The sequence below is a fragment of the Bacillus sp. FG16 genome (assembly GCF_057809515.1).
This window is the reverse complement of record NZ_JBMDKC010000004.1, coordinates 1-57,671: the sequence shown is the minus strand read 5'-3', so window position 1 is coordinate 57,671 and position 57,671 is coordinate 1. Positions and strand designations below refer to the sequence as shown.

General features: G+C 35.9%; 58 protein-coding genes, 1 tRNA gene, 2 pseudogenes and 2 riboswitches (1 of these 63 running past the window's edge). Of the genes and pseudogenes, 49 read left to right on the top strand and 12 right to left on the bottom strand.

The window, feature by feature from the left end; genetic code table 11:
* Both rpsU and ACODS7_RS02990 read left to right on the top strand, forming a co-directional pair.
* Positions 1–7, top strand: partial view of a 30S ribosomal protein S21 gene (gene rpsU, locus ACODS7_RS02995; protein WP_000048061.1) — the 3' end only. Its footprint begins 167 nt before the window's first position; the window shows 7 of its 174 coding nt (coding positions 168–174); the start codon falls outside the window, past its left edge; the stop codon is at positions 5–7.
* 15 nt (positions 8–22) lie between these two features.
* The gene (locus ACODS7_RS02990) at positions 23–466 is read left to right on the top strand and encodes a GatB/YqeY domain-containing protein (protein WP_000054582.1); all 444 of its coding nucleotides are present in this window, start codon (positions 23–25) and stop codon (positions 464–466) included.
* Positions 467–599: 133 nt separating this feature from the next.
* Here the strand turns inward: ACODS7_RS02990 and ACODS7_RS02985 are convergent, their stop codons facing one another.
* Positions 600–1,226, bottom strand: coding sequence for a DUF4253 domain-containing protein (locus tag ACODS7_RS02985; protein WP_029443318.1), 627 nt, complete (start codon positions 1,224–1,226; stop codon positions 600–602).
* Between the two features lie 426 nt (positions 1,227–1,652).
* On the opposite strand from ACODS7_RS02985, the gene yqfC reads away from it, so the two are divergent.
* The 19 genes from yqfC (at position 1,653) to ACODS7_RS02890 (ending at position 18,080) form a co-directional block, all read left to right on the top strand.
* Positions 1,653–1,946, top strand: a complete 294-nt coding sequence (yqfC, locus tag ACODS7_RS02980) for a sporulation protein YqfC (RefSeq protein WP_000732269.1) — start codon at positions 1,653–1,655, stop codon at positions 1,944–1,946.
* 161 nt (positions 1,947–2,107) lie between these two features.
* Positions 2,108–3,307 carry a sporulation protein YqfD gene (yqfD, locus tag ACODS7_RS02975; protein ID WP_050844529.1) on the top strand — a complete coding sequence of 400 codons (1,200 nt, stop codon included), beginning with the start codon at positions 2,108–2,110 and terminating at the stop codon, positions 3,305–3,307.
* Positions 3,308–3,310: 3 nt separating this feature from the next.
* A complete protein-coding gene (locus tag ACODS7_RS02970) occupies positions 3,311–4,270 on the top strand; it encodes a PhoH family protein (protein ID WP_000840520.1) in 960 nt (319 codons plus the stop codon).
* Positions 4,271–4,462: 192 nt separating this feature from the next.
* The gene (locus tag ACODS7_RS02965) at positions 4,463–6,607 is read left to right on the top strand and encodes an HD family phosphohydrolase (RefSeq protein WP_029443317.1); all 2,145 of its coding nucleotides are present in this window, start codon (positions 4,463–4,465) and stop codon (positions 6,605–6,607) included.
* A complete protein-coding gene (gene ybeY / locus ACODS7_RS02960) occupies positions 6,604–7,074 on the top strand; it encodes an rRNA maturation RNase YbeY (protein ID WP_016080260.1) in 471 nt (156 codons plus the stop codon). Before ACODS7_RS02965 ends, ybeY begins: the two co-directional genes overlap by 4 nt.
* The gene (locus ACODS7_RS02955; RefSeq protein WP_000715464.1) at positions 7,071–7,424 is read left to right on the top strand and encodes a diacylglycerol kinase family protein; all 354 of its coding nucleotides are present in this window, start codon (positions 7,071–7,073) and stop codon (positions 7,422–7,424) included. The genes ybeY and ACODS7_RS02955 overlap by 4 nt, the downstream gene beginning before the upstream one ends.
* Positions 7,425–7,523: 99 nt before the next feature.
* Positions 7,524–7,922 carry a cytidine deaminase gene (locus ACODS7_RS02950; protein ID WP_001086285.1) on the top strand — a complete coding sequence of 133 codons (399 nt, stop codon included), beginning with the start codon at positions 7,524–7,526 and terminating at the stop codon, positions 7,920–7,922.
* Entirely contained in the window at positions 7,915–8,820 is a 906-nt protein-coding gene (era, locus tag ACODS7_RS02945; RefSeq protein WP_001080230.1) for a GTPase Era, read from the top strand. The genes ACODS7_RS02950 and era overlap by 8 nt, the downstream gene beginning before the upstream one ends.
* Positions 8,821–8,996: 176 nt before the next feature.
* On the top strand, positions 8,997–9,140 hold the full coding sequence (locus tag ACODS7_RS02940) for a YqzL family protein (RefSeq protein WP_000883924.1): 144 nt from the start codon (positions 8,997–8,999) through the stop codon (positions 9,138–9,140).
* A 33-nt stretch (positions 9,141–9,173) separates the two neighbouring features.
* The gene (recO, locus tag ACODS7_RS02935; protein WP_243168195.1) at positions 9,174–9,920 is read left to right on the top strand and encodes a DNA repair protein RecO; all 747 of its coding nucleotides are present in this window, start codon (positions 9,174–9,176) and stop codon (positions 9,918–9,920) included.
* Between the two features lie 107 nt (positions 9,921–10,027).
* Positions 10,028–10,660, top strand: coding sequence for a transcriptional regulator CcpN (gene ccpN, locus ACODS7_RS02930; RefSeq protein WP_000583756.1), 633 nt, complete (start codon positions 10,028–10,030; stop codon positions 10,658–10,660).
* Between the two features lie 29 nt (positions 10,661–10,689).
* A complete protein-coding gene (locus tag ACODS7_RS02925; RefSeq protein WP_000368944.1) occupies positions 10,690–11,502 on the top strand; it encodes a pyruvate, water dikinase regulatory protein in 813 nt (270 codons plus the stop codon).
* 367 nt (positions 11,503–11,869) lie between these two features.
* A complete protein-coding gene (locus ACODS7_RS02920) occupies positions 11,870–12,001 on the top strand; it encodes a hypothetical protein (protein ID WP_002024806.1) in 132 nt (43 codons plus the stop codon).
* A gap of 136 nt (positions 12,002–12,137) precedes the next feature.
* A complete protein-coding gene (locus tag ACODS7_RS02915) occupies positions 12,138–12,281 on the top strand; it encodes a hypothetical protein (protein ID WP_000479733.1) in 144 nt (47 codons plus the stop codon).
* An 81-nt stretch (positions 12,282–12,362) separates the two neighbouring features.
* On the top strand, positions 12,363–14,159 hold the full coding sequence (gene dnaG, locus ACODS7_RS02910) for a DNA primase (protein WP_043936251.1): 1,797 nt from the start codon (positions 12,363–12,365) through the stop codon (positions 14,157–14,159).
* A 59-nt stretch (positions 14,160–14,218) separates the two neighbouring features.
* The gene (gene rpoD / locus ACODS7_RS02905; protein WP_000764066.1) at positions 14,219–15,346 is read left to right on the top strand and encodes an RNA polymerase sigma factor RpoD; all 1,128 of its coding nucleotides are present in this window, start codon (positions 14,219–14,221) and stop codon (positions 15,344–15,346) included.
* Positions 15,347–15,732: 386 nt separating this feature from the next.
* Positions 15,733–16,089 (top strand): cytochrome c550, encoded by a 357-nt coding sequence (cccA, locus tag ACODS7_RS02900; protein ID WP_000828142.1) that lies wholly within the window; start codon positions 15,733–15,735, stop codon positions 16,087–16,089.
* A 165-nt stretch (positions 16,090–16,254) separates the two neighbouring features.
* Positions 16,255–16,962 (top strand): tRNA (adenine(22)-N(1))-methyltransferase, encoded by a 708-nt coding sequence (locus ACODS7_RS02895; protein WP_043936252.1) that lies wholly within the window; start codon positions 16,255–16,257, stop codon positions 16,960–16,962.
* Complete coding sequence (locus ACODS7_RS02890) at positions 16,959–18,080, top strand: Nif3-like dinuclear metal center hexameric protein (RefSeq protein WP_048563817.1); 1,122 nt, start codon at positions 16,959–16,961, stop codon at positions 18,078–18,080. Before ACODS7_RS02895 ends, ACODS7_RS02890 begins: the two co-directional genes overlap by 4 nt.
* 40 nt (positions 18,081–18,120) lie before the next feature.
* Here the strand turns inward: ACODS7_RS02890 and ACODS7_RS02885 are convergent, their stop codons facing one another.
* Together ACODS7_RS02885 and ACODS7_RS02880 are read right to left on the bottom strand one after the other, a co-directional pair.
* Positions 18,121–19,071, bottom strand: coding sequence for a 4-hydroxy-3-methylbut-2-enyl diphosphate reductase (locus ACODS7_RS02885; RefSeq protein ID WP_000706657.1), 951 nt, complete (start codon positions 19,069–19,071; stop codon positions 18,121–18,123).
* Between the two features lie 89 nt (positions 19,072–19,160).
* Complete coding sequence (locus ACODS7_RS02880; RefSeq protein WP_243168196.1) at positions 19,161–19,907, bottom strand: YqfQ family protein; 747 nt, start codon at positions 19,905–19,907, stop codon at positions 19,161–19,163.
* 180 nt (positions 19,908–20,087) lie between these two features.
* On the opposite strand from ACODS7_RS02880, the gene ACODS7_RS02875 reads away from it, so the two are divergent.
* Both ACODS7_RS02875 and ACODS7_RS02870 read left to right on the top strand, forming a co-directional pair.
* Positions 20,088–21,398 carry a DEAD/DEAH box helicase gene (locus ACODS7_RS02875; protein ID WP_000194023.1) on the top strand — a complete coding sequence of 437 codons (1,311 nt, stop codon included), beginning with the start codon at positions 20,088–20,090 and terminating at the stop codon, positions 21,396–21,398.
* A gap of 168 nt (positions 21,399–21,566) precedes the next feature.
* On the top strand, positions 21,567–22,463 hold the full coding sequence (locus tag ACODS7_RS02870) for a deoxyribonuclease IV (protein WP_029443314.1): 897 nt from the start codon (positions 21,567–21,569) through the stop codon (positions 22,461–22,463).
* Positions 22,464–22,481: 18 nt separating this feature from the next.
* Here the strand turns inward: ACODS7_RS02870 and ACODS7_RS02865 are convergent, their stop codons facing one another.
* Positions 22,482–22,736, bottom strand: a complete 255-nt coding sequence (locus tag ACODS7_RS02865; RefSeq protein ID WP_001048958.1) for a DUF2624 domain-containing protein — start codon at positions 22,734–22,736, stop codon at positions 22,482–22,484.
* 150 nt (positions 22,737–22,886) lie between these two features.
* Between ACODS7_RS02865 and ACODS7_RS02860 the strand changes: the two genes are divergently transcribed.
* From ACODS7_RS02860 to ACODS7_RS02845, 4 genes are all read left to right on the top strand, one after another.
* Positions 22,887–23,765, top strand: a complete 879-nt coding sequence (locus tag ACODS7_RS02860) for a YitT family protein (protein WP_000435960.1) — start codon at positions 22,887–22,889, stop codon at positions 23,763–23,765.
* Positions 23,766–23,944: 179 nt separating this feature from the next.
* Positions 23,945–24,715: a metal ABC transporter ATP-binding protein gene (locus ACODS7_RS02855; RefSeq protein WP_243168197.1), complete on the top strand. Its 771-nt coding sequence runs from the start codon at positions 23,945–23,947 to the stop codon at positions 24,713–24,715.
* Positions 24,715–25,548, top strand: coding sequence for a metal ABC transporter permease (locus ACODS7_RS02850; RefSeq protein ID WP_000613817.1), 834 nt, complete (start codon positions 24,715–24,717; stop codon positions 25,546–25,548). Before ACODS7_RS02855 ends, ACODS7_RS02850 begins: the two co-directional genes overlap by 1 nt.
* Before the next feature lie 13 nt (positions 25,549–25,561).
* Entirely contained in the window at positions 25,562–25,975 is a 414-nt protein-coding gene (locus ACODS7_RS02845) for a Fur family transcriptional regulator (protein WP_001054516.1), read from the top strand.
* 79 nt (positions 25,976–26,054) lie between these two features.
* Here the strand turns inward: ACODS7_RS02845 and ispG are convergent, their stop codons facing one another.
* The 3 genes from ispG to yqgB all read right to left on the bottom strand — a co-directional run bounded on the left by ispG (position 26,055) and on the right by yqgB (position 28,519).
* Positions 26,055–27,158 carry a flavodoxin-dependent (E)-4-hydroxy-3-methylbut-2-enyl-diphosphate synthase gene (gene ispG / locus ACODS7_RS02840; protein WP_161114734.1) on the bottom strand — a complete coding sequence of 368 codons (1,104 nt, stop codon included), beginning with the start codon at positions 27,156–27,158 and terminating at the stop codon, positions 26,055–26,057.
* 164 nt (positions 27,159–27,322) lie between these two features.
* Positions 27,323–27,688, bottom strand: a complete 366-nt coding sequence (gene yqfZ / locus ACODS7_RS02835; RefSeq protein WP_016080270.1) for a protein YqfZ — start codon at positions 27,686–27,688, stop codon at positions 27,323–27,325.
* Between the two features lie 72 nt (positions 27,689–27,760).
* Complete coding sequence (yqgB, locus tag ACODS7_RS02830) at positions 27,761–28,519, bottom strand: protein YqgB (RefSeq protein ID WP_029443312.1); 759 nt, start codon at positions 28,517–28,519, stop codon at positions 27,761–27,763.
* Positions 28,520–28,761: 242 nt separating this feature from the next.
* Here yqgB and ACODS7_RS02825 point away from each other — a divergent pair.
* From ACODS7_RS02825 to glcK, 14 genes and pseudogenes are all read left to right on the top strand, one after another.
* Positions 28,762–28,835, top strand: a tRNA-Ile gene (locus ACODS7_RS02825).
* A 220-nt stretch (positions 28,836–29,055) separates the two neighbouring features.
* Entirely contained in the window at positions 29,056–29,667 is a 612-nt protein-coding gene (gene sodA / locus ACODS7_RS02820) for a superoxide dismutase (RefSeq protein WP_243168198.1), read from the top strand.
* A gap of 117 nt (positions 29,668–29,784) precedes the next feature.
* On the top strand, positions 29,785–31,062 hold the full coding sequence (locus ACODS7_RS02815; protein ID WP_023523062.1) for an MFS transporter: 1,278 nt from the start codon (positions 29,785–29,787) through the stop codon (positions 31,060–31,062).
* Positions 31,063–31,171: 109 nt separating this feature from the next.
* Positions 31,172–33,298 carry a peptidoglycan D,D-transpeptidase FtsI family protein gene (locus ACODS7_RS02810; protein ID WP_016080272.1) on the top strand — a complete coding sequence of 709 codons (2,127 nt, stop codon included), beginning with the start codon at positions 31,172–31,174 and terminating at the stop codon, positions 33,296–33,298.
* 460 nt (positions 33,299–33,758) lie between these two features.
* Complete coding sequence (locus ACODS7_RS02805) at positions 33,759–34,667, top strand: PstS family phosphate ABC transporter substrate-binding protein (RefSeq protein WP_263480289.1); 909 nt, start codon at positions 33,759–33,761, stop codon at positions 34,665–34,667.
* A gap of 27 nt (positions 34,668–34,694) precedes the next feature.
* Positions 34,695–35,645 carry a phosphate ABC transporter permease subunit PstC gene (pstC, locus tag ACODS7_RS02800; protein WP_029443310.1) on the top strand — a complete coding sequence of 317 codons (951 nt, stop codon included), beginning with the start codon at positions 34,695–34,697 and terminating at the stop codon, positions 35,643–35,645.
* Between the two features lies 1 nt (position 35,646).
* On the top strand, positions 35,647–36,513 hold the full coding sequence (gene pstA / locus ACODS7_RS02795) for a phosphate ABC transporter permease PstA (RefSeq protein WP_029443309.1): 867 nt from the start codon (positions 35,647–35,649) through the stop codon (positions 36,511–36,513).
* Positions 36,514–36,541: 28 nt separating this feature from the next.
* Positions 36,542–37,357 (top strand): phosphate ABC transporter ATP-binding protein, encoded by an 816-nt coding sequence (gene pstB / locus ACODS7_RS02790; RefSeq protein ID WP_000226681.1) that lies wholly within the window; start codon positions 36,542–36,544, stop codon positions 37,355–37,357.
* Positions 37,358–37,646: 289 nt separating this feature from the next.
* Entirely contained in the window at positions 37,647–38,303 is a 657-nt protein-coding gene (gene phoU / locus ACODS7_RS02785) for a phosphate signaling complex protein PhoU (RefSeq protein WP_000251246.1), read from the top strand.
* Between the two features lie 340 nt (positions 38,304–38,643).
* Positions 38,644–40,998 carry a sugar phosphate nucleotidyltransferase gene (locus ACODS7_RS02780; protein ID WP_029443308.1) on the top strand — a complete coding sequence of 785 codons (2,355 nt, stop codon included), beginning with the start codon at positions 38,644–38,646 and terminating at the stop codon, positions 40,996–40,998.
* A gap of 69 nt (positions 40,999–41,067) precedes the next feature.
* Positions 41,068–41,217: a 50S ribosomal protein L33 gene (gene rpmG, locus ACODS7_RS02775; RefSeq protein ID WP_001265616.1), complete on the top strand. Its 150-nt coding sequence runs from the start codon at positions 41,068–41,070 to the stop codon at positions 41,215–41,217.
* 104 nt (positions 41,218–41,321) lie between these two features.
* Positions 41,322–41,900, top strand: coding sequence for a 5-formyltetrahydrofolate cyclo-ligase (locus ACODS7_RS02770; protein WP_016080277.1), 579 nt, complete (start codon positions 41,322–41,324; stop codon positions 41,898–41,900).
* 102 nt (positions 41,901–42,002) lie between these two features.
* Positions 42,003–42,203 (top strand): annotated as a pseudogene (locus ACODS7_RS02765) (YqgQ family protein).
* A gap of 19 nt (positions 42,204–42,222) precedes the next feature.
* On the top strand, positions 42,223–43,206 hold the full coding sequence (glcK, locus tag ACODS7_RS02760; protein WP_000391701.1) for a glucokinase: 984 nt from the start codon (positions 42,223–42,225) through the stop codon (positions 43,204–43,206).
* A gap of 80 nt (positions 43,207–43,286) precedes the next feature.
* On the opposite strand, the gene ACODS7_RS02755 is transcribed toward glcK, so the two are convergent.
* Positions 43,287–43,460, bottom strand: a complete 174-nt coding sequence (locus ACODS7_RS02755) for a DUF2759 domain-containing protein (protein ID WP_029443307.1) — start codon at positions 43,458–43,460, stop codon at positions 43,287–43,289.
* Positions 43,461–43,630: 170 nt separating this feature from the next.
* Here ACODS7_RS02755 and ACODS7_RS02750 point away from each other — a divergent pair, with 170 nt between their 5' ends.
* Both ACODS7_RS02750 and ACODS7_RS02745 read left to right on the top strand, forming a co-directional pair.
* Positions 43,631–44,260: an MBL fold metallo-hydrolase gene (locus ACODS7_RS02750; RefSeq protein ID WP_029443306.1), complete on the top strand. Its 630-nt coding sequence runs from the start codon at positions 43,631–43,633 to the stop codon at positions 44,258–44,260.
* A gap of 9 nt (positions 44,261–44,269) precedes the next feature.
* Positions 44,270–45,382: a class I SAM-dependent methyltransferase gene (locus tag ACODS7_RS02745; RefSeq protein WP_243168199.1), complete on the top strand. Its 1,113-nt coding sequence runs from the start codon at positions 44,270–44,272 to the stop codon at positions 45,380–45,382.
* A gap of 142 nt (positions 45,383–45,524) precedes the next feature.
* On the opposite strand, the gene ACODS7_RS02740 is transcribed toward ACODS7_RS02745, so the two are convergent.
* The 4 genes and pseudogenes from ACODS7_RS02740 to metI form a co-directional block, all read right to left on the bottom strand.
* On the bottom strand, positions 45,525–45,815 hold the full coding sequence (locus ACODS7_RS02740; protein ID WP_000894377.1) for an ArsR/SmtB family transcription factor: 291 nt from the start codon (positions 45,813–45,815) through the stop codon (positions 45,525–45,527).
* A 433-nt stretch (positions 45,816–46,248) separates the two neighbouring features.
* Positions 46,249–46,761, bottom strand: coding sequence for a cysteine hydrolase family protein (locus tag ACODS7_RS02735; protein ID WP_029443304.1), 513 nt, complete (start codon positions 46,759–46,761; stop codon positions 46,249–46,251).
* Positions 46,762–46,928: 167 nt separating this feature from the next.
* Positions 46,929–48,092: pseudogene (metC, locus tag ACODS7_RS02730) on the bottom strand (cystathionine beta-lyase).
* Complete coding sequence (metI, locus tag ACODS7_RS02725) at positions 48,089–49,201, bottom strand: cystathionine gamma-synthase/O-acetylhomoserine thiolyase (RefSeq protein WP_000103889.1); 1,113 nt, start codon at positions 49,199–49,201, stop codon at positions 48,089–48,091. The pseudogene metC and the gene metI overlap by 4 nt, the downstream one beginning before the upstream one ends.
* Positions 49,202–49,295: 94 nt before the next feature.
* A riboswitch (SAM riboswitch) is annotated at positions 49,296–49,406 on the bottom strand.
* 203 nt (positions 49,407–49,609) lie between these two features.
* A riboswitch (SAM riboswitch) is annotated at positions 49,610–49,719 on the top strand.
* Positions 49,720–49,789: 70 nt separating this feature from the next.
* Here metI and ACODS7_RS02720 point away from each other — a divergent pair.
* The 6 genes from ACODS7_RS02720 to ACODS7_RS02695 all read left to right on the top strand — a co-directional run bounded on the left by ACODS7_RS02720 (position 49,790) and on the right by ACODS7_RS02695 (position 57,590).
* Positions 49,790–51,622, top strand: a complete 1,833-nt coding sequence (locus ACODS7_RS02720; RefSeq protein ID WP_029443302.1) for a bifunctional homocysteine S-methyltransferase/methylenetetrahydrofolate reductase — start codon at positions 49,790–49,792, stop codon at positions 51,620–51,622.
* Positions 51,622–55,020 carry a methionine synthase gene (gene metH, locus ACODS7_RS02715; RefSeq protein WP_048563826.1) on the top strand — a complete coding sequence of 1,133 codons (3,399 nt, stop codon included), beginning with the start codon at positions 51,622–51,624 and terminating at the stop codon, positions 55,018–55,020. Before ACODS7_RS02720 ends, metH begins: the two co-directional genes overlap by 1 nt.
* 18 nt (positions 55,021–55,038) lie before the next feature.
* Entirely contained in the window at positions 55,039–56,097 is a 1,059-nt protein-coding gene (gene murG, locus ACODS7_RS02710; RefSeq protein WP_029443300.1) for an undecaprenyldiphospho-muramoylpentapeptide beta-N-acetylglucosaminyltransferase, read from the top strand.
* Between the two features lie 194 nt (positions 56,098–56,291).
* Entirely contained in the window at positions 56,292–56,552 is a 261-nt protein-coding gene (locus ACODS7_RS02705) for a DUF3966 domain-containing protein (protein WP_000817964.1), read from the top strand.
* Positions 56,553–56,647: 95 nt separating this feature from the next.
* Positions 56,648–57,022: a nucleoside 2-deoxyribosyltransferase gene (locus ACODS7_RS02700; protein ID WP_001012331.1), complete on the top strand. Its 375-nt coding sequence runs from the start codon at positions 56,648–56,650 to the stop codon at positions 57,020–57,022.
* A 79-nt stretch (positions 57,023–57,101) separates the two neighbouring features.
* Complete coding sequence (locus ACODS7_RS02695) at positions 57,102–57,590, top strand: hypothetical protein (RefSeq protein ID WP_029443299.1); 489 nt, start codon at positions 57,102–57,104, stop codon at positions 57,588–57,590.
* Positions 57,591–57,671 lie beyond the last annotated feature (81 nt).

The following is a 57,671-nucleotide window of genomic DNA, read 5'->3' as shown; positions in this document are numbered from 1 at the left end:
ATTCTAAGAGAGGGTGTAAGTTATGAGTCTTCTCGGTCGTTTAAACGATGATATGAAACAAGCGATGAAGAATAAACAAAAAGAAAAATTAACCGTTATTCGTATGGTTAAGGCTGCTTTACAAAATGAAGGTATTAAACTGCAACATACTCTTACTGAAGAAGAGGAAGTAACAGTTTTAGCTCGTGAAGTAAAACAGTATAAGGACTCCCTCCTTGAATTTAAAAAAGCTGGTCGTGAAGACCTTGTTAATAAACTGCAAAGTGAAATTCAGATTTTAAGCGCATATTTGCCAGAGCAATTAACTGAAGAAGAACTAGTTGATGTAATCAAGCAAGTTATTTCTGAAGTTGGTGCGACTTCTAAAGCAGATATGGGTAAGGTGATGACTGCTGTTATGCCGAAAGTAAAAGGTAAAACAGACGGATCACTTGTGAATAAGTTGGTTATCCAGCTATTAGCATAAAAAAACGTCTCATTTCGTATGAGACGTTTTTTATTGTTCTTATTAAGGAAAAACGCTATATTGCTTAAAAAGCGTTTCTGTAAGTGATAGAAACGCCTCTGGTATGTAAAAAAGGTAACGGCCTTAGTTGTGATTAATCCCACCATAAAAAAAGCTTTTTCGTTTTCTTAATTTCTTCGACTAACTCCTCAATGCTTTCTATTCCTTGTTCCACTATATCTGGACAAAATTCATACATTTCTTGCGCGAAAGATTGCATTTCTTCGTCTGTAGGTAACACGCTAAAAATGGCATCAACCCAGTCATGATCTGCACCGATTATGATAAAAGGATAGCGATCATTCCATTTTCTTAGTTTGAAAATAACATCTATATTGCTAACTTCGTAATTAACGCCATTTGTTTGTTGGATTGTAAGGATATCAAATTGGCCATTTCCTTGTGTAATTGCAATTCTACACTTACTCTTACTTCCTTGACTAAAACTTCTTTCGCAAATAAAAGCTAAGTATCCAAGCTTCTGAACCTCAGATTGAAGTTTTATAACTTGCTGTTCAGCATAATTCTCAAAGGTAACGAAAGAGACTCCGGCTATTTTAGATTTTGAATCAGTTGCATAAAAGGGCTGGATGCTGCTGTTAGTAACTTGTTTTATAACATTTAAAATTTCTTGACTAAATCCAATTTCCTTTCGTATTTCCTCGCTTATTAATTCATTTTTTTGTTTTTTAATGACTCCTAATATTTTTTTGAAATTCATATAACAACCACCTATAAGATATTCTTACTTACACCGCAAAATTCAGAGTGGAGCAATTTCCTTTTTCGAATTTTATCTTATTTGTCTAATGAATGACAACTACTTATTCTATGGTCAGTATGTCACACCCAGAACAAATTGTAACAGGGTTTTTCAAGTTTCTAACTGCTCGCTAGGCTCAATTTCTTAATGTAACTTGTACTGATATCCCCTAGGGGCGCATATTCTTGTATTAATACTTCTATTATTATGGGTAACATCCTCTGATCCATCATTGTCCCGATAAATATGATTTCATATAGCGACTGTTTTAATTAACATGAGATGAACACTTACAGAATATAGTTATGTTAGTGAAGTCGTTATAACACGATAGGCACTTGTGAAGAAATACATATATATGGGATGAGGAGGGGGTCTTTCGAGATGAAGAAATTAGAACAAATGAAAAATTGGTTAACAAAACAAGTAGACCTACCAGTGGATGTATTAATGGATCTGCCTCGGATTACTCTTGTTGGGCAAATACATATTTATATAGAAAATCATCGGGGGCTATTAGTGTTTTCAGATAAAGAAGTGCGATTGCTTTTAAAACACGGTCAATTACTAATTAAAGGACAATCCTTTGTTATTAAAACGATTCTTCCAGAGGAGCTTTTGCTCGAAGGGATAATTGAGCAAGTAACATTTTTAGAAAATGAGAAAAAAGGTGATTGAAGTGAAACTTCCATTTGTGAAGTTTTTCTTCTTTATCCTGTAAAAGTTCCGTTGATAGAGATCGATTACAGTTTTACTCTGTTTCATTTTAGTACGAGCTATTTTAATGCTTCAAATGAAAAGTGGTATATCTACTTTTAGAAAGGTAGTGAAGGTGGTAAATGAAAAATAAATGGTTTATAAAGTGGCTTGGATATGTAAAAGTGCGAATTGAAGGTAGAGGAGCGGAACGGTTTGTTAATGAATGTGTACGGAGGAATTTATTAGTTTGGGATGTTAGGAAGATAGCTGATGAAACGTTAGTTTTTTGTATGTTGTTACGCGATGTGAAAAAAATAAAACCAATTTATAGAAAAAATGAATGTAAATTATATTTTATTGGACGTTATGGTTTTCCTTTTTGGAATAAGCGTTTAATTAAAAACAGTGGATTTTTAATTGGGTTTTTAATTTTCTTTTTTGGCGTGATTACAATGTCAAATATGGTTTGGAAAATTGAAATTTCAGGAGCAAAACCTGAAACAGAATATATATTGATGAAAGAATTGGATAAAATGGGTATTCAAAAAGGGAAACTACAGTTTCAAATGCCGAATGTAGAAGATGTACAACGCCATTTGACAGATAATATTAATGCCATTACTTGGGCGGGACTAGAAGTAAGAGGAACAACGTATCATTTTAAAATCGTTGAAAAAAACGAACCGAAAAAAGAAAAGGAACAAAGGCCGCAAAATTTAGTAGCAAAAAAAGAAGCGATTATTACAAAAACGTTTGTAGAAGTTGGAAAGCCGGTTGTACTGAAAAATGATCATGTAGAAAAAGGGCAGATTCTCGTATCGGGAATATATGGTAATGAGGAAAGTCCGACGATTGTTTCAGCGAAAGGTATTGTGTATGGCGAAACGTGGTATACGTCTAAGGTAGATGTCCCACTAAAGACGCAATTCCAAGTGTATACTGGTAATGTATATAATGAACATTTTCTTAAATTTTGGGATATGAAAATAAAAATATGGGGATTTCAACATGATAAGTATAAACGCTCTCGTACTGAAAGTGTAAAGCATGATGTGAAATTATTTGGTTTTACACTGCCGATTGCATATGAAAAAGATGTTGTAAGAGAAGAGGAAGAAGCGAATCGAGAATATACAGAAAAGCAAGCGCTGAAAGTAGCGAAAGAGATGGCTGAAAAAGAACTAAAGAAAAAATTGGATGAACATGCTATGATTGTAAGTGATAAGATTTTGAGTAAAAAGGTTGAGGCGGATCAACTAAAAGTCACATTGCATTATACTGTGGTTGAAAATATTGCAGAGCCACAACCAATATCCGAATCCGATATTCAAGGAGACTGAGTAATGGCAGAACAATTAGTAGAAATGAACCAACAATTGGAAAATACTAACGAAGCAATCGCTCTTTTTGGAGTCAATGATGCGCATTTAAAAGTAATTGAACGAGAACTGAATGTATCGATCGTAACTAGAGGAGAAACTGTTCATGTATCTGGGGCAGTTGAAACGGTGACACTCGTAGAAAAAATCTTACAGCAATTACTTGTTGTAATTCGTAAAAGTATATCAATTTCAGAGAGAGATGTTGCGTATGCAATTCAGCTCGCACAACAAGGGAAAATTGCTCAATTTGAAGAGTTATATGAAGAAGAAATTTTCAAGACTGCAAAAGGTAAATCCATTCGTGTAAAAACAATGGGGCAAAGACGATATATTCATGCGATGAAGAAGAATGATATTGTCTTTGGGATAGGGCCTGCAGGAACTGGAAAAACATACTTAGCTGTAGTAATGGCTGTGAGGGCTTTAAAACAAGGATATGTAAAGAAAATTATTTTAACAAGACCTGCTGTAGAAGCTGGAGAAAATTTAGGTTTTTTACCAGGGGATTTGAAAGAGAAGGTGGATCCATACTTACGTCCATTATATGATGCCTTACATGATATTCTTGGACAAGAATATACGCAGCGTATGATGGAGCGAGGAGTAATTGAAATCGCGCCGCTTGCTTATATGAGGGGACGTACGCTTGATGATTCATTTGTTATTTTAGATGAGGCTCAAAATACAACGGGTGCTCAAATAAAAATGTTTTTAACAAGATTAGGTTTTAGTTCTAAAATGGTTATTACAGGAGATCCTTCACAAGTAGACTTGCCGAAAGGGGTAAAATCAGGGCTATCTATAGCTGCTAATATTTTATCTGGTGTATCAGGTCTGTCATTTATTACATTAGAACAAACGGACGTTGTGAGACATCCATTGGTGCAACGTATTATTGAGGCATATGATAAAATGGAATGATCCTATTTGTCAGGATCATTTCTTTTTGTATGATAAGGTTGGCGAACGTCGTATTTTTTACTATCATGAAAGATAAGGAAAATAAACTATAGGTACTGGTATAAAATGTTGCCTCAAAGTATCGTTGGGTAGAAGAAATGAAAGCTATAAATAGTTTCACTTTATTTCTGGAGAGGAGAAGGTATTGAAATCATGTCAAGATCTCAAGAAATTTCTAAGTGGTTTCGTAATTTACAACATTCGAAAAAACTAAGTTGGATTTCTTACGTTGTATTAGGAGCAGTGCTGTTTTTTGCGCTTATGAATAATGTAAAACCAGAGCAATTAGATGTTAACATGTATTCTATTGCGAAAAAGACAATCCATTCTCCTATAAAAATTGAAGATAAAGTTACAACGGATAAAAAGAAAAAAGAAGCCGCTACAAAAGTTGAAGATCAATATACATATAAAAGTGAGTATAAACAAAATAAAGTTGATATTGTGAATGACGTCTTTGCTAAAGTAGATGAAGTGGTGCAAGAGATTAAAGCTGTTGGACCGGATGATCAAAAAAAGATGACTGATGCTGAGAAAGTGGACAAGTTAAAAAAGAAACTACCCACTGACTTAACGAAAGAATTATCTGATTCAAACTTACTAAATTTGATTAATGCAGATTCGAGCCAATTAGTATTAGCGAAAGATGCTGCGGTCACAGCGATTAATAGTATCATGACTGAGCATATTAAAATGGACGAATTGAAAGATGCGAAAGAACGATATGTAAGTGAGATGAATAGTGTTAATGTTGATAATGGTTTAAAAGAGTCAATTAAGGCGCTAGGAAGATATGCGATTTCAGCGAACTATTTTTATGACCCGACCTTAACGAAAGAGAAGAGAAAAGCAGAGGAAGATTTAGTTCCACCTGTTTATATTCTTCAAGGGCAAGTTCTTGTTAGAGAAGGTGAAACAATTTCAAGTGATGTGTATAATCAGTTGAAATTAGTTGGTTTGTTAGAAAAAGGGAACGGCTTTCAACCTTATGTTGGATTAGCGGTACTCATTGGTGTGTTACTATACTTTATGCATAAACAATTTGAATTATTTTTAAAGAGAAAAAGAGAAGATAGACCGTATGTTTTAGCGTATATTACAATTTTGTCTATTACAATCGTCTTAATGAAAATCATTAGTTTATTTCAAAAACTTGAATATGCAGGGATTGCATATGTTGTCCCAGTTGCGATGGGAACAATACTTGTAAAACTAATGATTGGTGATCGATTTGTCTTTTTAACGAGTATGATTTTTTCTGTATGCGGAAGTATTATGTTTAATGAAGGAGTAACGAGTACATTAAATTATAGTGTAGGGATTTACGTATTGTTAAGTTCATTATCGGTTAGTATTTTCTTGCGAGAAAAAAATCGTCGTACAATGATTTTACAAGCTGGTATACTCGTTTCTGTATTAAATGTAGTCGTATTAGCGGCGCTCTTATTATTACGTAATGGGAATTTTTCGCCTCTTGAAATTGGTACGCAATTATTAATGGCTTCACTTTCAGGGATTATATCATCCGTTTTGGCTATGGGGATTTTACCATATTTAGAAAGTGGACTTGGAATCGTATCAAGTATGAAGCTTATGGAACTATCAAGTCCAAATCATCCGCTTTTACGCAGAATTTTGTTAGAAGCGCCAGGGACATATCATCATAGTGTAATGGTAGCGAATCTTTCTGAGGCTGCTTGTGAAGCAGTCGGGGCAAATGGTGTATTAGCGCGTGTAGGGGCATATTATCATGATGTAGGAAAAACAGTACAACCGCAATTCTTTATTGAAAACCAAATGGGAATTGAAAACCCGCATGATAAATTAGATCCTGTAACGAGTAAAGATATTATAATTGCTCACGTAACGGATGGAGTAAGAATGCTCGAAGAATATCATATTCCACAAGAAATTATTGATATCGCTGGGCAACATCACGGTACAACGTTACTGAAATATTTTTATTATAAAGCTATTAAAGAAGATAAAGAAAAATATACAGAAGAGATGTTCCGTTATCCAGGTTCAAAAGCAACTTCGAAAGAATCGGCAATTGTTGGTATTGCTGATAGTGTAGAAGCTGCGGTACGTTCTATGAATCACCCAACGCCAGAACAAATTAATAATTTGGTGCAAAGTATTATTAAAGATCGACTGCAAGACGGTCAATTTAGTGAATGTGATTTGACGTTTAAGGAACTACAAATCGTTGGAAAAACGTTGTGTGAAACGTTAAATGGTATTTTTCATTCGCGTATTACATATCCGGAACCTCCGGAAGAAAAGGAGAAAGAATGAGTTTGTTAATTGATTTTATTGATGAAACAGAAGAAGTAAAAGAAGAGTATATGAGTTTAATTCGTGAAGTGTTAGAAAAAGCAGCTCAAATGGAAAATATCGAGGATGGTGCGGAGGTATCGGTGACATTTGTAGATAATGAGCGCATTAGAGAAATTAATCGTGATTACCGAGATAAAGATCAACCTACAGATGTAATATCCTTTGCCATGGAAGAGATGGGAGAAGGAGAAATGGAGATTGTTGGTGCAGAGATGCCGCGCATGTTAGGTGATCTTATTATCTCTATTCCGAGGGCGAAAGAGCAAGCTGAAGAGTACGGACATTCTTTCGATCGTGAACTTGGATTTTTGGCGTTGCATGGCTTTTTACATTTACTTGGTTATGATCACATGACTGAAGATGATGAAAAAGAAATGTTCGGAAGACAAAAAGAAATTTTAGAAGCTTTTGGATTAGGACGATGAAAAAAGGAAAACTTATAGATAGTTTTGGATATGCTATAGCTGGTATATTCTTTTGTTTTCGTCATGAACGAAATATGAAAATCCATTATTTAGCCGCAGTCATTGTTATATGCTGCGGCTTTTATTTCCATATTACGAAAATAGAGTGGATGATATTACTTATTGTAATAGGGAGTGTAATGAGTTTAGAGATGGTAAATACGGCTGTGGAAAAAACGGTAGATTTAGCGACTGCCGATATTCATCCGTTTGCAAAAATTGCAAAGGATGTTGCGGCAGGAGCGGTTTTATTGTTTGCAATTATAGCTGTTATAATTGGTGCTATTATCTTTTTACCGTATATGGTATAGTTGCATTCCGAAGCTTTTATTAAGCTTTGGAAGTGCTGTAAGGGCCTTTAATGAGAGAGTGTATCTCTTCATAGCTGTGAACAGGAAGGATGCGGGAATATGAATAGTAAACAATTAATTCTAGAAGCAATCGAAGCGCGTAAACAAGCGTACGTACCATATTCTAAATTTCAAGTGGGTGCAGCATTATTAACGCGCGGTGGAAAAGTATATCGTGGATGTAATGTTGAGAATGCATCATATGGCTTATGTAATTGTGCTGAAAGAACAGCTTTATTTAAGGCGGTTTCTGAAGGAGATAAAGAATTTGTAGCCATTGCGGTTGTAGCAGATACAAAGCGCCCAGTACCTCCTTGTGGAGCATGTCGACAAGTTATGGTAGAATTATGTAAACAGGATACGAAAGTATACTTATCAAACTTACATGGTGACGTTCAAGAGACGACAGTCGGAGAATTGTTACCAGGAGCATTTTTAGCGGAGGATTTACATGAATAGAAAAGGTTATAAATCAGGTTTTGTCTCTATTATTGGCAGACCGAATGTTGGAAAATCTACATTTTTAAACCGTATTATCGGCCAGAAAATTGCTATTATGAGTGATAAGCCACAAACGACTCGTAATAAAATTCAAGGTGTATATACAGAAAATGATGCACAAGTTATTTTCATTGATACACCAGGAATACATAAACCTAAACATAAATTAGGCGACTTCATGGTAAAGATGGCGCAAACGACATTAAAAGAAGTGGATATTGTTCTGTTTATGGTTAATGCAGTTGAAGGATTTGGTCGTGGTGAGGAATTCATCATTGAGAAATTAAAAGAAACGAAACAACCAGTATTTTTAGTCATTAATAAAATTGACCAACTTCATCCAGAGCAATTACTAGAGTTAATTGATCAATATCGTAAACTACATGAGTTTGCAGAGATCGTACCAATTTCTGCGTTAGACGGTAATAATGTGGACGCTTTAATTGGAACAATTAAAAAGTATTTACCAGAAGGACCACAATACTATCCAGAGAATCAAGTAACGGATCATCCGGAGAGATTTATTATTGCAGAGCTTATTCGTGAGAAAGTACTACATTTAACACGTGAAGAAGTGCCGCATTCTGTGGCTGTTGTTATCGATGCGATTCAAAAGCGTGAGGGCGGGGCAGTTTATATAAATGCAACGATTGTTGTTGAACGTGCATCACAAAAAGGAATCATCATCGGAAAACAAGGAAAAATGTTAAAAGAAGTTGGTAAGCGAGCTCGTTTTGATATTGAAGCGCTACTTGGTTCTAAAGTATTTTTAGAAGTATGGGTAAAAGTGCAAAAAGATTGGCGTAATAAAATGTCTCAGCTTCGTGACCTAGGTTTCCGCGAGGATGAGTACTAAAATAGAGTAAAGTTGTAATCAGTGGATGGTTGGTTCATCCACTGATTATTGGTTTTTATGAACTTTGATAAATTAGGAAAAATTTTTCTCACATGAAAATGGACAAAATGGGTCAATTTAATAACAACAAAGGAAATTGGTTTATAGGCTACGCTTATTGAGAAAGGTGGATTCTTATGCTAGATTTTACCTGGAAGTTTTTCTCCAAAACAGGAAGCATTGAAACGTACTTGCTTTTGAAAGAAATGGAAAAAGACGTAAACGATGAGATGGATCAACATGAAGAGGAGCTAGCGCATCTAGACTCTCCAATTTCTTGACCCGTTTTGTTCAAACCTTGGATGGTGACGAACATGTTTCAAAAAGTTGAGGGCATCGTTATCCGTACGACAGATTACGGAGAAACGAACAAGATTGTTACAATATTCTCAAGAGAACTTGGTAAGATAAGTGCAATGGCAAGAGGGGTAAAAAAGCCGAAAAGCCGGTTAGCATCTGTGTCGCAACTAATGACACATGGCCATTTTCTTATTCAAATGGGATCTGGGCTTGGAACATTGCAACAAGGCGAGATTATTTCAACTATGAAAGAAATTCGCGAGGATATATTTTTAACTGCTTATGCATCATTTATTGTTGAGTTAACTGATAAAGCAACAGAAGATAAAAAACATAATCCGTATTTATTTGAAATGTTATATCAAACGTTGCATTATATGTGTGAGGGTGTTGATTCAGAAGTATTATCATTAATTTATCAAACGAAAATGCTTCCGGTATTAGGGATGCGCCCGTACTTTGATACATGTGCGATTTGTCATCAAGAAACAGACTTTGTCGCCTTCTCCGTCAGGGAAGGCGGTTTTCTGTGCTCACGTCATGCAGAGCAAGACCCATATCGTATACCGGTAGGAGAAGCTGTTCATAAATTATTACGTCTTTTCTTCCATTTCGATTTACATAGGCTCGGAAATGTATCGGTAAAGGATAGCACAAAAAAACAAATGCGTTTAGTATTGAATACATATTATGATGAATATTGCGGAATTTATTTGAAATCAAGACGTTTTTTAGAACAACTTGATAAGTTTCAAATATAATTTTGGGCCGTATACGGTCCTTTTTACATACTTTCTTTTTCGAATAGCATATTTAGTATATAATATTTAAGAGATAGTATAACTTTTTTCGTTGTGCATTAAAGGTGGTGATTATCATAGAGCTGAATAAACGGCAAGAACATATCATTCAGATTGTAAAAGATCACGGTCCTATTACAGGGGAATCAATTGCAGCGCAATTGGGTCTAACACGTGCGACGCTAAGACCAGACTTAGCAATTTTAACGATGGCTGGTTATTTAGAAGCACGTCCACGCGTAGGTTATTTTTATACGGGTAAAACTGGGGGGCAGCTATTATCTGAAGCTGTTAAGAAAATTAAAGTACAAGATTATCAATCTAGACCGGTTGTAATTGATAAAAATGTTTCCGTATACGATGCAATTTGTACGATGTTTTTAGAGGACGTTGGTACATTGTTCGTTGTAGATCAGATGACTCTATTAGTTGGTGTTGTGTCTCGTAAAGATTTATTAAGAGCGAGCTTAGGAAAGCAGGATTTAACCTCTCTTCCGGTTAATATTATCATGACAAGGATGCCAAACATTGCGATGTGTCGTAGAGAGGATTCTTTATATGATATTGCGATGGAATTAATAGAAAGACAGATTGATGCAATGCCAGTTGTAAAAGATACGAAACAAGGTTTAGAAGTGATTGGGCGAATTACAAAAACAAATATTACACGCGCGTTTGTAAATTTAGTAAATAACGAATAAGTGTAATTTGTTTAAAGTGAGGTAATGTAATGGATAATAAAATCGTATATGTCGTATCTGACTCTGTAGGGGAAACGGCTGATTTGGTTGTTCGAGCAGCAATGGGGCAATTCCCGTTTGCTCCTGATATTAGACGTGTACCGTATGTAGAAGATACAGGGACATTAAAAGAAGTGATTTCGATTGCTAAGAGTAATCAAGCACTTATATGTTTTACGTTAGTTAAGCCTGATATGCGCCAGTATTTAGTAACAGAGGCTGCAAAAGAAGGAGTAGAGGCATACGATATTATCGGCCCTCTTATTGATCAAATTGAAGAAATTACGGGGCAAGTGCCGAGATATGAGCCAGGTGTTGTCCGTAGGTTAGATGAAGAATACTTTAAAAAGATTGAAGCGATTGAGTTTGCTGTGAAGTATGATGACGGCAGAGATGCACGAGGTATTTTAAAAGCAGATATCGTGTTGATTGGTGTTTCGCGTACATCAAAAACACCACTTTCCCAATATTTAGCTCATAACAAACGCTTGAAAGTTGCGAATGTACCACTCGTACCAGAAGTTGACCCACCTGAAGAACTATATCAAGTGGCAAAAGAAAAATGTTTCGGTTTGAAAATTACGCCAGATAAGTTAAATCATATTCGAAAAGAACGATTAAAATCACTTGGATTAAGTGATGGAGCAACATATGCAAATATTAATCGTATTCAAGAAGAAATTGATCACTTTGAGGAAGTAATTAGTAAAATAAATTGCCAAGTAATCGATGTATCGAATAAAGCGATTGAAGAAACAGCAAATATTATTGTGAATGCAGTGCAAAACCAAAAAATGTTTTAGCACATTTACCAAAGGTGAATGTGCTTTTTTCGCTCGTGTGAAATATGATACCTATGGATTTTGTAATAGATTGTAGTGTAATGGTTATACTTATACTCCTTTGTCTTTTAGTATATTCAAGATGTGAGTTTGTCATCCTGAAATGTAAGATGAAAAAATAAAGGGATATGTAGCGTAGTTGAAGAAAATATATTATAATAAAAAATTGTGATAAAAACCTATATTTTACGTTTAGACTTTAATTTTTCAGAATAAACTAGGGATAGGATTTACGAAAAAGACATGTAATTACGTTAAATCGACAAAATCTATACAAGAAAACGCACATTATGGAAGGATTCACAGAAGGGATGTAGAATACAGAAATATGCAAAACATCAACAACATATTAGTTGGTGTAGATGTATATCCCGTGAAGGCTGAAATTGTGCAAGTTGGAGCGGAATTTCATGTCGGAATTTTGTTTGTCGCATCATATGCTCATCCTTTAAGGAAATAGCAAGGCAATTGGATCATTGTAGATACTGAACAAAATGGAGTTGATTGTTATATGGATCAACATGAAAAAGTTACAGATCTCAAGATCAAACAGTATATGTGGCTTGCTACTCTTCTTGTAAAAAGGTGTATATGTATTGTTTCTAAGAGATACATTTGTAACAGATGAGCAAATGTATACAATTTTATATAGCAAGTATGTATATGCGATTTATGCAGATAAAGGACCTATAGGAAAGGTTCAAAATCGTTTATACAATGTAATCGGCAACACTTTCTAACAAGTTTAGAAAAATATTGTCGAATTATAAAGGAATTTTTAAATTTATATCGAATACAAAATACGACACGGAGATGGAGTTATGGGGAACAGAATTCCCGAAGAAGTTGTTGAACAGATTCGGACATCATCCGATATTGTAGAAGTCATTGGTGAATACGTTCAACTTAGAAAACAGGGGCGTAACTATTTCGGCCTTTGTCCATTTCATGGTGAGAATTCTCCTTCATTCTCTGTTTCATCTGATAAGCAAATTTTTCATTGCTTCGGATGTGGAGAAGGTGGAAATGTATTTTCCTTTCTAATGAAAATGGAAGGACTGGCTTTTACCGAGGCTGTTCAAAAGCTAGGCGAAAGAAATGGAATTGCGGTTGCAGAGTATACATCAGGGCAAGGACAACAAGAAGAGATATCTGATGACACTGTCATCATGCAACAAGCTCATGAATTATTGAAAAAGTATTATCATCATTTATTAGTAAATACGGAAGAAGGAAATGAAGCACTTTCATATTTATTAAACCGTGGTATTACGAAAGAGATGATTGAGAAGTTTGAAATTGGTTATGCATCACCTGCTTGGGATGCAGCGACGAAAATTTTACAAAAAAGAGGTTTATCGCTGTCTAGTATGGAACAAGCTGGCCTTCTAATAAGAAGTGAGAAGGATGGTAGTCATTACGATCGCTTCCGTGGAAGAGTTATGTTCCCGATCTATACGTTACAAGGTAAGGTGATAGCGTTTAGTGGAAGGGCGTTAGGAGATGACACTCCGAAATATTTAAATAGCCCCGAAACGCCGATTTTTCACAAAAGTAAATTGTTGTATAACTTCCACCAAGCAAGACCGTTTATTAGAAAACGTGGGCAAGTGGTTCTTTTTGAAGGATATGCCGATGTACTAGCTGCGGTAAAAAGTGGTGTGGAAGAAGCTGTTGCGACAATGGGAACAGCTTTAACTGAAGAACAAGCAAAACTTCTGCGACGTAACGTTGAAACTGTTGTTCTTTGCTATGATGGTGATAAAGCAGGGCGAGAAGCGACGATGAAAGCAGGGCAATTATTGCTAAAAGTTGGTTGCCAAGTGAAAGTCACATCCTTGCCAGATAAGCTTGATCCTGATGAATATGTGCAACAATATGGGACTACCGCTTTTGAAAATCTTGTGAAATCAAGTATGAGTTTTGTTGGTTTTAAAATAAATTATTTGCGTTTAGGGAAAAATTTGCAAGATGAGTCTGGCAAAGAAGAATATGTGAAAAGTGTTTTAAAAGAGTTATCGTTGTTACAAGATGCGATGCAGGCAGAGTCATATTTGAAGTCATTGTCGCAAGAGTTTTCGTATTCAATGGAAACGCTTTTGAATCAATTGCACCAATATCGCAAAGAACAAAAGGTACAGCAAAAACAAATAAAGCAGGTTGCTAAACCGTCTCAAGTCGTTCAAACAAAACCGAAGTTAACAGGTTTTGAAAGAGCGGAAAGAGAAATTATTTACCATATGTTGCAAAGTGCAGAAGTAGCTGTTCGTATGGAATCCCATATAGAAGATTTTCATACAGAAGAACATAAAGGGATTTTATATGAACTATACGCATATTATGAAAAGGGAAATGAACCTTCAGTCGGAACATTTCTAAGTTGGCTCTCTGATGAAAAGTTGAAAAATATTATCACTGATATTTCGACGGATGAATTTATTAATCCAGAATACACAGAAGAAGTGTTGCAAGGCCATCTGGAGACGCTTAGACGGCATCAGGAAAAACTTGAAAAGATGGAGATCATCTTTAAAGTGAAACAAATGGAAAAAACAGATCCTGTAGAGGCTGCTAAATATTATGTAGCATATTTACAAAATCAAAAAGCGAGAAAATAGCTTTTTTGATAAAGTTTTAGTATAATGAATGTTTGTATCTCGCGTAAGGAGGGGAACAGATGGCTGACAAACCAGCTCGTTCTAAACAAATTGAAACTGAAATGACCCTTGAGCAAGTGAAAGAACAACTCACTGAGCTCGGAAAAAAACGTGGCGTTCTTACATATGAAGAGATTGCAGAACGCATGAATGGATTTGAAATTGAATCCGATCAAATGGATGAATACTATGAATATTTAGGTGAACAAGGCATTGACTTAGTTGGTGATAATGACAACGAAGAAGGCCCTAATAATCGCCAAATTACAAAAACAGAAGAAGAGTTTGACCTCAATGATTTAAGTGTACCACCTGGGGTTAAAATCAACGATCCTGTTCGTATGTATTTAAAAGAAATTGGTCGTGTAGACTTACTATCTGCAGAAGAAGAAATTCGACTTGCAACGCGTATTGAAGAAGGCGATGAAGAAGCGAAACGTCGTCTTGCAGAAGCAAACTTACGTCTTGTAGTAAGTATTGCAAAGCGCTACGTAGGCCGTGGTATGCTTTTCTTAGACTTAATTCAAGAAGGTAATATGGGTCTAATTAAAGCTGTTGAAAAGTTCGATTATCGTAAAGGTTTCAAATTTAGTACGTATGCAACTTGGTGGATTCGCCAAGCTATTACACGTGCGATTGCAGACCAAGCGCGAACAATTCGTATTCCAGTTCATATGGTTGAAACGATTAATAAGTTAATTCGTGTACAACGTCAATTATTACAAGATTTAGGTCGCGAACCGTCTCCTGAAGAGATTGGTGAAGAAATGGATCTTGCTCCAGAAAAAGTACGTGAAATCTTAAAAATTGCACAGGAGCCAGTTTCTCTTGAAACACCAATTGGTGAAGAAGATGACTCCCATTTAGGTGACTTTATTGAAGACCAAGAAGCAACATCGCCTGCGGACCATGCAGCCTATGAATTGCTAAAAGAACAATTAGAAGATGTGTTAGATACACTAACAGATCGTGAAGAAAATGTTCTGCGTCTTCGTTTCGGTTTAGATGATGGACGAACTCGTACGCTTGAAGAAGTTGGGAAAGTATTCGGCGTAACGAGAGAGCGTATCCGTCAAATTGAAGCAAAAGCACTTCGCAAATTAAGACATCCAAGTCGTAGTAAGCGTCTTAAGGATTTCTTAGAATAGGTTATTTTTTAAGTTTACTTCACCTTTGTGAAGTAAACTTTTTTATTTTGTTAATTTTTGTTAAAATTTAGCTATCGGCAACGATTACAATTTCTTGTAATTTATTTTACAGAATTGTCTTTTGATTTGCAAATGCTCATTTTTCGATTTTTCGATTAATTTTGTTTATTCTATACAAAAATATATGTAGAAAAGCGAAAAATATGATGAGAAACGTTAGTAATTATCGAAATAATAAGCTATATGACAATAAAAAACAATAAACTGAATTTATGGAATATTTCTAACAAGTAGTAGTTTACTCTTTTCTGATAGAGCGTTTTCAAGTACAATGGAAATGACTGAATCATCTAACTATTTAGGGGTATAGAGGGGGGAGAAGAGATATGAAACGTAATCCGCTGATTCCGTTCGCTCTTATTGCAGCATTGGGTATTATCGTTATGTTTGTATTTTCATTTCAGGGGCTAAATAAATCTAAAGAGTTAGCTGATGCAAAAAATGGCGGGAAGCCAGCACAAACAGCATCAAAACCAGAGGATATTGTGAAGCAAAGCTGTACGAGCTGCCACGGTGATCAGTTACAAGGGGCAGTAGGACCTAACTTACAAAAAATTGGTGGGAAACTTTCAAAGGATGAAATTAAAGAAATTCTTTCGAAAGGAAAGGGCAATATGCCTGCCAATATAGTTCCAGCTGATCAAGCCACTAAAGTAGCTGATTGGTTATCGAAGAAAAAATAAAGTTCCGTATGACAAGTCTTTTGCTTATGCAAAGGGCTTGTTTTTCTATATTTTCTAAAATACGATAAATGATAGAGAAGTGAATTGTTGTTATAGGCTTGCAACAACTACTATAAATTCATTATCATGGAGACAGACTGACAAGAGAAGGAGTAATGGAAATACATGAATGAAGTAAAGCTTTCAAAACGATTAGAAGAAGTTGTACGTGAAATACCGGTAGGATCTACAGTTGCTGATATTGGATCGGATCATGCGTATTTACCGTGTTATACAATTATAAATAATATTGCTACAAAAGCAGTTGCAGGAGAAGTTGTAGATGGACCATTTCGTTCTGCGCAAGCAACTGTGGCTGAAAGTGGTTTGCAAGATAAAGTAGACGTTCGTAAAGGGAATGGATTAGCTGTTATCGCGCCAGGAGAAGTAGATGTTATTACGGTTGCTGGAATGGGTGGAGCGTTAATTCGTGACATTTTAGAAAGTGGTAAAGAAAAATTAGAAGGTGTAACACGTTTAATTTTACAGCCGAATATTGCAGCGCATCATATTCGTGAATGGTTTGTTGAAAATGGTTGGGAGCTTATCCATGAAAAAATCGTAAAAGAAGATGGGAAAATTTACGAGATTTTAGTAGGAGAGCGAGGAAATGTCGAAGCACCTTACTCGGAAAATAAGCAAGCGGGATTGTTTATGGGGCCATTTCTAATAAAAGCGAAAAATGAAGCTTTTGGTGAGAAATGGGAAGGGGAATTGAAAAACTTCCAAAATATTTTAAAACAGTTAGAACGTGCGGCTAATTCTGAAGAAACAAAAGCGAAGCGTGCGGAAGTAGAAGCGAAAATGAAAATGATAGAGGAGGTTTTATCATGAGTAAAATTCCAAATGGCCATGAAATTATTTCTTTATTTGAAAGTATGTATCCGAAGCATCTGGCGATGGAAGGAGATAAAATTGGTCTGCAGATTGGAGCGCTTAATAAATCTGTACAACACGTATTGATTGCATTAGACGTAACGGAGGAAGTTGTGGAGGAAGCGATTCAATTAGGAGCGAATGTCATTATCGCGCATCATCCTTTAATTTTTAATCCGTTAAAAGCGATTCATACAGATAAAGCGTACGGAAGAATTATTGAAACGTGTATTAAAAATGATATTGCCATTTATGCAGCGCATACAAATGTGGATGTTGCCAAGGGCGGGGTAAATGATTTACTTGCTGAGGCGTTAGGGTTGCAAAATACAGAAGTTTTGGCACCGACATATGCAGAAGAAATGAAAAAAGTTGTTGTGTTTGTGCCAGTAACTCATGCAGAGGAAGTACGAAAAGCATTAGGAGACGCAGGTGCTGGTCACATCGGCAATTATAGCCACTGTACGTTTAGTAGCGAGGGTACAGGTACGTTTGTACCTCAAGAGGGGACAAATCCTTATGTAGGGGAAACTGGACAGTTAGAGCGCGTAGAAGAAGTGCGAATCGAAACGATTATTCCAGTTTCACTACAACGAAAAGTGATTAAAGCAATGGTAACGGCGCATCCATATGAAGAAGTAGCATATGATGTGTACCCACTTGATAACAAAGGCGAAACATTAGGGCTTGGAAAAATAGGATATTTACAAGAAGAAATGACACTTGGACAGTTTGCAGAACATGTAAAGCAATCATTAGATGTAAAGGGTGCACGAGTTGTTGGGAAATTAGATGATAAAGTGCGCAAAGTAGCTGTACTTGGTGGTGATGGTAACAAATACATCAATCAAGCTAAATTTAAAGGAGCAGATGTATATGTAACAGGTGACATGTATTATCATGTTGCTCATGATGCGATGATGCTCGGTTTAAATATAGTTGACCCAGGACATAACGTTGAAAAAGTAATGAAGCAAGGTGTACAAAAGCAATTACAAGAAAAAGTGGATGCAAAGAAACTCAATGTACACATTCATGCTTCGCAATTACATACAGATCCATTTACATTCGTATAAGAAAAATAAAAACCGTTGCTCATATAGGCAACGGTTTTTATTATTGTTCTTTTTTCACTTTTACACGAGGTAATATTTTTTGTAACGGTACTTTTCGAACTCTCTCCCATGTAGCGGGATTCATTGGGTCATATTGATCTAAGAAAGCGATAACTTCTTTTGTAATTGGAGTTGGAGTAGAAGCACCTGCTGTAACAGCTACGTTTTCTACACCTTGTAGCCACTCTAATTTAATCTCACTTACGTCTGCAACGCGGTATGCTTTCGTACCAGCGATTTCTTGTGACACTTGTGCTAAACGGTTTGAGTTGTTACTTTTCGGATCACCGACAACAATTGTTAAGTCTGCAACATCAGCTTGTTTAGCGACAGCTTCTTGGCGAACTTGAGTTGCTAAACAAATTTCTTTATGGAATTCTGCTGTTGGGAATTTTTTTTGAATGTCCTCCATTAAATGTTGAACATCCCATTGACTCATCGTTGTTTGATTCGTTACTAAAATTTTATCTGTTGGGATTTCTAATGTTTTTAAATCATCGGCTTTTTCGATAAGGTGAACGATGTCAGGTGCAATACCAACTGCGCCTTCTGGCTCTGGATGATTTTTTTTACCGATATAAATGACATGATACCCTTCCGCTTTCTTAGCTTCGATAAGGTCATGTGTCTTGGTAACATCTGGACAAGTGGCATCGATTGTTGTTAAACCTTTTTCTTTTGCGCGTTGTTTAACTTCTGGAGAAACACCGTGTGCAGTGAAAATAACAGTACCAGAATCAATTTTATCTAAAATTTCTAAGCGACTTGGACCGTCTAATGTGATGATTCCATCTTCTTCAAAAGCGTCTGTAACATGTTTATTGTGAACAATCATACCTAAAATATAAATGGGTCTCGGCAATGATTTATCTAATGCGGCGTTACGTGCAATTACCATTGCATCGACAACACCGTAGCAATAACCACGAGGGGAAATTTTAACAATTTTCATATGAGTAATCCTCTCCTTCTAAACAAGGGATACTTTTGTGCATAGTCTTTTACATTATAAAGGAGGAGTGGATAGAAAACAAAGGATTGTTACACATATAGTTTTGGTTTTGTTGCTGTTTTTTGAACAGGCTCCTCTCGTAATTCTTTTTCTATGACTGGCTCAATCACTATTTTTTTTCTTTTTCTTTTTTTTTGTGGAGGAGGCGGAGTTGCTACCTCAACCTTTTCTGTTATGTCTTCAGCCTGATTTTTAGTTGAATCTTCTTCCGTACTTTTTCCAGAGGTGAGGATTTTAACAATGCTTGGTAGGTTACGCATAATAGGGCCGTACTGTTCGACGACAGGGCTTACAGATTGAACGACTTGGGATACTTTTTCTATATTGTTTATCATATTAGTTGGATTCGAAATTAAATTCGCAAAAAAACTGCCGATGCCGCTACTGGATGCTGCTGTAGTTGCTACACCGCCGCGCGTTTCGTTTGATTCGTACATTTGAGGGGGAATCATTTGCTCTGGATGCTGCTGCATGTATGGTTGATATTGCTGTGAGTACTGCTGTGGGTATTGCTGTTGATATTGGGGTTGATATTGTTGCCGATATTGAGGTGGTGGTTGCTGGTGCTGGTGCATCATTGGTGGCGGTCCTTCCATTTGTCGATAAGGCGGAACCATTTGCATGTAAGGTTCGGTTGGATCGTGTTTTTTAAAGAGTTTAGCAAGGAACCCTTTCTTTTTTTGTGCCATCGGTGGTAGTTGTGGAATTGGATATGGTGTATAAGGTTGCTGCCCTTGATTTGGATACATTTGTCTTGTGGGGGATTTTGGAAACATGTGAGAAATCCTCCTTTCTTCAGTTAGGTATATACACATACAATATGCAATAAGGGGGAAGAAGGTTAGTTTTTGAAGGGGAAACCTAAACTAAAGATGGATTTTACTTGTAGATTTCGATATAATGTAGACTTGACTGATTTGTGCGCGCAGTAGAAATTTAGAAAGAAGGTGTAATTTATGACACAACAAACTTTTACACAGTATGATTTTAAACCATTTTTAATAGATGCAGTTCGTGAACTACGCTTTACAGAGCCGACAGGAATTCAGCAGAAAATTTTCCCGGTCGTGAAAAAAGGTGTAAGTGTAATTGGACAATCCCAAACAGGTTCTGGGAAAACACATGCATACTTACTTCCTACATTGAACAGAATTAATGCAAGCCGTGAAGAAGTACAACTTGTTATTACAGCACCTACTCGTGAGTTAGCACAACAAATTTACGAAGAGATTGTGAAATTAACAAAATTCTGTGCGGAAGATCAAATGATTACAGCGCGTTGTTTAATTGGTGGAACTGATAAACAACGTTCAATTGAAAAGTTGAAAAAACAACCTCATATCGTAGTTGGGACACCAGGACGTATTAAAGACTTAGTAGAAGAACAAGCATTATTTGTTCATAAAGCAAATACGATTATTGTCGATGAAGCTGACTTAATGCTTGATATGGGATTCATTCACGATGTAGATAAAATTGCAGCACGCATGCCTAAAAACTTGCAAATGCTAGTTTTCTCTGCAACAATTCCTCAAAAACTAAAACCGTTTCTGAAGAAATATATGGAGAATCCAGAGCATATTCATATCAATCCAAAACAAGTTGCAGCTGGAAACATTGAACACTATTTAGTGCCTTCTAAACATCGTAATAAAATTGATTTAGTGAATAAAATGCTACTTCAATTTAAACCGTATTTAGCAGTTGTTTTCACGAATACGAAAAAGATGGCAGATCAAGTTGCTGATGGATTAATGGAACGCGGCTTAAAAGTTGGACGAATTCACGGGGATTTATCACCACGTGATCGTAAAAAAATGATGAAACAAATTCGTGACCTTGAATTCCAATATATTGTTGCGACTGATTTAGCAGCACGTGGTATTGATATTGAAGGAATTAGCCATGTTATTAACTATGAGCTACCATCAGATTTAGATTTCTTCGTTCACCGCGTTGGAAGAACAGCACGTGCGGGGCATTCTGGTATTGCAGTGACGATTTATGATCCAGCAAACGAAGAAGCGTTAGATAGCTTAGAAAAACAACGTCATATCGAGTTTAAACATGTAGATTTACGCGGAGATGAGTGGGCGGATTTAGGTGAGCGTCGTCGTCGTAAGAGCCGTAAAAAACCAAATGACGAACTTGATGTTATGGCAACGAAAGTTATTAAAAAACCGAAAAAAGTAAAACCAAACTATAAACGTAAACTTGCAACAGAACGTGACAAAGTGAAGAGAAAATATAGCAATAAAAAAAGATAAGGGGTTTCCCTTATCTTTTTTTAATCCCGCTAATTTAAATGAAGAGTATAGTCTGTTTAAATACTCATATAAATTTGTGTAGTGCGTCTTTTGTGAACAAACAATTCACTACATATTTCTACAAATTATGCTATCATTATATCTATTGTATATTGAAGAGGTGATTGTATGTTAAAGATTGGATCTCATGTTTCCATGAGTGGTAAGAACATGTTATTAGCAGCAAGTGAAGAGGCTGTTTCATACGGTGCAACAACGTTTATGATTTATACAGGTGCACCGCAAAATACACGAAGAAAACCAATTGAAGAATTGAACATAGAAGCAGGAAGAAAACATATGGAGCTGAATGGTATTGAGGAAATTATCGTCCATGCGCCGTATATTATTAATGTTGGGAATACGACGAAGCCAGAAACATTCCAATTAGGTGTAGACTTCCTTCGTATGGAAATTGAAAGGACATCGGCATTAGGTGTAGCGAACCAAATTGTTCTTCACCCAGGAGCGCACGTTGGTGCTGGAGCAGATGCTGGTATTCAACAAATTATTAAAGGGCTTAATGAAGTATTAACGCCAGAACAGACGGTTAACATTGCGTTAGAGACGATGGCAGGAAAAGGAACAGAATGTGGTCGTAGCTTTGAAGAAATTGCAAAGATCATTGATGGCGTAAAATATAATGAAAAGCTATCTGTATGTTTTGATACGTGTCATACGCACGATGCAGGATATGATATTGTAAATGACTTTGACGGTGTATTAAACGAATTTGATAAGATCGTTGGTGTGGATCGTTTGCAAGTACTTCATATTAATGATAGTAAAAATGTACGCGGAGCAGGAAAAGACCGTCATGAAAACATCGGATTTGGTCACATTGGGTATAAAGCGTTGCATCACATTGTACATCATCCACAGTTAATGCATGTACCAAAAATTCTTGAAACACCGTATGTAGGGGAAGATAAAAAAGATAAGAAGCCACCATACAAATTGGAAATCGAAATGCTGAAAAACGGTACTTTTGATGAAGGGCTTCTTGAAAAAATTAAAGCGCAATAAGGAGGGGATTTCCCCTCCTTATTTTAGTAATTGCTGAAATAATGTATTTACTTGTTGGGCAGTGGCAGGGGAAGTTACTTTTGCAATCTGTTTTAAGAGCTCTAGTCGCTCGTTGTTATCGTAAATATTAATATTTTTACCTTTCATAAGTAAAACGATTTGGTCAGCTTGTGCAGTCGTAATAGAAACTTCATATTCTTTGCTATATTTTAATAACTCTTTTGTAGAAATATGATTTAATTTTTTATTAACAATTTGTTTAATGAGGTTCATCTTATTATCCTCCTTCAAGCGTTCTTCTATCGAAATATATGAGCATATAGCTTGTACATATTCGTATGGAGTTTCTTTTTTCATGAGGAAAAGAAGCGTATGTTATAATATAAGGACAAAACTACAGAAAAAAGAGTAAAGGGAGGACCTATGGAGCAAAAGCAACATCGAAAAGAAAGTGTTATTCATCTCATTTATCGTTTAGTTATGATTATTTTTGGGGCAGCGTGCGCGGCGGTAGCGATTGAACTATTTTTAATGCCAAATAAAATTATTGATGGTGGAATTATTGGTATTTCTCTTATATTAGATTATCTTACTCCTAATATTTGGTGGTTAAGTTTTTCTACTTTAGTCGTTGTTCTCAATATCCCATTTATGTATTCGGGTTATAAGCAAATTGGAAAAACATTTATGTTATCTTCGGCATTTGGTATTGTAGCGTTAGCATTCATTGAGTCAACGTTACATGCGGTGCCACCGTTTACAACAGAGCCTATTTTAGCGACTGTGTTTGGTGGTCTTATTTTAGGTCTTGGTGTTGGACTTGTAATTCGTCATGGTGGATCGTTAGATGGAACTGAAATTATGGGGATTTTATTAACTAAGAAATTACCGTTCTCTGTTGGTGAATTCGTAATGTTTGTGAACTTATTTATTTTTGCATGGGCAGCATTTGTGTTTGGTGTGGAACAAGCGATGTATTCTGTTATGACGTACTATATTGCATTTAAAACAATCGATACAGTAATTCAAGGGCTAGATGAAACGAAAGCAGTTTTAATTGTATCTGATCAATATGAGGAAGTATCAAATGCGATTTTACATCGACTCGGCCGTGGAACTACAAAGCTTGTAGCAAAAGGTGGTTACACGGATAAAGAAAAAGAAGTTATTTATGCAGTTGTAACGCGTCTAGAAGTAACGAAGTTAAAGTCAATTGTGCATGAAATTGATGAAAATGCGTTTGTTACGATTATGAGCACGCAAGAGACAAATGGTGGTAAGTTTAAATCGGCTATTCACTAAACGTATATAGGAATATTTTTCGAAAGCAGAGAATTTTTCTCTGCTTTTTGTTATAATAGTAAGGTTTCTTGAAAAAATAGATATATTTTAGGCAGATTGGTTTACAACTATAATAAGCTGTACTATAATTCAAATAGATATAAATCGGAATCATTCTGAATTAAAATAGGTGAGATGCTATGAATAATATATTAGAGATTGAAGGTTTAACATTCCGATACGAAGATCGGAATGTGTTAGAAAATATTAATTTGCAAGTTCCGAAGGGAGCTTTTTTAGGTTTAGTGGGACCGAATGGTTCAGGTAAATCAACTTTACTTAAGTGTTTATTAGGCGTTTTAAAGCCAAAAGAAGGAAGCATTCGTGTGTTTGGCGTTGATAGTAAGAAGTTTAAGGAATGGAATAAAGTTGGTTATGTGTCCCAAAAAGCAAATAGTTTCAATTCTGGTTTTCCAGCAACTGTTTCTGAAGTTGTGTCAATGGGACTTGTTTCGAAAAAAGGGCTTTTTCGCTTTTTCACAAAAGAGGATAAGAAAAAGGTAGAAAAAGCAATTGCTGATGTAGGGATGAGTGAGTTTCAAGGTCGTAATATTGGAGAGCTTTCTGGTGGACAGCAACAGCGTGTATTTATTGCTCGTGCGCTCGTTAGTGATCCTGAATTGCTTATTTTAGACGAGCCTACTGTTGGAATCGATGTAAAAAATGTGGAAAGTTTTTACGAAATATTAGAGGATTTAAACAAAAGGCTCGGGATCACATTAATTCTTGTTACTCATGATATGGGAGCTGTTACCGAAAAAGTAACACATGTTGCATGTCTAAACCAACATCTACATTTCCATGGAAATGTAGAGAAGTTCCGAGAGTTAGAAGATGCAGAAATGTCCGTCTTATATAGGCATCATGTTCATCGTTTAGAACACGAACATGAGCATCACGGGAGGATATAATGATACAAGATTTTTTACAATATGACTTTTTACGTAATTCTTTATACGCAGGTATTTTAATTGGACTTGTTGCACCGCTAATAGGTGTGTTTGTTGTTATTCGTCGTTTATCTCTTATTGCGGATGCATTAAGTCACGTGACGTTATCAGGTATTGCAGCAAGTTTATTACTTGAAAAAACCATTTTTACAGGTGGATTTTTAAACCCCTTATATATGGGGATGGTTTTTTCAATTGGTGGAGCGCTATTAATCGAAAAGTTAAGAACTGTATATAAGCACTATCAAGAATTAGCAATTCCGATTATCCTTTCGGCAGGGATGGGAGTTGGAGTTATTTTCATTTCACTTGCAAATGGATTTAACACAGACTTATTTAGTTATTTATTTGGTAGTGTCAGTGCTGTAACAAGTACGGATTTAATTATTATTGGGATTGTAGCAATTGTTGTTGTTGCGACAATTATTTTATTATATAAAGAGCTGTTTCTACTATCATTTGATGAGGAATACGCAGTATCAACTGGTTTAAGAGCGAAATGGATTCACTTTATTTTCATTATATTAGTTGCTCTTGTCATTGCAGTATCAATGCGTGTAGTAGGGGTTCTTCTCGTATCATCATTAATGACGTTACCAGTTGCAGCAAGTATTCGTATTGCTAAAGGATTTAAACAAACAATTTTCTTTTCCATTTTATTTGGTGAAATTGCAGTAATTGGTGGAATGTTTGCTTCGTATCAACTTGATCTAGCACCAGGTGGTACAATTGTTATGATAGCAGTTCTTATTTTAATCGGTGCGATTTTATGGAAGAAGAAAAAAACTGCATAAAGTAGGGATAGGTATGAATCTAACAGAAGCTTTACGCCTAATGAAAGAAAAAGGATACAAACATACTGGAAAAAGAGAAGAGATGCTCAGATTATTTGCAGCACATAATCGTTATTTAACTGCGAAAGACGTTTTAGAGCATATGAAAGACGATTATCCAGGGCTTAGTTTTGATACGATTTATCGTAACTTAACAGTTTTTGCTGAGATTGGTGTTTTAGAACAAACGGAATTAAATGGTGAAAAACATTTTCGTTTTACTTGTTCTATTATGGAACATCATCATCATTTTATTTGTTTGGATTGTGGGGGGACGAAAGAGATTACTTCCTGCCCAATGGATTTTATGAATAAAGATTTTACTGGTTATGAAGTAACGGGTCATAAGTTTGAAATATATGGTCGTTGTCCAAAATGTGCAAAGTAAAAGCTCGTCGGTTATATAACTGACGAGCTTTTTTACGTAGAAAAGAAGGTTGCTCACAAATATTGTGGCAACCTTCTTTTTATTGTTCTTGTGTCTCTTTTTCTTTTTCTCGTTCAGCAGCCATTTCAGCAGCAATTACGTCGATTTCTTTTTTCAGTTCTTCTACCATTGTTTCTTCTGGTACTTTACGAACGACTTGCCCTTTACGGAATAATAATCCCTCTCCACGTGCACCGGCAATACCGATATCAGCTTCACGAGCTTCACCAGGACCATTTACAGCGCAACCAAGTACTGCAACTTTAATTGGTACTTGAAGTGTAGAGATGTATTCTTCTACTTCGTTAGCGATGCTAATTAAATCGATTTCAATACGACCACAAGTTGGACAAGAGATAAGTGTTGCTGCGTTAGACGCAAGACCGAATGATTTTAATAGTTCACGAGCAACTTTTACTTCTTCAACTGGATCAGCACTTAATGAAATACGCAGTGTATTTCCGATGCCTTTACTTAAGATTGCTCCAAGACCAGCGGCACTTTTTACAGTTCCAGCAAACAATGTTCCGGATTCTGTAATACCTAAATGTAATGGGTAATCAAAAGCGCGAGCAGCTTTCTCGTATGCTTCGATTGCTAAGTTAACATCAGAGGCTTTCATAGATACGATAATATCGTGGAAATCTAAGTCCTCTAAAATTTTAATATGATGTAGCGCACTCTCAACCATACCATCAGCAGTTGGGTATCCATACTTTTCTAAAATGTGACGCTCTAATGAACCAGCGTTTACACCGATACGGATTGGAATACCGCGCTCTTTTGCTGCATTTACAACAGCTTCTACTTTATGGCGACGACCAATATTACCTGGATTGATACGTACTTTATCAATGCCACCTTCGATTGCTTTTAAAGCAAGGCGATAATCAAAATGAATATCAGCAACAAGTGGAATGTTGATTTGTTTTTTTATATCAGCAATAGCATTAGCTGCGCGTTCATCTGGAACGGCAACACGGACGACTTGACAGCCAGCTTCTTCTAAACGCTTGATTTCGGCAACTGTTGCTTCAACATCATGTGTTTTTGTTGTTGTCATACTTTGTATAATTAATTCATTATTACCGCCAATTGTTAAATTACCGACTTTAACTGGACGTGTTTTTGTACGATGAGTCATTTCATTCACGAATAGATCGCTCTCCTTATAAAAGAAGTTTCTTATTTAGTCCCTCATATCAATGATAGTATACGTGATATAGGGCTATAGAAACCGAAGTACTCGGTTTCACTTTTACTATTGTATCAGCGCCTTTATGTAATTGACAAGGATTAAGTGATAGCTTATTGATATAACGGGAATTTATAAGACTTTCCAATTTGTATTTTTGTAGCAGATGTACTTTTGTTTAATTGTTTAAAGTCGTCAATGACTTTTTCTATGGAAGGAATTTTTTTCTTGTTAATTTGTTCTGTAATAGAAAGAACTGTCTCACCAGTTTTTACTTCAATTGTTTTATAAGATACATCCGTTTCTTTTTCTGTTTTGTTCTCTTTATTTTGTTGGTTGTCTGTATTTTCTTTTTTAATCGTTTGGGCAGCAGTTGTTTTTTTATATGAACTTAACATCGGTAAAGTACCGATTTTTATATCGTAATAAAATATATAACCGAGAACAAGCACGAATAGGAATATACCTAACCTCTTCATATTCTTCACTCCTTTGCTAGGAATATATGCTTGTCCAAAAAAAAAATGCCTATTTAGGCATTTTTTTCGTTCTTATTTTTCTTTCGGTCTTGGAACTTCTTTAATTGTTAAGTACAGAACGATTAAAGCAACAGCGATATAAATGAACGTTGCCCCAGGTACGACGATTTTGAATAAGTCCATAATCATGAAGAAAATGGTTGGGATTGTGTAACTGTACGCAGTCAGTGTCCAAACTTGTTTATAGGATAATTTACGTTGACCGCTCATGGCAGAACCGATGAAGGCCAGTAAAGTTACTCCTACAAAAGTGATAAATAGTTGGAATAGGTACACTAAAAATCCGATGACAAATAGTAAAATTGGGTAAATATTATCGAATAAAGAAATGAATTCTTGTAGATCTTTTTTCTCAAGAGATGCACCTAACAAATCGTTATAAGAATACGTTTGTGTTTGACCATTTCCCATAGAGACTACTTTATCTTTTAAAACAAATAAACCTGTTTTATTTTGATATTTTTCTAGGTCTGTTGAATTTGGATCAAATACGAAAAGTGCATTTCCTTCTTCTTTTTCAATAGGTTGATCAATATCGGCTTTTAGTTCGCCATTTTCAATTTTAAAATCAGGTAAATCTTTATCGATGACTTGATTTACCATGTTTACACTATCTTGGATAAAGCTACCGTACAAGAAAGTTCTTGGAATAGTAGTAATTAAGCAAAGTAGCATAATATACAAAATGGTTTTACCGATTTTTTGAAAACGGAATAGCGCCATATCTTTAGGCGAGTATATGCTTTTTACGAATTGGGTAAATATGGACATAGATTCACTTCCTTTATGTATGTATAGAATCATTGTAACGTAGGAATCTAGAGAATCTCAAGATATATTATATTTACATATAGTGGAGATAACTAAATTTCTTCTTATTAACTTTCTTCTTTTAAATGAGAAAAATACAATTGACACTTTTCTTTTCTATATGGTAAATTTATCTTACATTTCTTAAACGATATATCCGATAGGAATTCCTTTATTTGATATGTTGTTACATACATAATTGTGGACCCTTAGCTCAGCTGGTTAGAGCAGACGGCTCATAACCGTCCGGTCGTAGGTTCGAGTCCTACAGGGTCCATATCCATTTCGCATGTTTATATGTTAGCAGGAAGCTTCCTTGTAGAAGGAAGCTTTTTTTACGGAATATATGAGCATTTTAATTGAAAAGAAGTGGGAATTTTGCTACTTTAATGATAGCAAGACAATGTGATTTATTTGTTTGCACCCTATGGCAATTAGGGTAGAATGAAGTTGTATGTCACTTAAGTGGCAATACATAAACTGGGAGGAATATAACAATGGCAAAACACGAATTACCAAATTTACCTTATGCGTATGATGCTTTAGAGCCTCACTTTGACAAAGAAACAATGAACATCCATCATACAAAACATCACAACACTTACATTACAAACTTAAACGCTGCTTTAGAAGGTCATGCAGAATTAGCTGACAAAAGCGTAGAAGAATTAGTTGCAAACTTAAACGAAGTACCAGAAGCAATCCGTACAGCAGTACGTAACAATGGTGGCGGACATGCTAACCATACATTCTTCTGGACAATCCTATCTCCAAACGGCGGAGAACAACCTGTAGGTGAACTTGCAACTGCAATTGAAGCAAAATTCGGTAGCTTCGATGCATTCAAAGAAGAATTCGCAAAAGCTGGTGCAACTCGCTTCGGTTCTGGTTGGGCTTGGTTAGTAGTAAACAATGGTGAGCTAGAAGTAACAAGCACTCCAAACCAAGATTCTCCTTTAACTGAAGGTAAAACGCCAGTTATCGGTTTAGATGTTTGGGAGCATGCTTACTACTTAAACTACCAAAACCGTCGTCCAGACTACATCGGTGCATTCTGGAACGTTGTAGATTGGAACGCTGCTGAAAAACGTTACCAAGAAGCAAAATAATTGTAATAAATATAGAAAAAAGCTAGGGGAGAACCCCTAGCTTTTTTCTATGCTTTCCTTTTACATAATTGGGCTTGTCTTTGGAAGACTAGAACATGAAGTAAAGGAGAGTTGTGTATGAAGTGGAAACATATAATTGGTGACGTTGAAGTGAATCGGGATTTAGTGTTATTGCTCCTTATAGGAGGTTTATACACGCTCGCAATTTCTTTATCGAATACGTTTGTAAATATTTATTTATGGAAACAAACACAAAATTATGTGAATCTTGGCTTGTATAATTTGGCCAGCGTTATATTACAGCCTCTCACATTTCTTGTAGGGGGAAAATTAGCGAAACGTATCGATCGCTCGATTTTATTACGAATAGGAGTAGGAACGCTCGCAATTTTTTTTATTGTTGTCTTAGTAGCGGGGAAAAGTGCTTCTCAGTATATTTTATTAATGGGGGCTCTTTTAGGAGTAGGATACGGTTTTTACTGGTTGGCTTTTAACTTATTGACATTTGAAATTACAGAACCAGAAACAAGAGATTTCTTTAATGGGTTTCTTGGACTTCTTACATCCTTCTCTGGGATGATCGGACCAATAGCAGCAGGATACACAATTTCACGTATGGAGAAATGGAGTGGTTATACTGTTATATTCTTTCTTTCATTAGTTCTATTTGCAATTGCTGTCGTCTTAAGCTTCTTTTTATCTAAAAGAGAATGTGAAGGGCGTTATGAAATCGTGCAAGTATTGAAAGAACGACGGATTGATAAAAACTGGGGAAAGATTACACGAGCTCATTTTTTCCAAGGATTGAGAGAAGGAACGTTTATTTTTGTCATTTCAGTATATGTTTATTTAGCAACTAATAGTGAGTTCGCATTAGGGAAATATAGTTTAGTGAACTCTGCTGTATCCTTTGTATGTTATTACTTAGTTGCTCGTATGTTAAAGAAGGAGTGGCGAAAAAAAGCAATTTTACTTGGAGGCATTATTTTATATGCTGTCGTCTTTTTAGTTATTTTCAATGTTACATACACGAAATTACTTATTTATGCGGCATGTATTGCGATTGCATATCCTATTTTACTTGTTCCGTATGGATCAATGACATATGACGTAATTGGTAGAGCGAAAAATGCGAGAGAATGGCGTGTGGAATATGTCGTTGTTCGGGAGCTGTGGTTAAACGCCGGAAGAATCTGTTCCATTTTAAGTTTTTTATGTGCTGTACTATTCTTTCCACCTGAAAAAAGTTTACCTTACTTATTATGTATTTTAGGTGCTGGACATTTTCTTATTTATTTTGCAGTTAAAAATGTCAAATATGATGAGGGAAATGCGAGTAAAACAAGTGTTGTAACGCAAGGAAACGCGCAAAACCAAACTGAACCAGAAGGTTAACTTCTCGTTTGTTTTATGCTAGAATAGAAAAAGATGTAAGACAGCAGTGAGGACACCTGTATGAAGGTGTCCCTTTCACATTACATAGCTGTTGGTAGAGGGGGTTTGTATGAGCAAGAAGCAGAAGCAAAATAAGAAAAAGACCCACGTTCCTTTTCGGTTAAACGTGCTGTTTTTCTGCGTGTTTTTAATGTTCTCCGCGGTTATTGTAAGGCTCGGATATGTACAAATTGTTCGCGGTGAAGAATATAAGAATGAAGTGGAGAAGAAAGAAAACTCAACGATAAGTAATCCTGTACCGCGTGGGAAAATATTTGACCGTTATGGGCGACCTGTAGTAGATAATGCAGCCATTCGTACTATTACATTTACAAAAATGAAAGGATCAACTGCAGAGGATCGCTTAGAAACAGCGAAAAAGCTAGCAGATTTGATTGAAGTACCGACAGATAAATTAACAGATCGCGATAAAAAAGATTATTGGCTTGCTATGCATAAAGAGGAAGCTAAAGAAAAAATTACGAATAAAGATCGTCAAGAGTTTAAAGATAAAAAAATTGATGATAAAGAATTAGACGAGCGTCAGCGCAGTCGTGTAACAGAAGAAGAGATTAATCAATTATCCGCAAAAGATCTAGAAATACTAGCGATTAAGAGTAAGATGGATGGCGGATATGCAATGACACCTCAAGTTATTAAAAAGGATGCTACAGAAAAGGAATATTCGATTATTAGTGAAAACCTAGCAGCATTACCAGGTGTAGATACAAATGTTGATTGGGATCGAAAATATACGTACGATGATTTATTCCGAAGTGTACTTGGTGGGGTGTCGACATCTGATGAAGGCTTACCGAGAGAAAGACTAGATTACTATCTTGTCCGTGATTATAATCGGAATGATCGAGTAGGCAAAAGTTATCTTGAACAACAGTATGAAGATAGCCTGCACGGTACGAAAGCAGAAGTTAGAAATGTTACAGATAAAAACGGTAATATTTTAGAAACGATTAATGTATCAAAAGGGCAAAGTGGTAATGACCTGAACTTAACAATTGATATGGAATTACAAAAGCGTGTGGAAGATATTCTTGCGAAGAATTTAATGAGATTTAAAGGAAGCGAACCTCTTTTAGATCGCGCATTCGTTGTAATGATGAATCCGAAAAATGGTGAAGTTTTATCCATGGCTGGGAAACAATTAGTTAATGAAGATGGTCAAACGAAAGTAAATGACTTTGCATTAGGTACTATGACAAGTTCTTATCCGATGGGGTCAACTGTAAAAGGTGCAACAGTACTTACTGGATATCAAACTGGTGCGATTCAACCAGGGGCAGTACAATTGGATGAACCAATTAAATTAAAAGGTACACCTACGAAGTCGTCTTGGAAAACGATGGGATATATTAATGACCTTACAGCTTTAAAAATGTCTTCTAACGTTTATATGTTTAAAACAGCGATGAATATCGCTGGTGTTCAATATGTGAGAGGTGGTACGTTAGATATACCTCAAAAAGCATTTGATACGATGCGTTATTATTTCGGACAGTTTGGACTTGGTGTAAAAACAGGAATTGATTTACCGAATGAATCTGCTGGTCAGATGGGTAGAAGTAGTCAACCAGGTTTCTTACTAGATTTATCAATTGGACAGTATGATACGTATACACCGCTTCAATTAGCGCAATATATTTCGACGATTGCCAATGGCGGATATCGTATGCAACCACAAGTTGTAAAAGAAATTCGTCAACCGGCAGTGAAACCAGATGAGGTTGGGAAAGTTGTTCAATCTATGGAACCGAAAGTATTAAATCGTGTTGATATGCCAGAATCGCAAATTAAACGTGTTCAAGAAGGATTTAGACAAGTGTATAATGATTCAGGTGGTACAGCTACCAAATACTTTACAGGTGCAAAATATAAAGCGGCAGGGAAGACAGGTACCGCGCAAACTGTGTATGGCGGAGATAAAGAGATTGGTAGAAAAGCAAACGGTGAACGTGTGGAAACATATAACTTAACATTAGTAGGTTATGCGCCACTTGAAGATCCAGAAGTAGCATTCTCTGTTGTCGTTCCATGGGTACATGATGATAAGACTGGTATTAATGGATATATTGGTCGTGAAATTATGGACGCCTACTTTGATTTAAAAAACCAAGAAGTAAATGGTGAAGCTCCAAAAGATGATAAAAACAATAAAAATAAAGATCAAGATGATGAATAAAAAAATTTTTAAAAAGCACACTATCTGAAAAGATAGTGTGCTTTTTTTATGGTTTATGCATATCGTGTAATAAATGTGGACAAGTATACAATATTGGGAAACACGCGGCCTTATAAATAATACTTGTATATGATGAGATAGGGGATAACTGTTTTATAGGGGAATTATCAGAGAAAATGAATAACTACTACCGATTAAAATTGTATCCCGCTATTAACGGGCAGTAAGACCCCCATCTCAAAATTCAGCGAAAGTAAAAAAGTTAGGTGGGGGTCGGGCTGTCCGTAAAAGCCCGATTGGTGAGGGCTGATTAAAGTTTCACTTTATCGTATGTTGATTTTTGTGGAACTTTACAAAACTTTTACAAACAATTAAAACCGAATTAATAGTTTAGCAGTATTCTTATATCTGTAATCCTGTTATTTCCGGTTACTTCTAGGAGGAAGAACACGTGAAATGGATGCGTACACCGATTATAATTTTCGTACTATCGATATGGTTCCTCTGTTTTGAAATGTCTACTGCATTTGCTTTAAATGATATGGGAGAAGTGAGAGTTGATGGATCCTCAACGGTTTTTCCTATTATAGAAGCAGTAGCGGAGGAATATACAAAGGTGCATCCAGACGTGAAAATTTCCATCAGTGTTTCTGGAACTGGAGGAGGATTTAATCGTTTCAGTAAAGGAGAAGTAGATATAAATAATGCTTCGAGAGTAATGAAACAAGTCGAGAAAAATGAGATGAAGAAAAACTCTATTCAGTTCACACCTTTTGAGGTCGCTAACGATGGTCTTACAATCGTTGTGAATCGGCACAATACATGGGTAGACGATATGTCAGTAGACGAGTTACGTTTACTGTGGAGTGAAAATGGAAGAGAGAAGCGATGGTCACAAATTCATTCAACATGGCCACGTGAACAAGTGAAGTTTTATGCACCAGGCGTAGACTCTGGTACTTATGATTATTTTCAAAATGTCATCTTACAAAATCATCGCATTGTAAAAAAGGTCTCTTTGTCTGAAGATGATCAAGTTATTATGCAAGGGGTAATGAATGATAAACATGCCATTGCTTTTGTAGGATATGCTTATTATATGGCTAATCGAGATAAGGTGAAAGCAATAAAAGTGAATGGTGTATTTCCGACGAAAGAGACCATTCAGTCAGGTAAGTATAAGCCGTTATCTAGGCCGCTACTTACTTATGTGAATAATGCATCTATCCGAAATAAAATGAATGTAGCAAACTATGTTGAGTTTATGATTCAGCATGTTGGTAACCTCGCTGAAGAGGTCGGGTATGTAAAATTACGAAAAGAAAAATACAATGAACAGCTGCGTATGTTAACAGAAATAAAAAGGTAATGTCAGGGTGGAAAGGGGTTTTCATCTTTGGCTCATAATGACAAAAGTCAAATTACATTTTCTGTACAACATTTGATTGAAAGAAATACAAAACAAAGAAAAAAAACGCAGCGAATCAATCGAATAATGCCTTTGTTACTAAAAATAATTGCTAGCGTTTCTATTGCTACGACACTTGGAATTGTTTTTACGCTCTCTAATGAAACAATCATGTTTTTTCAAAAAATATCATTGTACTCCTTTTTGACGGAGAAAGAATGGTTACCGTTTTTTGAAAATCCTAAATTCGGTATATTACCACTTATATGTGGAACGTTCCTTGTAACAGCAATCGCTATGTTTGTAGCAATTCCTATTGGTTTAGCGTGTGCCGTATTTTTAAGCGAATATGCTTCAAATAGTGCACGGAAAATATTAAAGCCGATGTTAGAGCTATTAGCAGGTATCCCGACAATTGTATATGGTTTTTTTGCATTAACAATTGTTACGCCGCTTTTACAAAGGGTTATACCAGATTTACAATTTTTTAATGCGATTAGCCCAGGAATCGTTATCGGATTTATGATGATGCCTACAGTTGCATCTTTATCTGAAGACGCGATGAGAGCTGTGGCGAAAGGGACGAAAGAAGCTTCATTAGCACTGGGAGCGACGCGGTTTGAAATGGTAAAACAAGTGGTGTTTCCGTCCGCTTTTACAGGGATTATGGCAGCAATTATATTAGCGGCTTCGCGTGCAATTGGTGAAACGATGATTGTTGTAATTGCGGCAGGATCCACACCAAATGTATCGCTTGATCCGACACATTCTATTCAAACGTTAACAGCCTATATTGTGCAAGTAAGTTTAGGTGATGCTCCGCATGGAACGATTACGTATTACAGCATGTATGCTGTAGGTGCAACATTATTTTTGTTTACTTTTATTATGAACATCATTTCGCAGTCAATTATGCGCCGTTTTAGGAGGATGACATAATATGCGGATGTTGAATCATAAAAAAATACAAAAAAACATGGCATCACGCTTTTTAAAAGATCGAATTTACAAATTGTTATTTTATATAGCGATTTTATTTTCAATCGTAATTTTGTTTGTGTTACTGTTTCAAATTGTTGAAAAAGGTATAAGCTATCTTTCAATAGATTTCTTTACAAATTTCGCTTCACGTAATCCGAAAGAAGCTGGTATTGCTGCAGCTTTGTCAGGGACAATATTATTTATGAGTATTGTTATACCTGTTTCTTTTATATTTGGAGTTGGAACAGCCCTTTATTTAGAGCAATATGCGAAGGAATCTCTATTTAAAAAAATAGTAGAGATTAATAATCAAACGTTAGCAGGAGTACCATCCGTTGTCTTTGGATTGCTTGGTTTAACTATTTTTGTATATGCTCTTCATTTAGGAGAGAGTATAGTTGCAGCAGCACTGACGATGAGTTTACTCGTCTTACCAACAGTTGTTGTGGCGAGTCAAGAAGCAATCCGATCAGTACCAAGTGCATTATTAGAGGGTTCTTACGGATTAGGTGCTACGAAGTGGCAAACGATGTATCAAATTGTATTGCCATATGCTTTCCCGGGGATTATAACGGGCTGTACGTTAGCGATATCAAGAGCAATTGGAGAAGCAGCACCACTATTAGTTATTGGGGCACTTGCGTTTGCAAATTATGTTCCATTTAGTATGTTTGATAGATTTACAGTTTTACCAATTCAAATTTTTAATTGGATGAGTAGGCCACAAGAAGAATTTCAGTATGTAGCAGCAGCTGGGATGATTGTTTTGTTAGGTTTGTTGCTATTTATCAATATATTTGTTTTATGGTTACGAAATCGAAAATAAGTTGGAAGTGGATGAAAGGGGAATTCAAATGGTAGCAACAGTAGTAAATGTACAGGTGAAAAACGAAGAGAAAATCGAGACTGCGCCAAAGAAAGTAGTATTTGATACGAAAAACTTAAATTTATGGTATGGGGAAGACCATGCTTTAAAAGATATTAATTTAAGTATTCATGAGAATGAAGTTACAGCAATTATCGGTCCAAGTGGCTGTGGTAAATCAACGTACTTAAAAACGTTAAATCGCATGGTAGAGTTAGTACCGATCGTTCGAACTACAGGTGTAATTGAATATAGAGAACGCAATATATTTGATAAATCATATCCAGTTGAAGAATTAAGAACGCACGTAGGAATGGTGTTCCAAAAGCCAAATCCATTTCCAAAATCTATTTATGAGAATGTAGCATACGGTCCAAAAATCCATGGTATTCGTGATAAAAAGACATTAGATGAAATTGTTGAGAAAAGTTTACGCGGAGCAGCAATTTGGGATGAATTAAAAGATCGCTTGCACGATAATGCATACGGTTTATCTGGTGGACAGCAACAGCGTCTATGCATCGCACGTTGCTTAGCTATTGAGCCAGACGTTATTTTAATGGATGAGCCAACATCGGCACTAGATCCAATTTCAACATTAAAAGTAGAAGAATTAATTCAAGAGTTAAAGAAAGACTTTAGTATTGTTATCGTAACGCATAATATGCAACAAGCAGCGCGTATTTCAGACAAAACTGCTTTCTTCTTAAGCGGGGAAGTTGTGGAGTATACAGATACAAACAAATTATTTACGACGCCTTCAGATAAGCGTACAGAAGATTATATTACAGGTCGCTTTGGTTGATATCGTTGCAAAGCTAAGAGAAAATGCCCTCTTAACAGAGGGCATTTCTTATTTTTATCTCACTTTAATAGGGAAGTAATACCTTCTCTTTATCTTAAGGTTTATTACAAGCGTAAGAGGTTATGTAGGAGATTTATCCCGCTATTTGCGGGCAGTAAGACCCCACCTCAAAATTCAGCAAAAGCAAAGAAGTTAGGTGGGCGGGCGGCCTGTAAAAGCCCGATTGATGAGGGGTGATTAAAGTTTCACTTTGTATATAATGGCACATAATATTGAGGGGGAAGAAAAAATGGTAAGAGAACAGTTTCAAGGTGATTTAAAAGTGTTACAGCAAAAGGTGATTGAGCTTGGCGAATTAGCAAATGCGGCTTTATTGATTGCTATGGAAGGTCTGCATACAAGGGATGTAGAGAAAGCGTTAGAGGTCATTGATGGTGATTACCGTATGGATAATTTAGAAGAGGAAATAAACGATCTTGCGCTTATGCTCATTACGAAGCAGCAACCTGTAGCAAGTGACTTAAGAAGGATCTTTATTTCAATTAAAACAGCGACAGATTTAGAGCGTATTGCAGATCATGCTGTTAATATTGCAAAGGCTACAATTCGTCTTGGGGAAAAAGAAGTGGCTGTTAGTTTGCACAACCTGGATGAAATGTTTGCGGTTGCAAATAAGATGTTGCATTTAGCGTTAGAAGCATATGAACAAGAAAATTTAACTTTCGCGAAACAAATTGCTGAAATGGATGATTCCGTTGATGAAATATATGGAAAAGCAATTCGTGAGTTTATATCTTCAGTTCCGGAACAACCAGAAGCAATTACGCAAATTACACAATTATCATTTGTGGCGAGATATATTGAGCGTGTAGCAGACCATATTACAAATATTGCTGAAAATGTCTTTTATTTAGTAAAAGGAAAGCATTATTTATTGAATGAGTAGGAATGAAAGTAGGTGATGAGAAATCACCTACTTTTTTTAGTCAAAACATGACAAAAAAAGCTCGTTGTTTCCTTGAGTTTATGATGATAAGATGTATCATAATGTAATGGGAAAATTAGTATATATGTTGTTCGTTAATAAGTATTATTTATCAATTAATAGTAAGCGCTTTCTTGTCGTTTTAAACGTACGTTTTTATAGGTGGGAAATTTAATTATAGGGTCTTTTAAATGAGGATTCGTTTAACTAATCAAGTTTATGCTGCTAGTTCATGTGGGATAGAGAATATACATATGGTATATGGAGCTACTGAACATTATATAAGTGGAGGCTGAAGTATATGAAGGGGGTTATTTTAGCTGGAGGAAAAGGAAGACGCCTTAGACCATTAACATGTAATACTCCAAAGCCGATGTTACCATTATTAGAAAAACCAGTTTTAGAATACAATATTGAGTTATTACGCCAGCATGGTATTCGTGAAATTGCAATTACTGTTCAATATATGAGTACGACGATTAAGCGATATTTTGGTGATGGTAGTAAATGGGGAGTTAACTTGTATTATTTTGAAGACTCTCCTCCGCTTGGTACAGCAGGGAGTATTAAACAAGCAGAACAATTTTTAGATGAAACATTTGTTGTAATAAGCGGGGATGCATTAACTGACTTTCAATTATCAGAAGGAATTAGGTTTCATGAACAAAAGAAAAGAATGGTAACAATGTTTGTGAAAGAAGTAGAAAATCCACTCTCATTTGGATTGGTTGTAATGAATAAAGACCAGGAGGTTACACGATATATAGAAAAGCCGGGCTGGAATGAGGTAGTATCTAATGTTGTGAATACAGGCATATATATTATGGAGCCAGAAATCTTTTCTTACATACCGCCTAGACAATTTTTTGATTTCAGTCATGATGTGTTTCCGTTATTGGCAAACAAAAATGTGTTATTCGCATATTTGTCAGAAGGTTATTGGTTAGATATCGGCACATTTAATCAATATCGACAAGCACAATTTGATTTGTTAACGAAAAAGTTACAAGTACCTATTCCTTATACGGAAGTATTACCGATGGTATGGATGGGAGAAGGGGTGACGATTGGGAAAGGGACAAAAATTCATGGCCCCTCTTTCATTGGAGAAGGAGCAAAGATTGGTACAGGAGCTGTAATTGAGCCATATTCTATTATCGGAAAAAATAGTATCGTTTCAAATTATTCTCATCTTCAAAAAAGTATTGTTTTTGCAAATGCCCATATTGGAAAGTATTGTGAACTATTAGAAACGACAATAGGAGAGCGTACAATAGTTGAAGATGACGTTACACTGTTTCAAAAAAGCATTGTAGCGGATCACTGTCATATCGGGAGAAGTACGATAATTAAGCAAAAAGGAAAACTATGGCCTTATAAGGCGATTGATAGTCATTCGATAGTAGGAGCGGCTGGTATTCAAGAGAGTGAAATGAGTGCAGGGTGGTTACAAAAAAGCCGCATTGTAGGAAGAGGGAATGTTGAAATTACTCCCCAGTTTATCGTGAAGATTGCGATGGCGTATGGCTCTCTTTTTACAAAAGGAGAAAGTATATTAATTGGAAGTCAAGAAAATATAGAAACAACCTCTTATAAAAATTTATTTTTACATGCTATTCATGGTATAGGGATTCATACGATGGAATGCAAAGAAATGAACGAGTCACTTTTTCAATATAGTGTTCATCATTTGCAATGTGCAGGTGGGGTTTTCATTCAAGTGGAAAATGAGAATGAGATTGTTATAAAGTTGTATGGTCAAGCTGGCATGCCGTTAACGTATAAGCAGCAAAAAGAGATAGAACAAGTATATATGTCCGAATTGTTTTATTACGTGCATGAGAAAGAGATGGGGCGAAATAAGCTGGTTCATGTTTCTATGAATGAGTATATAGAAGTTATATTGGGGCATATTGATATCGAGAAAATACAGATGCAGAAGTTTCATCTTCTTATTAATAAGAGAAATGATACGTTGCAACATTTACTTATGCTCTTTCTACAAAGACTTGGTTGTACAGTTACATGGATTTATGCAAGCGAACAAAAAGATCATGTGAAAGCTTTGATGAAATCAAGTAAAGCGAATATGGCTCTTATGTTTTCTGAGCAAGGAAATCATTTCGAGTTATACGATAAACATAGTAATATTTACCAGGGTACAGATTTGGAAGAGGTAGATATTCCAGATTTCTTACTCGAATCTACAGGAAATATTTACCCAATGTCTTTGAAATTAGGAGAATGTTATCTTCTGTTTTATACGCAGGATGAAAGGAAGTCGTTTCAAGTAAGGTGGAAGCGAGATATTTTATATCGGATTGGAAAATTATTTGAGCTAATAGCATTGCAAGGAAAAACGTTTCTCAGCATAGTAGAGCAATCACCTCCGCTCTATTTACTTTATGATGAAGTGGTATGTTCATGGAATGAAAAAGGGGAAATTATGAGGAAATTATTGGATGATATTGAAAGGAAGGGAGAAGGTATATTTGAAGGAGTACAGTTCAAATATACTGAAAAAGAGTGGTCTTATATCGTTTCTGACACAAAACAACCAAAATTTTTAGTGTATTCACATGCTAGAAACCCAGTAATAGCAAGGGAAAACATGAAAAATCTTATAGAAAAAATTAGACAATATCAAAAGGTGTAGAATTTTTATTTTAAAAGTGGTATTATAGTATAGTCTGATTTAAGTTATTAGTACTGGAGGGAAATAAGAATGCGTGTGAATATTACTCTAGCATGTACAGAATGCGGAGATCGTAACTATATCTCAAAGAAAAATAAACGTAACAACGCTGAGCGTATCGAGCTTAAAAAGTATTGCAAGCGTGACAAGAAGTCTACGTTACACCGTGAAACAAAGTAAGCAGTAGGAATATTTTCCTACTGTTTCTTTTTTTATTCGATTCCTATGTTAAAAGTGATACACTATCATCATAGAGTAAAGTGTCACTGTAAGGAGGAGAATGTGTGAAAGAAGAGAAAGTGCGTTTGCGTAAACAAATAATAGAACACATGAATTCTTTATCAGAAGAACAATATACAACTTTATCAGAACATATTGCATTTTCGTTGTATGCGCAAAAAGAGTGGGTTGAAGCTAAAACAATTGGAATTACTCTCTCAATGGAAAATGAAGTGAATACATATCCTATTATCGAAAAAGCTTGGGAAGAAGGAAAGAAAGTTGTAGTTCCTAAGTGTAATAAAGGAACAAGAACGATGTCCTTCCGGAAAATTAGTGATTTTGATCAATTAGAAACGGTGTATATGAATTTACGTGAACCGATTCCGGGACTTACGGAAGAAGTGAGTGCGGATGACATTGATCTTCAAATTGTGCCAGGCGTAGCTTATACAGAGCGAGGAGAACGGATTGGATACGGCGGGGGTTATTATGATCGTTATCTCGTGCATTATAAAGGGAAAACGCTATCATTAGCATATGATTTTCAAATGGTAAAACACATTCCGGTAGAACCATTTGATAAAAATATAGAAAAAATTATTACAGAAAAAGGAACAATGCTTATAAATGAGCTTGTATAGACAAATAAAAATTGACGAGACTTTTTCTTCTTGATTATAATAAAATATGTGAACGTTTTCTTATTATAATTTTTATAGTAAGTGAGCATAGAGGGTGATGAAATGGTATCTATTTATGATATTCAGCAATTGCTAAAGAAATTTGGTACGATTATTTATACGGGAGATCGAATTGCAGATTTACAATTAATGTAAGATGAATTGCGTGAATTAAATCAATCACAGCTAATCGATCCACAAGACTATCAAACAGCTTTATTTTTATTGAAGCAAGAAATTCAAAAAGAGCTAAATAAGAATTAGATAAAGGTAGGTAAGCAACATGGAAGAGAAATGGTTAGTTGGTGTTGACCTTGGTGGTACAACGATTAAATTAGCATTTATTAATGTATACGGTGAAATTTTACATAAGTGGGAAATCCCTACAAATACAGGTGAGCAAGGAAAACATATTACACTTGATGTTGCGAAAGCAATTGATAAAAAGCTAGAAGAATTAGGCGAATTGAAGAGCAAGTTAATTGGTATTGGTATGGGAGCTCCTGGCCCTGTACATGTGGCATCTGGAATGATTTATGAAGCGGTTAATTTAGGGTGGAAAAACTATCCGCTAAAAGATTTATTAGAAGTAGAAACAGGATTACCTGTTGTTATTGATAATGATGCAAACTTAGCAGCGCTTGGTGAAATGTGGAAAGGTGCTGGTGAAGGTGCAAAAGATTTAATCTGCATGACACTTGGTACGGGCGTTGGTGGTGGTGTAATCGCCAATGGTGAGATTGTACACGGCGTGAGTGGTGCTGCTGGTGAGATTGGACATATTACAGTAGTTACAGAAAATGCTTTCCCATGTAATTGCGGGAAGTCTGGTTGCTTAGAAACAGTAGCATCTGCGACAGGTATTGTACGTGTTGCTATGCAAAAAATACAAGAGACTAATAAAGAAAGCATGTTGCGTTCTATGTTAGCTGAAGAAGGACGTATTACATCAAAAGATGTCTTTGAAGCACTTGGACAAGGTGATGAATTAGCAGGCGAAGTAGTAGAAAAAGTAGCTTCTTATTTAGGGTTAGCTGTAGCGAACCTATCTAGTACGTTGAACCCAGAGAAAATTGTTATTGGTGGAGGTGTGTCTAAAGCTGGAGATGCGCTATTAGAACCAATTCAACGCTATTTCGAGCAATACGCTTTCTCACGTGCTGTAAAGAGCACGAAGTTAGCTATTGCAACACTTGGTAATGATGCAGGTGTTATCGGAGGAGCTTGGCTTGTAAAAAAGCACAAATACGAAGCGAAGATGATATAAGTTGTGAAATATGAAAAGAGGAAGGGGAAACCCTTCCTCTTTTTGTGTGAAATCTTGATGAAGAATAAAGTGTAAACGAATTAAGCTGTTGGTGGATACCCGTTATATAGAACAGTCATGATCGTAAACCATCCGAAAACGAGTACAGTTGCAATTGCAAAGCCGCTCGCGAAAAAGTTTTTTTCACGAAGTGTTCTAAGCGTAGCAAATACAGCTAACAGAGTGACAAGTGTAAAAATAATAACAAGGCCCATGCAATATCCTCCTCTGTCTACCCATTTCTTATTATGAGTTTTTGGAATATTTACTCTTTTATATTGTACATGTTTTAAAAATGATTGTCGAGAGAGCATCCTTTCTTTTCCTAAGAGAAAGAAATGTTGTATCATTAAAAGTAAGTTTAATAACTGGAGGAGATTTTCATATGAAATGGATACAAATGCCGTTAGGCCCATTACAAACAAATGCTTATATTTTAATGAACGATCAAAAAGAGTGCATTATCTTTGACCCTGGTCACGAAGGTGAAAAGCTCGTTACATATTTACAAGAAGAACAATTAAAACCATTGGCTGTTTTATTAACGCATGCTCACTTTGATCATATCGGTGCTGTTGATGCGGTAAGAGACGCTTTTCATATTCCTGTATACGTACATAAAGAAGAAGCAGATTGGTTAGGAGATACAACTGTAAACGGCTCTCAAATTTTTATGATGAACCGCAGTATTACAGCAAAACCAGCGGATCATATTATTGATGCAGAAGGTACATTAACAATTGGATCATTTAATTTTGAAATTTTTGAGACGCCAGGACATTCTCCTGGAAGTATTTCTTATTATAGTAAAGAGGCGAATGCTGTGTTCTCAGGAGATGTATTGTTCCAAATGAGCATTGGAAGAACAGATTTACCTGGTGGAAGTTTTGCTGAATTAATTGGAAGTATTGAAGAGAAATTATTTGTATTACCAGATGAAACAGCGGTGTTATGTGGACATGGTCCAGAAACAAGCATTGGTTTTGAAAAAGAAAATAATCCGTTTTTACAATAAGGAGTCATTATGGGAATGGAGCTCATTTTAAGAGAATGGATGGGGAAAGAAAAGGATTATTCAATTTCATATAGTACGTATATGAACCTTGTATTATATACAGAAGATCATGGATATTATATGAAAGAACGTGAAAAGATTGGAAGACAAGGGGATTTTTTTACAAGTAGCAACGTTTCCTCTGTTTTTGCAAAAACTTTTGCTAAACTTTTTATTCGTCTTGTTGAAAATGGTGAAGTTGCTCCGAATATTTGTGAGGTTGGCGGGGGAACAGGAAAGTTTGCCTATGATGTTTTACAAGAATGGAAGCAATTATCTCCAAAAACCTTTATTGATTTAAACTATTCAATGATTGAAGTGAGCCCTTTTCATAGAAAATTACAGCGGGAGCACCTTGGCTCATTTTCTAATGTATCGTACTATACGTCTTATAGTGAAATGGGAGATTCTTTCGAGGGAATTCTTTTTTCAAATGAGTTGTTTGATGCATTTCCTGTTGAAATAATTGAGAAAAGAAATGGTATGTTGTATGAAGTACGTATTACATATACAGAGGAAGGAAACCTTTCAGAAGTATGTAGGCCGTTAGATAAAAGAATTGGTCGCTATTTATTGAAATATAATATTCATATTGCTGAAGGGCAACGTTTTGAAGTACCAATTGTGATGGAGGAGTATATAAAAGAAATTGCGAAATGGTTTCAAAAAGGTATATGTATTACAGTTGATTACGGATACACAAAAGAAGAATGGATGCATCCAGCACACCGTGAAGGAAGTTTACGAGGTTATTATCAGCATAATCTAATACGTAACCCACTAGCGCATCCAGGTGAAATGGATCTTACTACTCATATTCATTGGGACGAGCTAAAGGAGATGTTTAGTCTGCAAGGAATGAGTGCAGTATGGCATAAGAAGCAATCTGAGTTTTTGTTAGCGGCAGGAATATTAGAACAGCTTACGAGTCATCAAGATACGAATCCTTTTTCTGAAACGCAAAAACAAAATCGAGCAGTTCGTTCTATGATTTTGAATGGAGGATTAGGGAGTGCGTTTGATGTTGTTATACATACAAAAGATATGCAACATTTACATTTGGAGCGGTATGTAACAATATAAAAAACAAGACACAGTATATACTGTGTCTTGTTTTTTAATACGACTTATGTAGTATTATATATTTCCTCTCATGATATATATTTATATTAAAGATATGAGATAAAAAATATAGAATACGTTCTTTTTCTTCGATTATTAGTCCCTAACCTAATAATACGCGAACGAGTTGAATTATTGTTTCGTTCTCTACCTTGTAATAAATTTCCAACCCTTTTCTTTCACTAGAAACGATTTTAGCGCTTTTTAATTTTGCTAAATGCTGTGAAATTGTAGATTGTGGCATGTTTAAGCCAGTATACATTGTAGAAACGTTGCTTGGACCGCGCTCGATTAATCCTTTTACGATACATAAACGAACAGGATGAGCTAATACTTTTAATAATTCTGCATTACTTTCATATAGTTCTAATTCTTTTTGAAAGGTTTCTAACATGTTCTTTTCCACCTCCGTGTGAGCTATTATACCATACTATACATACCAAAAATTTAAAGAAAAGAAAATAGTTGTTGCAGAAAAAAAGTCCTAAAGTAAAGAAATTGTAAGAAAAGAGACCCTGATGTAAATAAAATAGATAAATTAGCATGTTTTTGTAAAATGACATTTTTGGGTGAAAATTTCGATGTGTTTTAAAAATTGAAAGATATAGATATATTTGTAACACAATTTTATCATGAATTTCTTATTCTTTCAAATGAATATACGAAATTTTTAAAATAATATGACAAAGGAATTATAATGATATATATAGAATATAAAACAGGTTAAAAGAAAAGAAGCTGAATGTAATTCGCTTCTTTATGGTGATAATGAAATATTTGATTACGGCTGATAAATCTTAGGGTAATCAAGTCATTAGTCATTTATTCTAAAATTCATCTTTTAGCAACGTTAAAAATCTGGTATTCCATATGTTCTCGTAAAAATCAATTGTCTCTTTTGCGGACATAAAAGGATTATTCAATGTAGAGGTTGTTTTCTGTGCCATAAAGTTTTCGTATCCTAGTCCGTGGGCAAACTTAATCGTAGCATCCATACAGTACTCTGTTTGGGCACCACAAAATTCAATGCGCTTTACAGATAATTGATCTAAAATTTCTTTTAAGTTTGTTTTATAAAATGAATTTGCATGTGTTTTTCTTACAAAAAAATCTTGTTCTTGAACATCTAGAATGGTATGAATAGCCCAAAGTTCTTTCTCGGGTACTAAATCATCATCACAATGTTGAACAAAAAGGATTGGTTTATTTAATTTTCTGTATGAAGAAATTCTTTTATTTACTTTTGTTAGTAAGTTCTGTAAATCAAATAAATGCTCTCCGCTATAACATACTCCATTTTGTAAATCGATAACGATTAAAATATCTGCACAAGTATCCATTATTTTCATCCCTTTTTATTTCTTAATATATCAATTAATCCATTATTTAGAAATAGATGATATACCTTTATTTTTTATGAACCATAAAAAAGGAAGAAATTCAAATGAATATACTGAACCGCATAAAAAGAAGATATGAAAACTTAATCTCATATCTTCTTTTCTCTCTATGCATTTACAGGTTCTTCTACATAAGAAAGGGCATTTTCAAAATCGGATATTAAATCGTCAACATTTTCGAGACCAACTGATAACCGAAGTAATGAATTAGAGATTCCTCTTTCATCACGAGCTTCTTGCGACAGTGCTGCATGTGACATTTTAGCTGGATAGGAAAGAATTGACTCGACAGCTCCTAAACTAACTGCAAAAACAGGTAATTTTACTTTTGATAAAAATTGGCGGAGTGCATCTTCTGATTGCAAAGTAAATGATAAGACTGCTCCAGCTGATGTCGCTTGAGAATGTTGAATATCAAATCCGAGATGTGTTTATAATCCCGGATAATAGACATTTTGTACTTTAACGTGCTCTTGTAAATAATGTGCAATTTTATTGGCATTTTTAGCTGAATGCTCGAGGCGTACATGCAATGTTTTTAGACCGCGAAGTACGAGAGAACAATCGTGAGGCCCTAAAATAGCACCGAATGCATTTTGTAAAAATCCAAGCTTTTGAGCGAGTTCTGCATCTTTTACGACTGCTAATCCGGCAGTAACATCACTATGACCAGCAATAAATTTTGTAGCACTATGAAGAACGACATCAGCTCCAAGTTCAAGTGGTTTTTGGAATAGTGGTGTCAAAAATGTATTATCAACAAAAGTAAGAGCGCCAATAGATTTTGCGAGTTTAGAAATCTCGCGAATATCTGTCACTTTTAAAAGTGGGTTAGAAGGTGTTTCTACATAAAAGAGCTTTGTATTTGGTTTAATGTTTTGTTTTATTTCTTCTAAATTGGTCATATCAACAAATGTATGTGAAACACCGTAACGGGAGAGTACTTCAGTTATCACTCGGTAAGTGCCTCCGTATACATCTTCTGAAATGAGAACGTGATCCCCTTGTGAAAGAAGAAGAAATGCAGTGGAAATCGCTGCAATGCCTGATGCAAAGGCGAACCCCTTTGTTCCGCCCTCTAATAAAGCGATGATATCTTCAAGAGCTTCACGAGTTGGATTTCCTGACCTGCTATAGTCATATTTTCCGAACGTATCTACATCAAACTGGTGAAAAGTTGATGTGTTATAAATAGGAACGTTCACAGCGCCTGTTTGTGAGTCATGTTTATATTGGTTGTGTAGTAAGAGTGTATCTATAGAATAACTCATATTCTTACACCTTCTTTTACGAGTTTAATGGCTTGCTTTAAGTCTTGAATTAAATCGTTACTATTTTCAATGCCAACGGAGAATCGAAGAAGACGATTACATACACCGTTTGCTGTTCTAATTTCTTCAGGAATATCAGCATGTGTCTGCGTTGCTGGATAAGTCATTAAACTTTCTACACCACCGAGACTTTCGGCAAATGTAATTAAGGATAAAGATTGTAAGAATGGATTGATCCAAGCTTCATCTTTAAGGCGGAATGAAATCATGCCGCCTCTTCCTGGATAAAATACATCTGTCACCCCGTCTTCATCATTTAAATACGCAACAACTGCTTTCGCATTTTCTTCATGTTGTCTCATGCGAAGCGCTAACGTTTTCATACCGCGAATTAATAACCATGAGTCAAATGGGCTTAAGACCGCACCTGATGCATTATGATAATGGGCGATTTCCTCACAAAGTTCCTTTCCTTTTGCAACGACAAGTCCGCTTAGTACATCGTTATGCCCCCCTAAATATTTCGTTGCGCTATGAAGTACAATGTCGGCACCTTCTGTTAATGGTTGCTGTATATAAGGTGTGTAGAATGTGTTGTCTACAATAAGAAGTAGTCCGTGCCTTTTCGCTACAGTTGCGACAGCAGCAATATCAGTAACTTGCATTAATGGATTAGTTGGAGTTTCTATGAAAATAGCCTTCGTTTCAGTTGTGATAGCTTGCTCAATTTGTTTAATAGACTGTGTATTTACGTATCTACATCGAACATTCCACTTTTTTTCATGTTCAGAAAATAATCGATACGTTCCCCCGTATAAATCTTCAGATACAATAAGTTCGTCTCCAGAGCGGAATAGAGAAAGGACGAGGAGAACAGCTGCCATCCCTGAACTACAGGCATAACCTTGTTCGCCATATTCTAAGTCTGCGATCGCCTGTTCTAAAAGACCGCGAGTTGGATTGCCAGTTCGTGAATAGTCAAAGCCAGTAGATTTACCAATTCCTTCGTGACGATAAGCGGTTGAGAAATAAACTGGTGGATTAACCGTTCCTGTTGTAGTTTCACTGCGATTGCCGATTTGTGCTAGCTTTGTTTCGATTGTTGACATGTGAAAATTCCTCCTTTTTAAATTGAAACATTAACTGAATATAAAATAAAAAAAGCCTTCTAAGAAGAAGGCTTTCGGTTTGAATAGAGTCTTCTTCTCATCTGTCAAATCTTTCACAATTTGCTGGAATTAGCACCTTATTAACAAAATGTTAATGGTTGCTGAGGCGTCACAGGGCCAGTCCCTCTACCTCTCTAGATAAGAATGTTCGTATGAAATTTTTATTATGTTTTTAACTTTACAACAAAAGATAATTGAATTGCAACTCTATTTTAAATAATTTTTATTTTTCCGCAAGTGTCATTGACTTTTACTTTTGTGCATGCTAAATTTATTAAAAAATTAACAAACATTGTTAAAAGGGGAACGCATTTCCTTTTAGCTACATAAATAAAATAATAAAGACAACTCTTATTGAGAGCGGTGGAGGGAAAGGCCCTGTGAAACCCGGCAACCTTCAAACGAAATGTTTGAAACGGTGCTAATACCTGCAAAACGAATGTTTTGCATAATAAGAGGAGGAACGATTATGTCCCCCTCTTCAAAGTGAAGAGGGGGTTTTTATATTGATAGAAATGAGGGAGATTCGTGAAGTTACTAGATTTATTATCAAAAGGAATTGTAATAGGTGATGGTGCGGTTGGGACGTTATTGCATTCACATGGTTTGCAAAGTAGCTTTGAAGAATTGAATGTATCTGATCCAGACTTAATTATATCGATTCATAAACAATATGTAGCTGCTGGAGCAGATGTAATTCAAACGAATACGTATGGAGCAAATGAGGCGAAATTACGTATGTATGGCTTAGAAAATCAAGTTACAGAAATTAATAGAGCGGCAGTAAAGCTGGCGAAAGCATCTGTTACGGACAGAAATGCAATTTTAGGAACAATTGGTGGTATGAAACATATCGGAGCCGTTACAACGACTGATATGGAAAGGGAGTTTATGCTACTTGAACAGGCAGGGGCTTTACTAGAAGAACAAGTTGATGGATTACTATTAGAAACTTTTTACGATGAATTTGAATTACTGCATGCCGTTAAAGTATTGCGTAAGCAAACGAACATTCCAATTGTTGCTCAATTAGCGTTACATGAAGCAGGTACGACTCAAAATGGAAATGATGTCAATGAAATATTAAAGCAACTTATAGATTACGGTGCAAATGTTGTTGGATTGAATTGTCAACTAGGGCCGCTTCATATGACAGAGGCTTTCAAAATGATATCGATTCCGCAAAATGGCTATTTATCAGCATACCCAAATGCAGGTCTCCCGAATTATGTGGAGGGACGTTACGTATATGAGGGAAGCCCAGCTTATTTTGAGGCGATGACACCGAGATTTATTGAGCAAGGTATTCGGTTGTTAGGTGGTTGTTGTGGTACGACTCCAGAACATATTCAAAGTATGAAGCGCGCTGTTGCGAATGTTACACCTGTAATAGAAAAAGACACTATTCAAAGGCCGAAAGTCGTTCATACGCATGAGAAACGTTCGAAGGCTCACGTCACTCTAGCAGAGAAAGCGAAAAAACAAACGACAGTTGTAGTGGAATTAGATCCACCGAAAACGTTAGATACACAGCGTTTTTTTGAAGGAGCAAGAGCGTTAAAAAGAGCGGGAGCAGATGCTATTACTCTAGCAGATAATTCATTAGCATCGCCTCGTATTTCTAATATGGCGATGGGTGCGTTATTAACGAAGCATGATATCCCGGTATTGACACATTTAACGTGTAGAGATCATAACGTCATTGGACTACAATCTCATTTGTTAGGTTTATCGGCGTTAGGGATGGAAGAAGTGTTAGCTTTGACTGGTGATCCAGCGCGCGTTGGTGATTTTCCCGGTGCAACTTCTGTATACGATTTGTCCTCTATTGAGCTCATTAAAATGATTAAAGAAATGAACGATGGACGTTCAATTTTAGGGAAATCAATTGGACCGGCGACAAGGTTTTCTGTAGGCGGCGCATTTAATCCTCACGTGAGGCACTTAAAAGCAGCGGTTAAGCGAATGGAACGAAAAATAGATGCTGGAGCGGAATATTTTTTAACTCAGCCAATTTACGGTATCGCCTTAATTGAAGAAGTGTATGAAGCGACAAAGCATTTGGAACAACCTATTTTTATTGGAATTATGCCGTTAGTAAGTAAGCGGAATGCAGATTTTCTTCATTTTGAGGTACCGGGTATTACTCTTCCTGAAGAAATAAGAGAGAGAATGGATGGACACGAAACGAAAGAGGCAGCAATTGAGGAAGGGATTCGCATTTCGCAAGAATTGATCGACGCAGCGATGAAATATTTTAATGGTATTTATCTTATTACACCATTTTTAAAATATGAAATTACAGAACATCTTGTTAAATATGTAAGAGAAAAGCAAGAAGTGAAAGAAGGTATTAATTGATGAAGTGTATAGAAGAAAAATTACAAAATAGCATTTTAATATTAGATGGTGCAATGGGAACAATGATTCAGCAAGAGGATTTAACTGCTGAAGATTTCGGAGGAGAAGAGTACGAGGGCTGTAATGAATATTTAGTAGAAACAAGACCAGACGTTATTTTAAAGATTCATAAAGCTTATATTGAAGCTGGAGCGGATATTATTGAAACAAATACATTTGGGGCAACGAATATTGTACTAAGTGATTATGAGCTGTCTCATTTAGATGAAGAACTAAATGAAAAGGCAGCACTTTTGGCGAAGCAAGCTGTTAAAGAAAGCGGTAAGGAAGTATATGTTGCGGGAGCGATGGGACCAACAACGAAAGCAATTAGTGTTACTGGTGGTGTGACTTTTGAAGAATTGATTGAGGCTTATACAAGGCAGGCACGAGGATTATTAAAAGGAGAAGTTGATGTATTACTCGTTGAGACGAGTCAAGATATGCGTAACGTGAAAGCAGCTTATATTGGAATTCAAGCTGCTTTTGAAGAACTGAAAAAAACGGTTCCTATTATGATTTCAGGAACGATTGAGCCAATGGGAACGACTCTGGCTGGGCAAACAATTGAAGCTTTTTATTTATCAGTAGAACATATGAAACCATTATCTGTTGGGTTAAATTGTGCGACTGGTCCGGAGTTTATGAGGGATCATATTCGTTCACTATCTGATTTATCGGAGTGTTACATTTCTTGTTATCCAAATGCAGGTCTTCCTGATGAAGATGGACATTACCATGAGTCTCCATCTTCTCTTGCTGAAAAGGTGAAGCGATTTGCTGAAGAAGGATGGGTTAATATTATCGGTGGTTGTTGTGGCACAACACCAGAACATATAAGAGCAATGAAGGAAGCGCTAGCATCTCTTAAGCCTCGTGACCATCATGAGAGAGAAGGACATGGAATTAGTGGATTAGAGGCACTGCAATACGATGAGTCTATGAGACCGTTATTTGTAGGTGAAAGAACGAATGTTATTGGTTCACGTAAATTTAAACGATTAGTAGCAGAAGGGAAATTTGAAGAGGCTGCTGAAGTGGCAAGAGCGCAAGTGAAGAAAAATGCTCATATTATTGATATTTGTATGGCAGATCCTGATCGTGATGAAATAGAAGATATGGAGAAATTTTTGACAGAAGTTACGAAAGTGTTAAAAGTACCGATTATGATTGATTCAACGGATGAAAATGTTATGGCAAGAGCACTTACTTATATTCAAGGAAAAGCTGTTATCAACTCTATTAATTTAGAAGATGGAGAAGAGCGTTTTGAAAAGGTAACACCGCTTCTTCGTAAGTATGGTGCTGCAATTGTAGTTGGTACAATCGATGAAGATGGTATGGCAGTAAGTGCTGAAAGAAAATTAGAAATTGCAAAAAGAAGTTACGAATTATTAACGACGAAATATGGGATACGCCCGTCAGATATTATTTTTGATGCACTTGTGTTTCCAGTAGGGACAGGTGATGAAGAATATATCGGTTCAGCGGCAGCGACTATAGAGGGCATTCGCCTTATTAAAGAAGCGTTACCAGAGTGTTTAACGATTTTAGGTGTAAGTAACATATCATTTGGTTTACCACCAGCTGGACGTGAAGTATTGAATTCCGTCTTTTTATATCATGCTACGAAGGCTGGATTAGATTACGCGATTGTTAATACGGAAAAATTAGAACGCTATGCGTCAATTCCAGAGGAAGAAAAACAACTTGCAGATGCATTACTGTTTGAAACGACGAAAGAGACGTTAGAAGAATTTACAAACTTTTACCGAGTCGCTAAAAAGAAAGATGTCGTTGTGCAAGAAACGTTAACGCTTGATGAACGACTAGCAAATTATATTGTAGAAGGTACGAAACAAGGATTACACGAGGATTTAAGTCTTGCACTTGAAGAAGGAAGAAAACCTCTTGATATTATTAACGGTCCGCTTATGACAGGGATGGACGAGGTAGGACGACTATTTAATAATAATGAACTTATTGTTGCAGAAGTATTGCAAAGTGCCGAAAGTATGAAAGCTGCTGTAAGTTATTTAGAGCCACATATGGAATCTAGCGATAGTGCAAAAAAAGGGAAAGTATTATTAGCAACTGTTAAAGGTGACGTACATGATATTGGGAAAAACCTCGTTGAAATTATTTTATCGAATAACGGATATGAGATTATTAATTTAGGAATCAATGTTCGTTCGGATCGAATTGTTCAAGAAGTACAAGAAAAGAAGCCTGACATTATAGGCCTTTCAGGTTTATTAGTAAAATCAGCGCAACAAATGGTAACGACTGCTGAAGATTTAAAAGCAGCAAATATTGATGTGCCCATTGTTGTAGGTGGTGCAGCGTTAACGAGAAAGTTTACAGATAATCGGATTTCACCATCATATAAAGGGCTCGTTTGTTATGCGAGTGATGCGATGACGGGGCTCGATATTATTAATAAGCTTCAAAAAGAAGAAGAGCGTGAGAAGATGAAACAGGATAAAAAAGAACGTCATCTTCATATCGTAAAAAAAGAGGAGAAGCAAGTAGAAATTCCAGCAGTAATTGAGCCATTACCGAAGGCTGAGGTTATGGTGCCTGATTCAACAAAACGAATTGTATTACGCGATATTCCGGCTCTTCATCTCGCTCCATTTTTAAATAGACAAATGTTACTTGGGCATCACCTTGGATTAAAAGGAAATGTGAAGAAGCTTTTGAAAGAGGGGGATAAGAGAGCACATGAATTAAATGATTTAATAGATGAATTATTGCAGGAAGGACAATCTTGGTTAAAGCCGAAAGCAGTGTATCAATTTTTCCCAGCGCAAAGCGACGGACAAAACATTGTAATATATGATCCAGAAGATCATACGCGTGTTATAGAGCGTTTCACATTCCCTAGACAAGGAAAGGCTCCCTATCGTACTTTAGGCGATTATTTGCGCCCAATTGGAGATGAGATGGACTATGTTGCTTTCTTATCTGTTACGGTTGGGGAAGGAGTTCGGGACATTGCTGAAGAGTGGAAGGCGAAAGGTGATTACTTACGTAGTCATGCCATTCAATCGTTAGCGCTTGAATTAGCAGAAGGACTTGCTGAAAAAACACATATGCTCATTCGTGACCGCTGGGGCATTCCAGACTCACCTGAACTGACGATGGAAGAACGTTTCCGTACGAAATATAGAGGAATACGCGTGTCATTTGGTTATCCGGCGTGTCCAGAACTTGCAGATCAAGAAAAGCTATTTCGCTTAATTCATCCAGAGGAAATAGGTATTTCATTAACAGAAGGATTCATGATGGAGCCAGAAGCGTCCGTAACGGCTATGGTATTTTCTCACCCTGAGGCAAGATATTTTAGTGTATTATAGTCTAGAAGGGGGAGACGTATGAAGAAAATAGTCTTTACAGGTGGCGGTTCGGCAGGACATGTAACACCTAATTTAGCCATTATCCCATATTTACAAGAAGACAACTGGGATATCTCTTACATTGGTTCTCACCAAGGTATTGAGAAAACGATTATAGAAAAGGAAGGCATTCCCTACTATAGTATTTCGAGTGGAAAGCTACGTCGTTATTTTGATTTAAAAAATATAAAAGATCCTTTTCTTGTAATGAAGGGGGTTATGGATGCGTATGTAAGAATTCGAAAACTAAAACCAGATGTGATTTTTTCAAAAGGCGGTTTCGTATCTGTACCAGTCGTAATTGGAGGATGGCTAAATAGAGTACCAGTTTTATTACATGAATCTGATATGACGCCAGGACTAGCAAATAAAATTGCGCTTCGTTTTGCTTCGAAAATATTTGTTACATTTGAAGAAGCAGCGAAACATTTACCGAAAGAAAAAGTAATATATACGGGATCTCCTGTACGTGAAGAAGTGCTGAAAGGAAATCGTGAAACAGGTTTAGCGTTTTTAGGTTTTTCACGTAAAAAGCCAGTTATTACAATTATGGGAGGCAGCTTGGGCGCGAAAAAAATTAATGATACGGCTCGAGAAGCATTATCAGAACTTCTTAAAAAGTATCAAATTGTTCACCTTTGCGGAAAAGGTAACCTTGATGAAAGTTTACAAAATAAAGAAGGATATAGACAATTTGAATATGTACATGGAGAACTGCCAGATATATTAGCGGTAACAGATTTTGTTATTTCACGCGCGGGCTCCAACGCAATTTTTGAATTTTTAACATTACAAAAGCCGATGGTTTTAATTCCATTATCGAAATTTGCAAGCCGTGGAGATCAAATATTAAATGCAGAGTCCTTTGAAAGGCAAGGGTATGCCTCCGTATTATATGAAGAAGATGTAACTGTAAAATCTCTTATAAAGTATGTTGAAGAATTGAATCAAAATAATGAGAAGTATAAAACAGCACTAAAAAAATATAATGGAAAAGAAGCAATTAAAACAATCATTCAAAATATTTCAGAGGCATGATGAAACAATCATGCCTCTTTTAGTAGGGTGAAAGATTCCAAGAATTGATATTTTTATGTTACAATAAAGTGAAACTTTAATCAGTTGGGGGCATCCTCCATCTAACTTCTTTGCTTTCACTGGAATTTGAGGAGGGGGTTTTACTGCCCTCAAATAGCGGGATAACAAATGGGTTAATAGGGAAATTCCAATTAATGAAGCGTGAAAATACGAATGGATTAGGAGTGACTGTGTTGGAGCTAAGTCTCTATGAAAATACTGCACTTATTATATGCTTTGTGTTGTACGTTGGTAGTGTTATTGTTTATATTTCAAGGAAATTTTCGCAAGAAAGAGAGCTTGAAAAATCAGAGATAACAGCTGAACTAGAAATGTTAGCTGATGAAAGTTATAAAAAACAAAAAATAAAAGAAGACCATGAAGCATCCCATCATTTAAACGCAAATAAGTTTTAAAGATGGGGATTTTTTTTGAAGTTGTTCTTTATTATAGCTATAACAATTAACGCTAAAAAGGAGTTTCCCGATACATAATGAAGGAGTGTATATAAATGAATTTTTATATCGCCTCAGGTTTCCAAAATAAACATCTTGTATGTTCCGTAGCAAATGAACTGAAACATGCAGGATGGCACCATACATATGATTGGACCAAAAACGAAAGAGCAGTGAATCAAGAACAATTAAGAGAAATTGGTCAGGCAGAAAAAAATGCTGTAAAAGAAGCGGATGTGTTTTTACTTATATTAGATGGCGGAAACGGGAGCCATACAGAGTTTGGAATGGCGATTGCACTAGAGAAAACGATATATGTATATCATGCAGGAAACCCGCTCCAAACAACGTTCTATCACTTGCCAGAAATAAATATTTTTGAAGGAGATGTAGCTGAGTTTGCATCTTATGTTATGAATCATGTGAAATAATAGTAACTACCTAAAAGGTTATAAAAGTGATCTTTTGGGTACAGTGATGATAAGAAACGTATATAAAGGAGTACATAATATGAAATTAGAAAATGGATGGGAAACGAGCTTTTTAGAAGTCGTACAAAATAGTGAATTTAAGAAAGAGGCACTTCTTAGTCAATTGCTTTGTCAGGATAGTGAAGAAGTAGAAGAGCTTGTGGATGATTACGGCTACGAAGAACTTGTTGAACGTGAACATGATGATGAGTTAGCTGAAATCTTAGGAGAAGAACTTTTTAGTGAGATGGAACGCCAAGTATTCTTATCTTCAAACCCAGAAGAAAAACTTATTGCATTCGTCAATGGATTAGGTTTTCATGTGTTAGATTGGATCGTTCTTCTTGAAACAGAATTTGGCATTGATAGTGCAAACTTTACATCAGATGCTGTAAAGGTGTTAGAAAAGCGTTTCAGACAGTTTCCGTACATAGAGGACAATACAATTTTTGATATGACATTTGGAGAATCGATGGATGTATTAGAATCTGTTACAGGAGTACAACTAAAGGAAAAGATGAACATATAATGAAAAAAGAACGTGATTGGATCACGTTCTTTTTTTCAGGCTGTGGAGAAAGTCTTCTCTACAGCCTGTTTTTGTGTCTGA

Excerpts from the sequence above, each read along its gene's own strand:
- ACODS7_RS02990 (WP_000054582.1), top strand. The coding sequence starts at position 23 with ATGAGTCTTCTCGGTCGTTTAAACGATGATATGAAACAAGCGATGAAG.
- ACODS7_RS02985 (WP_029443318.1), bottom strand. The coding sequence starts at position 1,226 with ATGAATTTCAAAAAAATATTAGGAGTCATTAAAAAACAAAAAAATGAA.
- yqfC (WP_000732269.1), top strand. The coding sequence starts at position 1,653 with ATGAAGAAATTAGAACAAATGAAAAATTGGTTAACAAAACAAGTAGAC.
- yqfD (WP_050844529.1), top strand. The coding sequence starts at position 2,108 with ATGAAAAATAAATGGTTTATAAAGTGGCTTGGATATGTAAAAGTGCGA.
- ACODS7_RS02970 (WP_000840520.1), top strand. The coding sequence starts at position 3,311 with ATGGCAGAACAATTAGTAGAAATGAACCAACAATTGGAAAATACTAAC.
- ACODS7_RS02965 (WP_029443317.1), top strand. The coding sequence starts at position 4,463 with ATGTCAAGATCTCAAGAAATTTCTAAGTGGTTTCGTAATTTACAACAT.
- ybeY (WP_016080260.1), top strand. The coding sequence starts at position 6,604 with ATGAGTTTGTTAATTGATTTTATTGATGAAACAGAAGAAGTAAAAGAA.
- ACODS7_RS02955 (WP_000715464.1), top strand. The coding sequence starts at position 7,071 with ATGAAAAAAGGAAAACTTATAGATAGTTTTGGATATGCTATAGCTGGT.
- ACODS7_RS02950 (WP_001086285.1), top strand. The coding sequence starts at position 7,524 with ATGAATAGTAAACAATTAATTCTAGAAGCAATCGAAGCGCGTAAACAA.
- era (WP_001080230.1), top strand. The coding sequence starts at position 7,915 with ATGAATAGAAAAGGTTATAAATCAGGTTTTGTCTCTATTATTGGCAGA.
- ACODS7_RS02940 (WP_000883924.1), top strand. The coding sequence starts at position 8,997 with ATGCTAGATTTTACCTGGAAGTTTTTCTCCAAAACAGGAAGCATTGAA.
- recO (WP_243168195.1), top strand. The coding sequence starts at position 9,174 with ATGTTTCAAAAAGTTGAGGGCATCGTTATCCGTACGACAGATTACGGA.
- ACODS7_RS02925 (WP_000368944.1), top strand. The coding sequence starts at position 10,690 with ATGGATAATAAAATCGTATATGTCGTATCTGACTCTGTAGGGGAAACG.
- ACODS7_RS02920 (WP_002024806.1), top strand. The coding sequence starts at position 11,870 with ATGCAAAACATCAACAACATATTAGTTGGTGTAGATGTATATCCCGTG.
- dnaG (WP_043936251.1), top strand. The coding sequence starts at position 12,363 with ATGGGGAACAGAATTCCCGAAGAAGTTGTTGAACAGATTCGGACATCA.
- rpoD (WP_000764066.1), top strand. The coding sequence starts at position 14,219 with ATGGCTGACAAACCAGCTCGTTCTAAACAAATTGAAACTGAAATGACC.
- cccA (WP_000828142.1), top strand. The coding sequence starts at position 15,733 with ATGAAACGTAATCCGCTGATTCCGTTCGCTCTTATTGCAGCATTGGGT.
- ACODS7_RS02895 (WP_043936252.1), top strand. The coding sequence starts at position 16,255 with ATGAATGAAGTAAAGCTTTCAAAACGATTAGAAGAAGTTGTACGTGAA.
- ACODS7_RS02890 (WP_048563817.1), top strand. The coding sequence starts at position 16,959 with ATGAGTAAAATTCCAAATGGCCATGAAATTATTTCTTTATTTGAAAGT.
- ACODS7_RS02885 (WP_000706657.1), bottom strand. The coding sequence starts at position 19,071 with ATGAAAATTGTTAAAATTTCCCCTCGTGGTTATTGCTACGGTGTTGTC.
- ACODS7_RS02880 (WP_243168196.1), bottom strand. The coding sequence starts at position 19,907 with ATGTTTCCAAAATCCCCCACAAGACAAATGTATCCAAATCAAGGGCAG.
- ACODS7_RS02875 (WP_000194023.1), top strand. The coding sequence starts at position 20,088 with ATGACACAACAAACTTTTACACAGTATGATTTTAAACCATTTTTAATA.
- ACODS7_RS02870 (WP_029443314.1), top strand. The coding sequence starts at position 21,567 with ATGTTAAAGATTGGATCTCATGTTTCCATGAGTGGTAAGAACATGTTA.
- ACODS7_RS02865 (WP_001048958.1), bottom strand. The coding sequence starts at position 22,736 with ATGAACCTCATTAAACAAATTGTTAATAAAAAATTAAATCATATTTCT.
- ACODS7_RS02860 (WP_000435960.1), top strand. The coding sequence starts at position 22,887 with ATGGAGCAAAAGCAACATCGAAAAGAAAGTGTTATTCATCTCATTTAT.
- ACODS7_RS02855 (WP_243168197.1), top strand. The coding sequence starts at position 23,945 with ATGAATAATATATTAGAGATTGAAGGTTTAACATTCCGATACGAAGAT.
- ACODS7_RS02850 (WP_000613817.1), top strand. The coding sequence starts at position 24,715 with ATGATACAAGATTTTTTACAATATGACTTTTTACGTAATTCTTTATAC.
- ACODS7_RS02845 (WP_001054516.1), top strand. The coding sequence starts at position 25,562 with ATGAATCTAACAGAAGCTTTACGCCTAATGAAAGAAAAAGGATACAAA.
- ispG (WP_161114734.1), bottom strand. The coding sequence starts at position 27,158 with ATGACTCATCGTACAAAAACACGTCCAGTTAAAGTCGGTAATTTAACA.
- yqfZ (WP_016080270.1), bottom strand. The coding sequence starts at position 27,688 with ATGAAGAGGTTAGGTATATTCCTATTCGTGCTTGTTCTCGGTTATATA.
- yqgB (WP_029443312.1), bottom strand. The coding sequence starts at position 28,519 with ATGTCCATATTTACCCAATTCGTAAAAAGCATATACTCGCCTAAAGAT.
- sodA (WP_243168198.1), top strand. The coding sequence starts at position 29,056 with ATGGCAAAACACGAATTACCAAATTTACCTTATGCGTATGATGCTTTA.
- ACODS7_RS02815 (WP_023523062.1), top strand. The coding sequence starts at position 29,785 with ATGAAGTGGAAACATATAATTGGTGACGTTGAAGTGAATCGGGATTTA.
- ACODS7_RS02810 (WP_016080272.1), top strand. The coding sequence starts at position 31,172 with ATGAGCAAGAAGCAGAAGCAAAATAAGAAAAAGACCCACGTTCCTTTT.
- ACODS7_RS02805 (WP_263480289.1), top strand. The coding sequence starts at position 33,759 with ATGCGTACACCGATTATAATTTTCGTACTATCGATATGGTTCCTCTGT.
- pstA (WP_029443309.1), top strand. The coding sequence starts at position 35,647 with ATGCGGATGTTGAATCATAAAAAAATACAAAAAAACATGGCATCACGC.
- pstB (WP_000226681.1), top strand. The coding sequence starts at position 36,542 with ATGGTAGCAACAGTAGTAAATGTACAGGTGAAAAACGAAGAGAAAATC.
- phoU (WP_000251246.1), top strand. The coding sequence starts at position 37,647 with ATGGTAAGAGAACAGTTTCAAGGTGATTTAAAAGTGTTACAGCAAAAG.
- ACODS7_RS02780 (WP_029443308.1), top strand. The coding sequence starts at position 38,644 with ATGAAGGGGGTTATTTTAGCTGGAGGAAAAGGAAGACGCCTTAGACCA.
- rpmG (WP_001265616.1), top strand. The coding sequence starts at position 41,068 with ATGCGTGTGAATATTACTCTAGCATGTACAGAATGCGGAGATCGTAAC.
- glcK (WP_000391701.1), top strand. The coding sequence starts at position 42,223 with ATGGAAGAGAAATGGTTAGTTGGTGTTGACCTTGGTGGTACAACGATT.
- ACODS7_RS02755 (WP_029443307.1), bottom strand. The coding sequence starts at position 43,460 with ATGGGCCTTGTTATTATTTTTACACTTGTCACTCTGTTAGCTGTATTT.
- ACODS7_RS02750 (WP_029443306.1), top strand. The coding sequence starts at position 43,631 with ATGAAATGGATACAAATGCCGTTAGGCCCATTACAAACAAATGCTTAT.
- ACODS7_RS02745 (WP_243168199.1), top strand. The coding sequence starts at position 44,270 with ATGGGAATGGAGCTCATTTTAAGAGAATGGATGGGGAAAGAAAAGGAT.
- ACODS7_RS02740 (WP_000894377.1), bottom strand. The coding sequence starts at position 45,815 with ATGTTAGAAACCTTTCAAAAAGAATTAGAACTATATGAAAGTAATGCA.
- ACODS7_RS02735 (WP_029443304.1), bottom strand. The coding sequence starts at position 46,761 with ATGGATACTTGTGCAGATATTTTAATCGTTATCGATTTACAAAATGGA.
- metI (WP_000103889.1), bottom strand. The coding sequence starts at position 49,201 with ATGTCAACAATCGAAACAAAGCTAGCACAAATCGGCAATCGCAGTGAA.
- metH (WP_048563826.1), top strand. The coding sequence starts at position 51,622 with ATGAAGTGTATAGAAGAAAAATTACAAAATAGCATTTTAATATTAGAT.
- murG (WP_029443300.1), top strand. The coding sequence starts at position 55,039 with ATGAAGAAAATAGTCTTTACAGGTGGCGGTTCGGCAGGACATGTAACA.
- ACODS7_RS02705 (WP_000817964.1), top strand. The coding sequence starts at position 56,292 with ATGAAGCGTGAAAATACGAATGGATTAGGAGTGACTGTGTTGGAGCTA.
- ACODS7_RS02700 (WP_001012331.1), top strand. The coding sequence starts at position 56,648 with ATGAATTTTTATATCGCCTCAGGTTTCCAAAATAAACATCTTGTATGT.
- ACODS7_RS02695 (WP_029443299.1), top strand. The coding sequence starts at position 57,102 with ATGAAATTAGAAAATGGATGGGAAACGAGCTTTTTAGAAGTCGTACAA.